This is a genomic window from Pseudomonas sp. G5001 (assembly GCF_013385475.1).
GTDB lineage: Bacteria > Pseudomonadota > Gammaproteobacteria > Pseudomonadales > Pseudomonadaceae > Aquipseudomonas.
The window spans coordinates 169286-225254 of sequence record NZ_JACAPZ010000005.1 but is presented as its reverse complement, the minus strand read 5'-3'; the positions used below and the strand labels follow the sequence as shown (position 1 = coordinate 225254).

The following is a 55969-nucleotide window of genomic DNA, read 5'->3' as shown; positions in this document are numbered from 1 at the left end:
ACGGCAAGCCCGGGACTTGCGGCAGGCTTGGCAAGATAGCAAATCGCTTGAAAAAGCACAGCGTTGAGCCGTTAACAGTTCAGATCCGCGAAATATTTCCGTAGCAGACGGGCAATTAATATGAGCAGGAGCACAGTTGCCGGAAAAAGCCGCGATACAGCGTCTATTTACCGACCAAATGAGCGTCGGGAGGTCGTCGTGGCGCCGACGGCTCGATATACTCGGCCCTTGCAAGCGCCAGACCCGCATCCTTGAGGGGCTGCTGTGCCAAAACGCCGTTGGTTATACACCAGCCGATTTGGCAGAGTTTCCCTTTAGTACGCCTTACGAGAAACGCATCGAGCGGTGTATGTTGGTGCTGAAACGTTTTTCCAGAAGACGGCTATCCACTTGAAATACCCATGAAGCGTCACGGGTCAGAGGCACCGGCATGATCGAACTCGAACAAGAAGATCCTATCCCGCAAGGCGATCTCGCCCTGCAAATCACCGCACTCCCGCGTGAGACCAACGGTTTCGGCGACATCTTCGGCGGCTGGCTGGTCGCGCAGATGGACCTGGCCGGCACCGCCATGGCGAGCAAGGTTGCCGGTGGCCGCGTAGCCACCGTGGCGATTGATCGCATGGCATTCCTGGTGCCCGTGGCCGTCGGCGCGCAGTTGTCCTTCTACACCCAAGCCCTGGAAATCGGCCGCAGCTCGATCCAGATGATGGTCGAAGTGTGGAGCGACGACCCGCTGTCCAGCGAATGGCGCAAAGTCACCGAGGCGGTGTTTGTGTTCGTTGCCATCGATGGCAGCGGCCGGACCCGCTCGGTTCCGTCGCGGGCGCGTTAAACATCGCGACGTTTTGACGGTCCATTGCCCCATTGTCTGCCATTGAGAGCGCGCGCCTATGTCTACGCCCAACATTGAAACCGTAAAACTGGATGAGCTGAACGCTTGGCGCATCCGCCACAACGGCGCCGAATTGGTGGTGGCCCAGCAAGGTGCGCATATCGTCAGCTACCAGCGCGCTGGCGAGAAGCCAATCATCTGGCCCAACGATCAGGTGCTGTTCAAGAAAGGCAAAGGCATTCGTACCGGCGTGCCGGTGTGCTGGCCGTGGTTTGGCGTATTCGACCGCAACCCGCAGAGCGTCAAGGCCATGTACCAGGGCGCCGAGCCGGCCGGTGCCCATGGTTTCGTGCGGACCGCTGACTGGACGTTGGCTGGCGTTGAGGCTGAAGGTACAGCGCTGAGGGTTGAGCTGGAGCTGCCGGTGCCTGAAGGTGGCTTCCCGGGTTGGCCGCATCAGGTCGACCTGAAGATGAGCATCCTGCTGGATGATCAACTGCACATCCGCCTGACCAGCCACAACCACGGCGCCGAGACCGTCAGCCTCAGCCAGGCGCTGCACAGCTATTTTGCGGTCAGCGATGTACGCAACGTGCAGGTCGACGGCCTGGACGGGCGGGACTATATCGATACCGCCGACGGCTGGACCCCAAAGCAGCAATCCGGGCTGCTGCACTTCACCGCCGAGACCGACCGCATCTACCTCGACACCCCGACTCAAGTGAACATCGTCGATAAAGATTGGCAGCGCCGCGTTCAACTCACCAGCACAGGCTCGCGCTCGACGGTAATCTGGAACCCGTGGACTGAACGTGCCAAGGCTTTCAGCGACATGGCCGACGACGGCTGGCAGGGCATGTTGTGCATCGAGACCGCGAATGTGCTGGACGATGTGGTGACGCTGGCGCCGGGTGAAAGCCATACCCTGGGCGTGAGCATCAGCGGTATCGCCCTGTAACCCCAATCAAAAATGTGGGAGCGGGCTTGCTCGCGAATGCGGTGTTCCAGTTAGTGCATGTGCTGACTGACACACCGCATTCGCGAGCAAGCCCGCTCCCACATTAGGTTCTGCATCAGATCAGAGATCCGATTCCTTGACCGCCCGCACCTTCCCCGCATCCAACGCATACGCCGCATCGGCCAGGTCATTGTTGACCTTCTCCACCTTCAGCGTGCCCGTCACCCACAGCGGCGTGTAGATGTCATCCAGCTTCAAGCCCTTGGGATAACGCACCAGCACCAACTGGTTGGGCGGCGGTGGCGGCACGTGGATGCAGGCGCCCGGATAAGGCACCAGGAAGAACAGCGTGCTGCGGCCCTTGGCGTCGGTTTCCAGCGGCACGGGGTAGCCGCCAATGCGAATATTCTTGCCGTTCATGGCAGCCACCGTCTTGGTGGAATACATAACCGCCGGCAAACCCTTGCTCTGCTTCAGGCCACCCTTTGCGGTGAACGTGCCTTGGGCTTCCGGGGAGTTGTGGTCGATTTCCGGCATTTCTTCGAGGGCTTTCTGGTCCGACTTGGGCATCAGTTCCAGCCAGTCGGTTTCCGGCAGTTCGCCAGCGTGGGCCAACCCGGTGCATAGAAGAAGGGATAACAGGAGACGGCGCATGGAGAGGCTCGGCAAGGATTACAGTGCCGGCATTCTAGCCCTCTGCGCCTGCGCAGCGCAGAGGGCCTGGTCGCTAAATTACTTCTTTTTCAGCAGACCGTAGATCACCAGCAGCACCACGGCACCCACCAGCGCACCAATGAAGCCTGCGCCCTGGCCCGCCTGATAGATGCCCAGTGCCTGGCCACCATAAGTCGCAACCAGCGAACCGGCGATACCCAGCAGGATGGTCATGATCCAGCCCATGCTGTCGTCGCCTGGCTTCAGGAAACGCGCCAGCAGGCCGACGATCAAACCGATAAAGATGGTCCCAATGATACCCATGGCATTTCCCTCTGATTGAAGTGAATTCAGTCAAAGCCTAGTCAGACTTTGGCTTCCTGCAATCAGAGGGTGGCGGGTACCAATGGTTCCGCCCGGCCTTGGGTTATTGCTCGGCGATCAGCGCTTCGACCTTGAGGATCTGCGCTTGCAGCGTCGCGCGATCCTTGCAGCGCAGGTTGGCGTGGCCGACCTTGCGCCCGGCCTTGAACGCCTTGCCGTAGTGATGCAGATGGCAGTCATCAATCGCGATCACGCGATCAACCGGCGGCACCACGCCGATGAAGTTGAGCATGGCGCTCTCGCCGACTTTTGCCGTGGAGCCCAATGGCAAGCCCGCTACCGCCCGCAGGTGGTTTTCGAACTGGCTGCACTCGGCGCCTTCGGTGGTCCAGTGCCCGGAGTTGTGCACGCGCGGGGCGATTTCGTTGGCTTTGAGGCCACCGTCGACTTCAAAGAACTCGAACGCCATCACGCCGACGTAATCCAGTTGCTTCAGCACACGGCTCGAATAATCTTCGGCCAGGGCTTGCAGCGGGTGATCGGTGCTGGCCACGGACAGCTTGAGGATGCCGCTGTCGTGGGTGTTGTGCACCAGCGGGTAGAAACGCGTTTCGCCATCGCGGGCACGCACGGCAATCAGCGAGACTTCACCGGTGAACGGCACGAAGCCTTCCAGCAGGCAGCCGACGCTGCCCAGTTCGGCGAAGGTACCGACCACGTCGGCGGCGGTGCGCAGGACTTTCTGGCCCTTGCCGTCGTAACCCAGGGTGCGGGTCTTCAACACGGCCGGCAGGCCGATGGAGGCGACTGCGGCGTCCAGGTCAGCCTGGGACTGGATGTCGGCGAAAGCCGGTGTCGGGATGCCCAGGTCCTTGAACATGCTCTTCTCGAACCAGCGGTCACGAGCGATGCGCAAGGCTTCGGCGCTCGGGTATACCGGCACGAACTGCGACAGGAAGGCCACGGTTTCAGCCGGGACGCTTTCGAACTCGAAGGTCACCAGGTCGACTTCATCGGCCAGTTGGCGCAGGTGATCCGGGTCGCTGTAGTCCGCACGCAGGTGTTCACCCAGCGCAGCTGCGCAGGCATCTGGTGCCGGATCCAGGAAAGCGAAGTTCATCCCCAGCGGCGTACCCGCCAGGGCCAGCATGCGGCCCAGTTGGCCGCCACCGATTACACCGATTTTCATCAATCAACCACCTCAGGCAATGCGTGGGTCTGGATTGTCCAGGACGCTGTCTGTCTGCTCAGCACGGAATTTTTTCAGCGCCGCGTGGAACTGCGGGTGCTTGGCGCCGAGGATGCTGGCGGACAACAAGGCAGCGTTGATCGCGCCGGCCTTGCCGATCGCCAGGGTGGCCACCGGAATACCGGCGGGCATCTGCACGATGGACAACAGCGAATCCACGCCCGAGAGCATCGACGACTGCACCGGTACGCCCAGCACTGGCAGGTGAGTCTTGGCTGCACACATGCCTGGCAGGTGAGCTGCGCCGCCGGCACCGGCGATGATTACCTCGATGCCACGGGATTCTGCTTCATCGGCATACTGGAACAGCAAATCCGGAGTGCGGTGGGCGGAAACCACCTTCACTTCGTAGGGAATGCCGAGTTTTTCCAGCATATCGGCGGTGTGGCTAAGGGTGGACCAATCGGACTTGGAGCCCATGATCACGCCAACCAATGCACTCATCGTCGTGCCTCTTCTCTCTGGGCGCCCGCAGGCGCGTCAAAAAACAACAAGCCACGCGGGAAATCCAGCGTGGCTTGTTGTACGAATTAAGGCCGGTTGGACCGGCCGAAGGCCGCGCAGTATACCGTAATAACGCAGATAAACAGCCCCTGGAATGACCATCTGTCTTACACCGCAAACAGGCGGTTTTATTGACTTCCAGGTCAGCGAACACACCAGAAAACTAATGTGGGAGCGGGCTTGCTCGCGAATGCGGTGGATCAGCCACAGATGGGTTGACTGACACTACGCTTTCGCGAGCAAGCCCGCTCCCACATTTGATCTGTGTGGGCTCAGGTATTCTGCGCCGCGCCGCCTTCCAGCTTGCGCCACAACAACCGCACGTTCGCCTTGCGCACCAACGCACAGCGATACAACCGGATCTCCAGCGGCACATGCCATTGCGGGCCGCCGCACACCACCAGTTCACCCCGGGCCAGCTCGGCGCGCACGCTCAACTGCGGCACCCAGGCAATGCCCAAGCCCTCAAGGGCCATGCTTTTCAGGCTGTCGGCCATGGCCGTTTCGTAAATCGTGGTAAAGCGCAGCGCCCGCTGGCGCAGCAACAGGTTTACCGAGCGCCCCAGGAAAGCTCCGGCGCTGTAGGCCAGCAGCGGCACACTGCCCTCGCCTTCCAGGTCGAACAGCGGCTTGCCGTCGGCATCGGCGGCGCACACCGGCAGCATCTCGGTGTTGCCCAGGTGCAGCGACGGGAAGATCTCCGGGTCCATCTGCATCGCCGCATCCGGGTCGTAGAACGCCAGCATCAAATCGCAGCCGCCTTCACGCAGCGCATGCACGGCGTCGCCCACGTTGGTGGCGACCAACCGCGTGGCAATGTTCAGCCCTTCGTTGCGCAACTGCGCGATCCAGCGCGGGAAGAAACCCAGGGCCAGGGAGTGCGCCGCCGCCACTTGCATGACTTCACCCTGCCCGCCTTCCAGGTGATGCAGGTGGCGCAGCACCTCGCCGAGTTGCTCGACCACGGTCCGCGCGGTGACCAGGAACAACTGCCCCGCCGCCGTCAGTTCGACCGGCGTGCGCGAGCGATTGACCAGGGTCAGCCCCAGCGCCGCCTCCAGGCTGCGGATGCGCCGACTGAACGCCGGCTGGGTGACGAAGCGCCGCTCAGCCGCCTGGGAGAAGCTGCGGGTGGCAGCCAGGGCGCTAAAGTCTTCCAGCCATTTGCTTTCAAGGTTCATCACATCCTCCCGGGGCACGCACCATTTTGGCACACACGTCCGTCATGGTAACGGGGTCACACTGACATTATGCCGTTTATGCATAGGCCAGTGTTTAACAGCATTGGCCCAAAATCTCCTGCAAGCCTAGCATTCACAGCGTTCCGGCCTAGCCCGGGTCCATATCGAGATGATTTCCGTCATGTCCTCCGCTGCATCTTTCCGCACAGAAAAAGACCTGCTTGGCGTACTCGAAGTACCCGCTCAAGCGTATTACGGCATCCAGACCCTGCGAGCGGTGAACAACTTCCGTCTCTCGGGCGTTCCGATTTCGCATTACCCGAAATTGGTGGTCGGCCTGGCAATGGTCAAGCAGGCAGCTGCTGACGCCAACCGCGAGCTGGGCCAACTCAGCGAAGCCAAGCACGCTGCCATCAGCGAAGCCTGTGCCCGTCTGATCCGCGGCGATTTCCACGAAGAGTTCGTGGTGGACATGATTCAAGGCGGCGCTGGCACTTCAACCAACATGAATGCCAACGAAGTCATCGCCAACATCGCGCTGGAGGCCATGGGCCACAGCAAGGGCGAATACCAATACCTGCACCCCAACAACGACGTGAACATGGCGCAGTCGACCAACGACGCCTACCCGACCGCGATCCGCCTGGGTCTGCTGCTGGGCCACGACGCGCTGTTGGCCAGCCTCGACAGCCTGATCCAGGCGTTCGCTGCCAAGGGTGAAGAATTCAGCCACGTCCTGAAAATGGGCCGTACCCAGCTGCAAGACGCCGTGCCGATGACCCTCGGCCAGGAATTCCGTGCCTTCGCCACCACCCTCGGTGAAGACCTGGCCCGCCTGAAGACCCTGGCGCCTGAGCTGCTGACCGAAGTGAACCTGGGCGGCACCGCTATCGGTACCGGCATCAACGCCGACCCGCGTTACCAGGCCCTGGCCGTCCAGCGCCTGGCGACCATCAGCGGCCAGCCGCTGGTACCGGCTGCCGACCTGATCGAAGCCACCTCCGACATGGGCGCTTTCGTGCTGTTCTCCGGCATGCTCAAGCGTACCGCGGTGAAGCTGTCGAAGATCTGCAACGACCTGCGCCTGCTGTCCAGCGGCCCGCGCACCGGCATCAACGAAATCAACCTGCCGGCGCGTCAGCCAGGCAGCTCGATCATGCCCGGCAAGGTCAACCCGGTGATCCCGGAAGCCGTGAACCAGGTGGCGTTCCAAATCATCGGTAACGATTTGGCGCTGACCATCGCGGCCGAAGGCGGCCAGCTGCAACTGAACGTGATGGAGCCGCTGATCGCCTACAAGATCTTCGACTCGATCCGCCTGCTGCAACGCGCCATGGACATGCTGCGCGAGCACTGCATCGTCGGCATCACTGCCAACGAAGCCCGCTGCCGCGAGCTGGTGGAACACTCCATCGGCCTGGTCACCGCGCTGAACCCGTACATCGGCTATGAAAACGCCACCCGCATCGCCCGTATCGCCCTTGAAAGCGGCCGCGGCGTGCTGGAACTGGTGCGCGAAGAAGGCTTGCTCGACGACGCCATGCTCGACGACATCCTGCGCCCCGAAAACATGATTGCCCCACGTTTGGTCCCCTTGAAGGCCTAAGCGTTTGTTGCACCGCTCACCAGGTTGAGGGACTAGACACCTCTCACCTTTTGAGGGCCTGAAGGCTCGTTCTTCAGGCCCTTTTTTTTGCCTCAAGGTTGTGAAATGACGCCAATAAAAACTCCAAGATCGCCCAACAAACCCGCCTTGCCCGTAACGCCTTGGCTGAAACCTTTAATCGCCTCGTGCAGACGGATCACCCACTCCTAGGTATAGTGCCGCCCCTCTTCGCGTCAGCGGTCGTCGGTAACGAGACCCTGGGAAGCGCGAAACCGCATGAATAACAACACCCGCAAAAGGATTGGGGTCGAAGCGTCGTGCACAGCCTGGTGCCGAGCGATGCGTCGGACCGTCCTGCGTTTGCCATTAGAAAAATCAGCGAGGAACACTCCATGCTAGAAGTCATCAACGACTTCCTCTCAGGGAAAGTATTGATCGTGCTCATTGTCGGGCTCGGTGGTTACTTCACGATCCGCTCGCGTTTCGTTCAGTTGCGTCACTTTTTCCACATGTTTTCGGTGTTTCGCGACAGCCTGAAAAGCAGCGCCGGCCAGCTCAGTTCGTTCCAGGCGCTGATGCTCAGCCTCGCCGGGCGCGTGGGTGCCGGCAACATCGCTGGCGTCGGCATTGCCGTGACCCTGGGTGGCCCGGGCGCCGTATTCTGGATGTGGGTCACCGCTCTGGTGGGCATGTCTTCGAGCTTTATCGAGTGCTCCCTCGGCCAACTGTACAAACGCACCGACGCTGAAGGCACCTACCGTGGTGGCCCGGCGTATTACATCCAGCACGGCCTGCACAAACGCTGGCTGGGCATGGTGATGGCGTTCCTGCTGCTGGTGACTTTCGGCTTCGCCTTCAATGGCCTGCAAGCCCACGCCGTCACCCACTCGCTGAACAATGCATTTGGCCTCGACACCACCTACACCGGCCTCGCCCTGGCGGTGCTGCTGGGCCTGGTGTTCATCGGCGGGATCAAGCGTATCGCCTCGATCGCCGACCTACTGGTGCCGGTCAAGACCCTGGTCTACATCGCGGTGACCCTGTACGTGATCGTGCTGCAATTCGACCACGTGCCGGCCATGCTCGCGACCATCGTCAAGAGCGCTTTCGGCCTCGACCAGGCCTTCGGTGGCCTGGTGGGCAGCGCGATCATCATGGGTGTGAAACGCGGCGTGTTCGCCAACGAAGCCGGCCTGGGCAGTGCGCCTAACGTGGCGGCAGTCGCCTCGGTTGAACACCCGATCGCCCAAGGCGTGGTTCAGGCGTTCAGCGTGTTCCTCGACACCTTCGTCATCTGCACCTGCACCGCGCTGCTGATCCTGCTCTCGGGCTTCTACACCCCGGGCTTTGAAGGCGACGGCATTGCCCTGACCCAGAACTCCCTGGCGGCGGTGGTGGGTGACTGGGGCCGGATGTTCATCTCGGTGGCCCTGGCGTTGTTCGTGTTCACCTCGATCATGTACAACTACTACCTCGGCGAGAGCAACCTGCGCTTCATCGTAGGCGACAACCGCAAGGTGCTGATGGGCTACCGCGCGCTGGTGCTGGTGCTGATTTTCTGGGGTTCCATCGAGAACCTGAGCACCGTGTTCGCCTTCGCCGACATCACCATGACCATGCTGGCGTTCGTCAACCTGTTCGCCCTGGCGTTCCTGTTCAAGATCGCCATGCGCATCCTGAATGACTACGACGGCCAGCGTGCTGCGGGCATCAAGACCCCGGTGTTTGATTCCAGCAAGTTCCCGGACCTGGACCTGGACCGCAAGGCCTGGCCGGCGAATCCGGTGAAGCCTGAGCCAGCCGCTCAAGCGACCGCAGAACTGAACGCTCAAGCGCAACGCTAAACCTAGATAGATGACACGCCGCCCGGCCTTGGGCATGCTCTGGGCCCGGCGGCGTTTTTCGTTCAGGAGATTCTTCAATGCAACCAGCCAACAACGTCATGGTGCTCTACACCGGCGGCACCATCGGCATGCAGGCCAGCGCCAACGGCCTGGCCCCCGCTTCGGGGTTTGAAGCGCGCATGAGCGAAGCCCTCGCCCAACTGAATATGCCAGCTTGGCGCTTTCGGGAAATGTCCCCGCTGATCGACAGTGCGAACATGACCCCCGCCTATTGGCAGCGCCTGCGCGCCGCCGTGGTTGAGGCGGTGGACGAGGGTTGCGACGCCGTACTGGTGCTGCACGGCACCGACACCCTGGCCTACAGCGCCGCGGCCATGAGTTTCCAACTGCTGGGCCTGCCCGCGCCGGTGCTGTTTACCGGCTCGATGCTGCCGGCCGGTGTGCCCGACAGCGATGCTTGGGAAAACGTCAGCGGTGCGTTGGCAGCCCTGGGCCAAGGCCTGGCGCCTGGCGTGCAACTGTACTTCCACGGTGCACTGATGGCCCCGACCCGTTGCGCGAAAATCCGCAGTTTTGGTCGCCACCCGTTTGCCGCGTTGCAGCGTAACGGCGGCGTCGCCCAAGCCGAGTTGGTTCCGGCGGCGCTGCATTACCGCCAGGCCAAGGCGCTGGCCAATGTGGGTGTGCTGCCACTGGTGCCGGGCATCGCCGCCGCGCAATTGGACGCGTTGATCGACAGCGGCATCCAGGCGCTGGTGCTGGAATGCTTCGGCAGCGGCACCGGGCCGAGCGACAACCCGCAGTTCCTCGCCAGCCTGCAGCGCGCGCAGGATAACGGCGTGGTCGTGGTGGCAATCACCCAATGCCATGAAGGCGGTGTGGAGCTGGACGTGTACGAGGCCGGCAGCCGCTTGCGGGGCGTCGGGGTGTTGTCGGGTGGCGGGATGACCCGTGAAGCCGCGTTCGGCAAGCTCAATGCCTTGATCGGCGCCGGGCTGGACATCGCCGAAATCCGCCGCCTGGTCGAACTCGACCTGTGCGGCGAACTGAGCTGACCGGCATATAACTTGCTCCTCTTCCAGCCATCCCCTGGCTGGAAGCCCCCATGCTGCACTCTCACCTCACCACCCTCAATGCCGTCTCGTTGGTGCTCAATACCTTCAAGGCCGAAGGCCAACCCGCCGAGGCCTTGCTGGCCGGCAGCGGTATTTGCGCGGCGGACTTGAGCCGCGCCGACACCCGCATCACCACCAACCAGGAGATGCGCGTGTGCGCCAACGCCGTGGCCCTGCGCCGGGATATCGGCCTGGAGCTGGGCCGGCAAATGCACGTTTCTTCCTATGGCATGCTCGGTTACGCACTGCTCACCAGTGCCACCTTCGGTGACGCTTTGCGCCTGGCGCTGCGGTATCCGGCGCTGCTGGGAACACTTTTCGAGCTGGACCTTGAGGAAGACGGCACGCGCATCTGGTTCAGCGCCGCGGATTACCGGGAAAATCCGGCGCTGGAAACGTTCAACGTCGAACTCTGCCTGGCCTCGTTGAAGGTGATCTGCGACGACCTGCTGGGGCATGCCCTGCCGCTGCTGGGGGCGCGCTTTGAACACGATGCCCCGGATTACCGCGCACGGTACGCCGAAATCTTTGCCTGCCCGCTGCAATTCGGCGCCATCGCCAACGCGTTTGCCTTCGACCGAAGCTGGCTGGACCAGCCCCTGCCATTAGCCGACGCCGTCACCCACCAGGCCATGGCCGAGCGCTGCCGCAAGCAAAACACCGAGTTCACCGGGCGCCAGGCCTGGCTGGGCAAGATTCGCCACCTGCTCGCCAGCCAACTCAGCGCCGCGCCGGGCGTCGACGGCCTGGCCGAGCAGATGAACTGCTCCCCGCGCACGCTACGCCGGCACCTGCATGACTTGGGCTGCAGCTATCAGGAGTTACTGGACGAGCTACGCTTCGAGCGGGCCAAGCGATTGCTGGGCGAGGATGAGCTGCCCATTTACCGAATTGCCGAGGCGCTGGGCTTCAGCGAAACCGCGAGTTTCCGTCACGCCTTTGTCCGCTGGAGCGGCGTCGCACCCAGCCAGTTCCGCCCCTGAAGCCACTTGCTGGGGCACGGCCGCGCCATTTCGGGGCGAATTGCGGTCACACACTTTGGCCATATTTATCCCCTTTTGGCCGCTCCTGCCATTCTCATTAATCCCACCCGCCGCAAGACTGGACTCACCGATTCAGCCTGCGGAGAACAACAATATGCTGACGATCTACTCGGACGATCACCACCTGCACCATGGCCGGTGCGAGTTGATGGACGGGCAACTGATGCCCTGTTTTGAAATGCCCTCGCGCGCCGACCATGTGTTGCAACGGGTCAAGGACCGCGAACTGGGCCCGGTGCAAGCGCCTGAGGATTTTGGCCTGGCGCCGCTGCAACGTATTCACAGCCCCGCGTACCTGGACTTCTTCAAAGGCGCCTGGCAACGCTGGACGGCATTTGGCCAGGACGGAGACTTGCTGCCCTACACCTGGCCCGCACGCACCTTGCGTCGGGTCATCCCCACCAGCCTGCACGGCCAGCTCGGCTATTACAGTTTCGACGGCGGCGCGCCGATCACCGCCGGCACCTGGCAAGCGGCCTACAGCGCGGCGCAAGTCGCTCTCACCGCGCAACAGGCGATCCAGCAAGGCGCCCGCAGTGCCTTCGCCCTGTGCCGTCCGCCCGGGCACCACGCCGCCAGCGACTTGATGGGCGGATATTGCTACCTCAACAACGCGGCGATCGCAGCCCAGGCGTTTCTCGACCAAGGCCACACAAAGGTGGCCATCCTCGACGTGGACTACCACCACGGCAACGGTACCCAGTCGATTTTCTACGAGCGCGACGATGTGCTGTTCACCTCGATCCACGGCCATCCGGAGGCGGAATTTCCGTTCTTCCTGGGCTACGCCGACGAGTTGGGCGAAGGCGCCGGTGAGGGTTTCAACTTCAACTATCCGTTGCCCGCAGGTTCTGGCTGGGACCGCTGGAGCGCCGCCCTGGAGCAGGCCTGCGGGGATATCGAGCGCTACGGCGCCGACATCATCGTGGTCTCGCTGGGCGTCGACACCTTCAAGGACGACCCGATCTCCCAGTTCAAGCTCGACAGCCCCGACTACCTGGCGATGGGCGCGCGAATCGCCCGCCTCGGCAAACCGACGCTGTTTGTGATGGAAGGCGGCTACGCCGTGGAAGAAATCGGCATCAATGCCGTCAACGTTCTCGAAGGTTTTGAGGGATTCGCCCAATGAACATGCTCAAGCATCTCGTCCTCTGCGCCGCCGTGCTGAGCGGGGCCGCGCACGCCGAAGAAAGAACCCTGCGGGTCTACAACTGGTTCGACTACATCACGCCCAAGGCCCTGGAAGATTTCAAGGCGCAGAACCCCAGCGTCAAGCTGGTCTACGACATCTTCGACACCAACGAAGCCCTGGAGGCCAAGCTGCTGACCGGCAACTCCGGCTATGACGTGGTGGTGCCGTCCAACGTGTTCCTGGCCAAGCAGATCGAAGCCTCGGTGTTCCAGCCGCTGGACCGCAGCAAACTGCCCAACTGGAACCACCTTGATCCCAAGTTGATGAAGCTGATCGAGGCCAACGACCCCGGCAATAAATTCGCCGTGCCCTACATGTACGGCACCATCCTGATCGGCTTCAACCCGGACAAGGTCAAGGCCGCGCTGGGGGCCAACGCCCCCGTGGACAGCTGGGACCTGATCTTCAACGTCGAGAACATCAGCAAGCTCAAGCAATGCGGCGTGGCGCTGCTGGATTCGCCGTCGGAAATCCTGCCCCTGGCCTTGCAACACCTGGGCCTGGACCCCAACAGCAGCAACCCGGCGGACTATGTCAAAGCCGAAGCACTGCTGATGAAGATCCGCCCGTACATCACCTATTTCCATTCGTCCAAGTACATGGCTGACATTGCCAACGGCGACATCTGCGTGGCGGTCGGCTATTCCGGCAGCTTCTCCCAGGCCGCCAACCGCGCCAAGGAAGCCAGGAACGGTGTGACCGTGGACATGCGGCTACCCAAAGAAGGCGCGCCGATCTGGTTCGACATGCTCGCGATCCCCAAAGGCGCCAAGGACCCGGAAGACGCCTACGCCTTTATCAACTACCTGCTGCAACCGGGCGTGATCGCGCCGATCAGCGATTTTGTCGGTTACCCCAACCCCAACAAGGACGCCACCGGGTTGGTGGATCCGGCGATTCGCAACAATCCCAACCTGTACCCGACCGAGGCGGCCATGGCCACGCTGTATACCCTCAAGCCCCTGGGACGTGACGCCGAACGAGCCAGGACCCGCGCCTGGACCAAGATCAAGTCCGGCACCTGATCGGCTGCCGCCGGTTGCGCCTCAGTGCGCAACCGGCGCGCGCCAAACCTGGCCCAAGCGCTTCAACGCCTGGCTGATCTGCGCCTCGGGCACGGCAGCAAACCCCAACACCAATCCGGCACGCTGATCCTGCGGCGTGAGTGAGTCCGGCAACCAATAGTTGCTCAAGCCATTGATCTCCACACCCACCGCCGCCGCCTGTTGGATCAGCGCCTGTTCCCGCGCCAGGCTGTCGACCCGCACGGTCAGGTGCAGCCCGGCCGCCACCGACGGCAGGCGGCCAACGCCTTCAATGTCGGCGGGCCATTCGGCCAATAGCGCATTGAGCCGGCTCTGCGCGGCGCGGCGCATGCGGCGTACATGACGCTGGAAATGCCCGGTCGCCATGAACTCCGCCATCACCGCCTGGGTGCTGACTTCCGAGTGGCGCACATCCACCGCGCGGCGCCGGGCAAAGGCCTGGACCAGGCCGGCCGGCAACACCAGGTAGCCCAGGCGCAGCGCCGGAAAGGCCACCTTGCCGAAAGTCCCGACATACAGCACCCGCCCCGTGCGATCGAGGGCCGCCAGTGGCGCCAGGGGCGCGCCGCTGTAGCGGTACTCACCGTCGTAGTCATCCTCGACGATCCAGCCGCCCGTACGCTCGGCCCAGGCCAGCAGTTCCAGGCGCCGGGCCAGGCTCATCACCACGCCGGTGGGGTATTGATGGGACGGGGTGACGTAGGCCAGGCGGCAACCGCCGAGGCGGTTCAAGGCAGCGCAGTCGATGCCCTCGCTGTCCACCGTCACGCCATGCAATTGGCCGCCCGCCACCGCGAACGCATGGCCTGCTGCCCGATACCCCGGATTCTCGATGGCAACCTCATCGCCGGGCTCCACCAGCAGCTGTGCACAAAGGCTGATTGCCTGCTGCGCGCCACTGGTGATCACTATTTGCTCAGCCGTGCACTGCATGCCGCGAGAACTGCGTAGATAGGCCGCAATCAATCCACGCAGGCGCGCGTCGCCCGCCGGGTCGCCGTAACACAACTGCTGCAAGTCCGGCTTGCGCCAGAAAGCCGCATTCAGCTTGGCCCACACGTCAAACGGGAACAGATCGAAAGCCGGTACGCCCACCCTGAAAGCCCTCGGCGGACCACTGGGCGGAAGCGCCAAATGATTGTTTTCCACCCGCGCCAGCGCACCGCTGTGGATAACTTGACTGGACGAAAACACAGGTAAATCCGGGCGCTTTGTGGATAAACCTGGGGATAAGCCTGTTGATAACCCTGTGGACACTTTTGTGGATAGTTTTTTTGCGGGCGTCGACGTCTGCGGCAATTGCGCCACATAGGTGCCATCACCCACGCGGCCTTCGATAAATCCTTCGGCATACAGTTGGTCGTAAGCGCGAACCACACTGTTGCGCGAGATCGAGAGTGCCGCCGCCAGGTCACGGCTGGCGGGGAGCCGGGTGCCACTGACTAACCGGCCATCCAATACTCGCTGGCGCAGCGCCTGATAGAGCTGGCGGGTGAGTCCCTGGCGTCGGTCCAACTCGATACCCGCCGGGTTGAACGAGAGCGGTGGTTCTAACGCAGGCATGGAATTGGACCTATAAAATTGACTGTAGATGGCTCTTACAACGAACCAATAGCCTGCCTAGGATGCAGGCATTCGCCAAGGAAAATCTTCATGTACACACCACGCGCCTTTGCCCTCGATGACTTGCCCGAAATCCAGCAACTGATCCAGCACACGCGCCTGGCGCAACTGGTGACCTTGGGCGAACAAGGCCTGCAAGCCAGCCATTTGCCGCTGCTGCTCAACCCGGATGAAGGGCCCAACGGCACCCTTTACGGGCACATGGCCAAGGCCAATCGCCAATGGCAGGACCTGCAAAATGGCGGCGAGGCCCTGGTGATTTTTGCCGGCGCCGAGGCCTACGTCAGTCCGTCGTTCTACCCGGCCAAGGCCGAACACGGCAAAGTGGTGCCGACCTGGAATTACATCGCGGTACACGCCTACGGCACCGGCGAAGTGTTCACCGACGCCGAGCGCCTGCTCGAACTGGTCAGCGCCCTCACCGACCGCCATGAAGGCAATCGCGCCCAACCCTGGAAAGTCAGCGACGCCCCGGCCGACTACATCGACGGCATGCTCAAGGCCATCGTCGGCTTTGCCCTGCCGATCCAACGCCTGGAAGGCAAACGAAAACTCAGCCAGAACCGCAGCCCGGCGGACATCGCCGGTGTTCGCGACGGCCTGGCTGCCAGCACCGACGTACGCGACCAGACCCTCGCCCGCTTTATTCCCAAGGAGCCATCATGAGCCAGATCGAAATCCGCCAGGTCAGCGCCGCCGACCACGCCGCTTGGTTGCCCCTGTGGCAAGCCTACCTGCGCTTCTACAACACCGAGCTGCCCGACGCCGTCAGCCAGAACACCTGGCAACGCTTGATCGACGCCAATGAGCCGACCCACTCGGCCCTGGCCTGGCAGGACGGCAAGGCCGTAGGCATGGTCAATTTCATCTACCACCGGTCCAACTGGAGCATCGAGAACTCCTGCTACCTACAGGATTTGCTGGTAGACCCGGCCCAACGTGGCACCGGCGTCGGCCGCAAGCTGATCGAATTCGTCTACGCCACCGCCAAGGCCGACGGTTGCTGCAAGGTCCACTGGCTGACCCACGAGACCAACGCCACCGCCATCCAGCTGTACGAACGCATCGCCGAACGCCCCGGTTTTATCCAGTTTCGCAAAGGTCTTTAAGGAGAAGCACAGCATGACGACATCATTGGCCGACTGGAAAGGTGTCCCGGCGCCCACCGTCACCCTTATCGAAGGGCGCTTCGTGCGCCTGGAAAAACTCGACCCCGCCCGCCACGGCGATGACCTGTTCAACGCCCTGCAAGGTCCCGGCGCGGATCCGAAGCTGTGGGATTATTTGCCTTACGGCCCGTTCCCCGAGCGCGCCGCCTTCGATGCCTGGCTGAACAACCACGCGTCCCACAGCGACCCGTACTTCTTCAGCGTGATCGACAAGGCCAGCGGCGAGGTGCAAGGCATCCTCAGCCTGATGTCCATCGTGCCCGAGCAAGGCCGCATTGAAATCGGCCACGTGACCTTCGGTGCCCCGATGCAACGCTCACCGAAAAGCACCGAGGCGGTGTACCTGCTGGCCAGGCACTCGTTTGAGCTGGGCAATCGTCGCCTGGAGTGGAAGTGCAACAACGCCAACGCCCGCTCCAAAAATGCCGCCGAGCGGTTGGGTTTCAGTTTTGAAGGGGTGTTTCGCCAGCACACCGTGGTCAAGGGCCGCAACCGGGATACGGCGTGGTACTCGATCCTGGATGGGGAATGGCCGGCGATTGGGGCGGGGTTTGAGCGGTGGCTGTCAGATGCCAACCAGACCGGTTCGGGACAGTTGAAAACGCTGGTGGAATGCCGTACCTAAGCCACCCTGCCACCCCCTGACAAATGTGGGAGCGGGCTTGCTCGCGAAAGCGGCGTATCAGTCACAAATGTATCAACTGACCCACCGTCATCGCGGGCAAGCCCGGCTCCCACATTGTATCTTCAGCGTATCCGGGCCTTGTGCTCAGCCGAGGCGAATAGGCGAGCATCTATAGATCAAACACCACGCCATCGCCTTTTCCTACAAGCTTCTGCGAACCTTCACCACTCCCATCTTCAACCCAAACGGCCTGAACACTGCGTTCAACGACTTCAGCGTCTGATTGCCCTCGCCATGTTCGATATGCACCAGCGTGCGTACGGAGATTTTGCACATCTTGGCAAACTGGCTCTGATGCAGCCCAGTGACTTCCGTTCGCAGCCGGCGTACCGCCTCGGCTATTTCCAGCGTTCCCTCGGCCAATGCATCCTGAATGCTTTCGATCAACCGGGTTCGTTCTTCAACCGTCAGGCTCATTTCAATCCCCGTCACCTCCTCGCCATCATTCTGTAAAAAACCTCCGCTATACAGGTCGACTCTTTTCCAAAAACAAGGTCGCCCGCCATGCCCCCTTCGCCCCAGCGCCTTGCGCTCACTCTCGGCCTGCTGGTCAGCAGCGGTTTTGCCGATGCGGCGCCCGCGCCAACCAAGACGCTGCAGATCGACACGCCCACCACCACCGGGCAAACCCTGGGCGGTAGCGACTCGCTGACGATTTCGGCACCGGGCAGTATCACCACCTCCAAAGTCGCGGTGACCTTGAAGGACGGCACCACCGGTAATGGCGTGGTGATCGACAACTCCGGCAGCATTACCTCCACGGGTGGCCGGGCCATCGACAGCAGCGGCAGCCTCACCGGTACGCGCAACTACAGCATCTACAACCGAGCCGGCGGCGTGATCCAGGGCGCCAACGACGCGCTGCGCATCGACAGCAACTTCGCCAGCGGCAGCCTGCTGATCGACAACAGCGGCACCATTCGCTCTGCCACCGGCCAAGGGCTGGACCTGGATGCGATCCGCAGCTCCAACGTCACCACCACTATCATCAACCGCCAGGGCGGGCTGATTCGCGGCGACGCCAGCGACGGCATGAAAACCGGCGGTAATGCCACCCTCACCAACTACGGCGAGATTTCCACCGGCGACACCCACTCGCGCGATGACAAATTCGACGGCGTCGACATCGACTCCGCTACTGGCGTGACCGTCACCAACTACGGCCTCATCTCCGGCGGCCGCCACGGCATCACCACCGACCTGGGCGCCACGCTGACCAACTACGGCACGGTAATCGGCCGCAACGGCTCGGGCTTTGGTTCCGACGGCGATGGCACGGTGATCAACCACGGCACTATTACCGGCGCATTTTCCGGACTGCAGCCGGACGGCGATGGTGACGGCGTGGACATCGACAAGATCGCCCACATTGAAAACTACGGCATCATCCAGGGCGTCGGCGCCGGCGGTGTCGACAAGAACGGCTTTGCCAACGGCAGCGAAGGCATCGCCCTCGGCGGTGGCTACGTGTTCAACGGCGTGGGTGCATTGGTAAGCGGTGCCAACAACGCGGTGCTGGTGGACGACGGCAGCGACGGCCCGGGACTTGCTGCAACCACCCTGATCAACCATGGCACCATTCAGGGCCTGAACGGCTTCGGCGTGAAGTTCGTCGGCGAGTTTGCCGACACGGTGGTCAACGCCGGCTTGATCAGCGGCAGCAACGGCCTGGCCCTGGATTTGGGCGGCGGCGATGACACGCTGACCCTGCTCGGCGGCAGCCGCTTTGTCGGCGTGGTGGATGGCGGCACCGGATATGACCGCGTGATCATGGACGACGCCGCCGGCGGCAGTTTCGGCGACAGCCGCAACTTCGAATGGCTGGACGTGAAGCAAGGCACCTGGACCCTCACCGGCAGCGGCGACTTCAGCGACGGCGGCGAGATTTTCAGCGGCGCCAAGCTGATCAACCAGGGTGGGATCGCTGGCAACCTGACCGTCGATGAAGGCGGTATCTATGCCGGTGGCGGCAGTGTCGGCAGCCTGTTGGTCAAAGGCACCTTGCAGACCAGCACCGCCCTCGGCACCGCCAGCATCACCCGCGACCTGACGATGACCAGCGGCTCGACCCTGGCCTATGGCGTGAACGCCGACGGCAGCAGCGCACCGGTCCAGGTCGGCGGCACCGCGTACCTGAATGGCGCGACCCTGGCGGTCAATCCCGGCACCGGCACCTACCCGTGGCAGAGCCACTACACGGTACTGCGGGCCGGCAGCATCAATGGCACGTTCGGCAAGGTCACCAGCGACTATGCCTTCCTCACCCCCACACTGGATTACAGCCCTACCCAGGTCGGCCTGACCTATTCCCGCAATGACGTGGCGTTCAATCAGTTCGCCAACACCGGCAACGGCACCCGCGCCGCCAACGCCCTGGCGAGCCTGGGCAAGAACAACGCGTTGTACAACGCCTTGCTCAACACCACCAACAGCAGCGCCGGTGCCGCCATCGAGCAATTGGCCGGCAGCAGCACCGCCAACCTGACCAGTGCCACCCTCGGCGCCAGCGCCCAGGTCGGCAACAGCATGTTGAACGCCATGCACCAACTGGGCGGCGGTGCCGGACTGCTGGTGGGCCTTGATCAAAAAGACACCCCCGTACTGGCCGCCACCGGCGTACCCGCCGAAGCCCGCAACCTCAACGACCCCAACGCCCGGGGCCGCCTGTGGCTGCAAGGTATCGGCAGCTACGGCAAGCTCGACGGCGACCACGGCAGCAATGGCCTGACCCAGCGCACCAAAGGCAGCGTGCTGGGGGCCGATTGGGCGCTCGATTCGGACTGGCGCGTGGGCGTGCTGGGCGGTTATTCGAAGACCGACCTGGACACCACCGGCGTCGACGGCAGCGTCGATAGCTGGCACGCCGGCGTCTACGCCATGCGCCAGAGCGGACCGCTGGCCTTGCGCCTGGGTGCTGCGTACAGCGGGCACCAGGGAGACAGTAAACGTACGGTGGCCTTTGACGGTTTCAACGATCGGCCCAAAGGTGACTACGACGCCGACAGCCAACAAGCCTTCGCCGAACTGGGTTATGCCATGGGCAGCGGGCGCCTGAGCGCCGAGCCGTTCGCCAACCTCGGCTACCAGCGCTACCACCGCGACAGCTACAACGAAAAAGGCGGCGCCGCCGCCCTGCATGTCGACGGGCAAACCCAGGACAATTTCAGCAGCACCTTCGGCCTGCGCCTGGCGCACTTGAGCCAGCTGGACAACGGCATCAGTCTCACACCGCGGGTCAGCGCCGGCTGGAAGCACACCTACGGCGACGTAGACAGCAGCACCCGCCAGGCCTTCCTGATGGGCGGCACCGCGTTCAACGTCGAAGGCAGCGCCCTGGACCGCGACAGCCTGTTGCTGGAAGCCGGGCTGGATGTAGGCCTGTCGGCACGCCATACCCTCGGCGTGGGCTACAGCAGCGAAATAGGCAGTAACAGCCGCAATCACGGGCTGATCGGGCAATGGCAGATGAGTTTTTAATCGCGGCCCACTAGAGACATCTCTGGCAGGCAAAGGGTGGATGGCCTGACATTTATCCGCCCTTTACCCCGCTAGATTTCCCGACCTCATACATCAAGAGGTCGGACCTGCATGCCACTCCTTCAGAAACAACTCGCACTCGCCATCACCTTCGCGCTGGGTGCCACCAACGCTCAATTCGTCCAGGCGCGAGGGGACATCGATCCAGACAGCGAGTGGTTCATCCCGGCGCCAGAGGCCGGCCAGCAAGGCCACCAGCGCCCCAAGCCACCCAAGCCCACTCCCGACTTTAACTTTACCGACCACGCCACCACCCGTAACGGCCAGCAGGTTGCCCGCGTACTGGACTCTGCCGTGGACACCCTCATCAAGTCGGGCGAACTCAATGAGTGGCAAGAGTACGAACTGGACAATATCGCCCGGGAACTTGGCAGGCTGGCACCGGGCCGTGTGGGTGCAGTTCTGGAGCAACTGGCAGGCAGCCAGAACGCCAACCTTGGCGCCGCCACTCAAGACAGCATGAAACAGCTCAACAGCAGCCTGCTTTCAGTCATGCGCCGGACAGGCGACGAACGCAACCTTACGGATGCCGAAGGCAATGGCCACGTATGGTTCCAGGCCCTGGGCAACGCTGGCAAGCTTGAAGGACAGCACGGTAGCGTGGGCCTGCAGCAACACACCCAAGGCCTGATGCTGGGCGGCGACTGGGCAGTGGACGATGCCTGGCGGGTGGGTGTGATGGGCGCCAAGTCCGCCAGCGACCTGAACGCCAAACGCTTCAAGGGCGAACTGGACAGCTGGCACCTCGGCGGTTACGCCGTGCGTCAGGACGGCCCCCTTGCACTGCGCCTGGGGGCGATCTACAGCAGCCATGCCGGCCAAACCCAACGCACCGTAGACTTTGATTTCGTCGAGCGCCGCGAGCAGTCCAAAGGCAAATACAACGCCCAAAGCCAGAACGCTTTCGCCGAGCTGGGCTATCAACTGGACAAGGGCAGTTTCAGCATCGAACCCTATGCGGGGATCGGCTACCAGCGCTATCACCGCGACCGCTACAAGGAAAAAGGCGGCTTTACAGCGCTGAATGTCGGCGCCCAGACCCAGGAAAACCTCAGCAGCACCTTCGGCTTGCGCCTGGCCAGTGCCTTTACGCTGGACAACCAGATGGCCCTCAAGCCGCACCTGAGCACAGGCTGGAAGCACCTCTACGGTGACGTGAGCAGCACCGTGCGCCAGTCCTCCGCGTGGGTAAAACGGCCGGGCTTCAACAGTGACTTCACCATCGAAGGCACCTCCCTGGACCGCGACAGCCTGGCGCTGCACACCGGGGTGGACCTGGCGCTGTCGACCCGGCACACCGTGGGCCTGGCCTATACCGCCGAGGTCGGCACCCACAGCCGTAACCAGGGTTTGCTGGGCCAGTGGACCCTGGCGTTCTGATTATTGCGGGCGAAAAAAAAGGGGGCACATGCCCCCCCGAGGTTTAAGCGGTAGTTTCGAAGGCTGTTGATCAGCCTTCGATTTCAATCAGGATTTCACCCGGGTTGACCCGGTCGCCCTTGGCCACGTGTACGGCGGTGACCTTGCCGGCGATCGACGCCTGTACTTCGGTCTCCATCTTCATCGCTTCAGTGATCAACACAGCCTGGCCGGCCTTCACCACGTCGCCTTCCTTGACCAGCACGTCGACGATGTTGCCCGGCATCGCCGTGCTGACATGGCCTGGCGCGGTGGCGTGCTTGCGCTTGCTGCCGCCACTGCTGACAAACTCGTTGAGCGGCTCGAACACCACTTCTTCCGGCATGCCGTCGATGGACAGGTAGAAGTGGCGCTTGCCTTCGGCCTTGACGCCCACCCCGGTGATGTCCACGCGATAGCTTTCGCCGTGCACGTCGATCACGAACTCGGTCGGCACACCTTCGCCACCGGCACGGGCCACGCCGCCGGCTTCAGGAATCGGCAACAGCACTTCAGGGCTCAAGGTGCCAGCGTCGCGCTCTTCAAGGAATTTGCGCCCGATGTCCGGGAACATCGCGTAGGTCAGTACGTCTTCTTCGGACTTGGCCAACGCGCCGATTTCGCCGCGCAACTTGGTCATTTCCGGCTTCAGCAGATCTGCCGGGCGATGGTCGATCACCTCTTCGCTGCCGATGGCCTGGCGCCGCAGTTTTTCATTCACGATGCCCGGCGCCTTGCCGTAGCCGCCTTGCAGGTACAGCTTCACTTCGTTGGTGATGGTCTTGTAGCGCTCGCCGGCCAGCACGTTGAAGAACGCCTGGGTACCGACGATCTGCGAAGTCGGGGTGACCAGCGGCGGGAAGCCAAGGTCTTCACGAACCCGCGGGATTTCGGCCAGCACTTCGCTCATGCGGTTCAGCGCGCCCTGCTCTTTCAGCTGGTTGGCCAGGTTGGAAATCATCCCGCCCGGTACCTGGTTGACTTGCACGCGGGTGTCGACGGCGGTGAATTCGCTTTCGAACTGGTGGTACTTCTTGCGCACGGCGTAGAAGTACAAACCGATTTCCTGCAGCAGTTCCAGGCTCAGGCCGGTGTCGAATTCGCTGCCTTTGAGGGCCGCGACCATCGACTCGGTACCCGGGTGGCTGGTGCCCCAGGCGAAGCTGGAAATGGCGGTGTCGATATGGTCGGCACCGTTTTCGATGGCCTTGAGCTGGCACATCGAAGCCAGGCCCGCAGTGTCGTGGGAGTGGATGAAGATCGGCAGGCTCTGCTCGGCCTTCAGCGCCTTGACCAGCTCGCCGGTGGCGTATGGCGTCAGCAGGCCGGCCATGTCCTTGATCGCCACCGAGTCGCAACCCATGGCTTCCATTTGCTTGGCCTGGGCCACGAACGCCTCGATGGTGTGCACCGGGCTGGTGGTGTAGGCGATGGTGCCCTGGGCATGTTTGCCGGCGGCTTTTACCGCTTCGATGGCCACTCGCAGGTTACGCACGTCGTTCATCGCGTCGAAGATGCGGAACACGTCGATGCCGTTGACGGCGGCCTTGGCGACGAAGGCTTTGACCACATCGTCGCTGTAGTGGCGGTAGCCCAACAGGTTCTGGCCACGCAGCAGCATTTGCAGGCGCGTGTTGGGCAACGCCGCGCGCAGTTTGCGCAGGCGCTCCCACGGGTCTTCTTTCAGGAAGCGTACGCAGGCGTCGAAGGTCGCGCCGCCCCAGACTTCCAGGGACCAGTAGCCGACTTTGTCGAGCTTGTCGCAGATCGGCAGCATGTCGTCGGTGCGCATGCGGGTTGCCAGCAACGATTGGTGGGCGTCGCGCAGGATGGTGTCGGTTACGAAGATCTTCTTGCTCATTCTTATATTCCTCACAGGCCTGCGTGGGCGGCGATGGCGGCGGCGATGGCCAGGGCCAGCTCTTCGGGTTTGCGCTTGATCGAGTAGTTGGTCAGCTCAGGGTGGCTTTCCACAAAACTGGTGTTGAACTGGCCGCTGCGGAATTCCGGGTTGCGCAGGATTTCCTGGTAATAGGCGGCGGTGGTCTTCACGCCTTGCAGGCGCATGTCGTCCAGGGCGCGCAGGCCGCGGTCCATGGCTTCTTCCCAGGTCAACGCCCACACCACCAGCTTCAGGCACATCGAGTCGTAGAACGGTGGGATGGTGTAGCCGGTGTAGATCGCCGTGTCGGTACGCACGCCGGGACCGCCGGGTGCGTAGTAACGGGTGATCTTGCCGAAGCTGGGCAGGAAGTTGTTCTTCGGGTCTTCGGCGTTGATGCGGAACTGCAACGCAAAACCCCGGTGCTGAATGTCTTCCTGCTTGACCGACAGCGGCAGGCCCGACGCAATGCGGATCTGCTCACGCACAATGTCGATGCCGGTGATTTCTTCGGTAATGGTGTGTTCCACCTGCACCCGGGTGTTCATCTCCATGAAGTACACCTCGCCCTCGGCGAGCAGGAACTCCACGGTGCCGGCGTTCTCGTAGCCCACGGCCTTGGCCGCGCGCACCGACAGGTCGCCGATGTAGGCACGCTGTTCAGGGGTCAGCTGGGGGCTAGGGGCGATCTCAATCAGCTTCTGGTTACGGCGCTGGATCGAGCAATCGCGCTCGAACAGGTGCACCACATTGCCGAAGCTGTCACCGAGGATCTGCGCCTCGATGTGCTTGGGATTGACGATGCATTTTTCCAGGAACACTTCCGCCGAACCGAAGGCCTTGGTGGCTTCGGAAATTACCCGGGGGAAGGCTTGTTCGAGTTCTTCACGGCTGTTGCAGCGACGGATACCGCGACCGCCACCACCGGAGGTGGCCTTGAGCATCACCGGGTAACCAATGCGGTCGCCTTCGGTCAGGGCTTCAGCGATGTCGGCAACGTTGCCTTCGGTGCCCGGGGTCACCGGTACGCCGGCCTTGATCATGCTGCGGCGGGCTTCAGTCTTGTCGCCCATGCGGCGAATCACTTCTGCGGACGGGCCGATGAACTTGATCCCACGTTCGGCGCAAATGTCTGCCAGCTCGGCGTTTTCCGAGAGGAAGCCGTAGCCGGGGTGCAGCGCGTCGCAACCGGTTTCCACCGCCAGGTTCACCAGCTTGCGCGGGTTCAGGTAACCGGCCAATGGCTCGGCACCGATGCTGTGGGCTTCATCTGCACGCTTTACATGCAGGGCATGGCGATCGGCATCGGAATAGACCGCGACCGAACGAATGCCCATCTCGGCGCAGGCACGCACGATACGTACGGCAATCTCACCACGGTTGGCGATCAGGATCTTTTTTATCACTTGGAAATTCCCTTGAGCCGATTGCTACCTACTTCGACCCTGGAAGCGGGTCGGCGCGTGACCAAATGTTTCATGGCAGTCGCGTGACACACACTATGCCCCTGCAGGGATTAACAAAAATCAATAATTATTGGGTTGTGTATAAGCAAAGACTTATAGTCGTCCCATCAAGGGTCGGCGGGAGTGTTTGAACTATGCGTAAGTCATTGATGCGTATGACATTGCGTCAATTGCAGATTTTCAATGAAGTCTGTGATTTGCGTTCCTACAGCCGCGCAGCCGAGGAAATGTCCCTCACGCAACCGGCAGTTAGCCTACAAATCAAGCAGCTGGAGGAGCTGCTGGGCCAGCCATTGTTCGATTACGTCGGCAAAAAGCTCTATATGACTGAAGCTGCTGAAGCCTTGCAACGGGCCAGCCGGGACATTTTCGGCCGCCTGGAAAACCTCGATATGCAACTCTCCGACATGCAGGGCTCGTTGCAGGGCCAGCTGAAACTGGCGGTGGAATCCAGCGCCAAGTACTTCGTGCCGCACCTGTTTGCCGCCTTCAAGCGCCAGCATCCAGAGGTCAACCTGCACCTGACGGTGGTCAACCGCGCCCAGGTGATTCGCCGGCTTTCAGACAACCGCGACGACCTGGTGATCATGTCGATGGTGCCCCAGGACATGGGCCTGGAATTCCTGCCGTTCCTGAACAACCCGATTGTCGCGGTGGCGCCCCACGATCATCCGCTGAGCCATCAAGGGCCGTTGCGCCTGCAGGACCTTGAGCCTTACACGCTGCTGTTGCGCGAGCCGGGGTCCGGCACGCGGATGGCGTGCGAAGAGTATTTCAAGGAGAAGCGCGTGCACTTCACCCAGACGGTGGAAGTGTCTTCGGCCGAGGCGCAGCGCGAGTGCGTGACCGCCGGGTTGGGCGTGGCGCTGCTGACGCGCCACGCGGTCAACCTGGAACTGGCCACCGGCGGGCTCAGGGAGCTGCCGGTGGAAGAACTGCCGCTGTACCGCAGTTGGTGCCTGGTGCAGGCCAAGGCCAAGCGCCTGTCACCGGTGGCCCATGCATTCCTGGGCTTTATCCGCAGCGAGCGGCTGCAGATCAGCGCGCTGGCTGAGCGCTTCGCTGGGCAGCTGCGGGTGCCTGCCAGTGGAGTTCCGGATAGTCACTGATGCTCTGTTGCAATTGACGCTGATCGCAGCGGTCTTCAATTGCGCGACGGAAGGCCATGCGGCGCTGGTCTTCCTGCTGGCGGCGGGTCTTGACGGTGCTGTTGCTTTCTTCGTATTGCCGAGCCATTTCGAGTCTCCCAATGCGAGTAAGGGGAGTTCAGGATGGGCTCGGGCAATGACGGTTTAGCGGCATGGGGATGACAGGACGATGAATCTTGCGGGGCTCAATACGATCAACTGTGGGAGCTGGCTTGCTCGCGAATGCGGTGGGCCAGCCAGCATATTCAGTGACTGACACTTCGCATTCGCGAGCAAGCCCGCTCCCACAATGGGTCCGCGTACAAACTATCAGTCGTCGAGGGCTTTTACGGACTTGGGTGACAACCGAAGGCTGCGCAAGCTGCGCTTCACGCTCTTGAGGTGGTTGACCAGGCTCGGGCCGCGCGCCATGGCCACGCCCATCGCCAGCACGTCGATCACCACAAGGTGGGCGATACGCGAGGTCAGCGGCGTGTAGATCTCGGTGTCCTCGTGTACATCGATCGCCAGGTTGACGGTCGACAGCTCTGCCAATGGCGTCTGGCTCGGGCACAGGGTAATCAGGGTCGCGCCGCTTTCACGCACCAGGTTGGCGGTGATCAGCAAATCCTTGGAGCGGCCGGACTGGGAAATGCAGATCGCCACGTCGCTGGGCTTCAACGTCACCGCCGACATCGCCTGCATGTGCGGGTCGCTGTAGGCCGCCGCCGTCAGCAGCAAACGGAAGAACTTGTGCTGGGCATCCGCCGCCACCGCGCCGGACGCGCCGAAACCATAGAACTCCACGCGCTGGGCCTGGGACATGGCGGTCACGGCTTTTTGCAGCTCCACCGGGTCGAGCTTTTCGCGCACTTCCATCAGGGTGTGCAGGGTGGTGTCGAAGATTTTCAGGCTGTAGTCGGCGACGGAATCGTCTTCGTGGATCGCGAACTGGCCAAAGCTCGCACCGGCCGCCAGGCTCTGGGCCAGCTTGAGCTTCAAGTCCTGGAAACCGGAGCAACCGATGGCGCGGCAGAAGCGCACGATGGTCGGCTCGCTGATGCCCACGCTGTGGGCCAGGTCGGCCATGGAACTGTGCATCACGGCCGCAGGGTCAAGCAGCACGTGATCGGCAACCTTGAGTTCCGATTTGCGTAACAGGTGGCGCGACTGGGCGATATGTTGCAACAGGTTCAAAGGGCTGGACTCTTGTTATTGGCAGACGCCAGGGATGTAGCAAGCTTGTAGTTATACTACAAGAATTAACGATTTGCCCGTTCGATGCATCACTTAATCACGCTGCTGCCCGCTGATTCAGCGGGCAGGCTCGATGTAGCCCCGCGTGCGGCTTGGGCTCAACTATGGAAAATCGGCATTTTTTCGTAACAAATCCGCCAAGCCATCCGCTTCCACCGGCCGACTGATCAAATAGCCTTGCACCTCGTCACATTGCTCATCCCGCAAAAAGTCCAGCTGCTGCTGATCTTCCACACCCTCGGCCACCACCTTGAGCGACAGCCCGTGGGCCATGGCAATGATTGCGCGGGTGATCGAGGCATCTTCGCGTCCCTGGCCCAGGCCGCGAATGAACGTCTGGTCGATCTTCACGTAGTCCACGGGGATGCGCTTGAGGTAACTGAGGGATGAGTAACCGGTGCCAAAATCATCAATCGCCAGCTTCACCCCCAGGTCGCGCAGTTGCTGGAAGGTCGAGATGATGTGCTCGACGCTGTCGAGCAGCTGGCTTTCGGTCAGTTCCAGCTCCAGGTATTGCGGATCAAGCCCGGTTTCTTCCAGTACCTGGCGCACCAGGCTGATCAGCTTGCCCTGGCGCAGTTGGTGCACCGACAGGTTGACCGACACCCGAATCGGCGCCAGCCCCTGGCGTTGCCATTCACAAGCCTGCCAGCACGCCTGGCGCAACACGAACTCCCCCAGCGGCACGATCAGGCCGGTTTCTTCGGCCAGCCCGATAAAGTCGCCGGGCGGCACCATGCCCCACTGCGGATGTTCCCAACGAATCAATGCTTCGGCCGCATTCAGCTTGCCACTGGCCAGGCACAGTTTGGGTTGGTAGAACACCGTAAGCTGGCGCTCATCAATCGCCTTGCGCAGCTGGTTTTCCAGCTGCAAACGTTCCAGGGTGCTGGCCTGCAGGCTGTCGGTGTAGAACTGGAAGTTATTACCGCCCAGGTGCTTGGCGTGCTGCATGGCCATGTTCGACTGGCTGACCAGCGCGGATATTTCCCGCGCATTGTCGGGCAACAGGCTGACGCCCATTGAGGCGCTGACCACCAGCTCGTGCCCTTCCACCGTCACCGGCACCCGCAACTTGGCCAGCAACCGCGTGGCCACCCGCGCCAGGCTCGACAGGTTGCCGTAGGCGTCGAACAGCACGGCGAATTCATCGCCAGAGAGCCGCGCTATGGTGTCGGCTTCGGGCAAGGCGTTGATCAAGCGGCGGGCCATTTTCTGCAACAACTGGTCGGCCACTTCATGCCCGAGGCTGTCGTTGAGCAGCTTGAAACGGTCCAGGTTGATATGCAGTAAAGCCAGGCTGCGGCCACCCTGGCGCACCCGCTGATGGGCTTCGCGCAACCGCTCGCGGAACAGCGAGCGGTTGGCCAGCCCGGTCAATTCGTCGTAGTGCGTGAGATAGCGCATGCGCTCTTCGGATTCGCGGCGCGCAGACAGATCGGCGAAGAAGCCCACGATATGGCTGACGTTTCCTCGAATATCCCGGACTACATTCAGTTGTAGCCATTGCGGGTAGAGTTCGCCGTTCTTGCGGGTTTCCACGAGCTCGCCCTGCCAGGTGCCGTGGCTGAGCAACGCCTGGCGGATCACCGGGAAGTGGCGCCGTGCGTCGCGGCTGCTGGGCAGCTCCACGACATTGCGCCCGATCATGTCGTCAATGTCGAAGCCGGTAACGCGGCTGAATGCCTGGTTGACGGCTATCAGCACGTAGTCCGGGTCGAGGATCACAATGCCTTCGCTGGCCGCCTCAAACACCGTCGATGCCAGGCGCTGCTGTTCTTCCAGGACCTTGCCGGCGCTGATGTCGCGGCGGGTACCGAGCATCCGCGTGACGCGCCCGCCTGCCGAGCGCTCCACGGCGCGGCCACGGTCCTGGATCCATACCCAATGGCCATCGCCATGGCGCACCCGGTATTCCACCAGGTAGTCCTCGCTGCGGCCTTTAAGGTGCTCCACCAGCGCGCGCTTGAGCAGCGGCAAGTCGTCCGGATGCAGGCGTGGCTTGAGGTGGCTGAGCATCGCCGTGACGTATTCCGGCTCCAGGCCGAACAACTCCTTGAGCTGGGTATGGTGGACCTCATCGGTTTGCAGGTTCCAGTCCCACAGACCCAGTTCGCTGGCCTGCAACGCCATGGCCAGACGCGCCTCGCTTTTGCTCAGGGCTAGGCTCGCCGCGTCCAGTTCCTGACTGCGCTGATCGACGCGTTGCTGCAGGCCGATCTGTGCTTCGCGCAACTCTTGTTCGACCTGGCGCCGCTGCTCCACCTCACGCACCAGTTCCTGGTTCAGTTGCTCGCTGCGTTGCTGCGCTTGCTGCAGATGCTCGATCAACGCCTGGTTCTGGAAGCGCCTGAGCAGCCCGCGCTGGATCAGGCGATTGACCTGCCATGCCACCAGGCTCAGGGATGCCAGCAGAATCAGGCCCAGGCAACCCCAGCCTTGCTGTTGCGGGTCGCCGCTCCAGAATAAATAGAGGATGGCCGGCACCAGGCAGGGCACGGCAAACGACAGGAAAGCCGGCAGGCTGACGGCATAGGCCACACTGGCGGACAAGGTCGCCGCGCCGAGCAGGCCGAACACCCAGGCCTGTTGCGCAAAACTGTCCACAGGGACCAGGGCGATGGCAGCACTGGCCAGCGTCAAGCCGCTGACGGCCGAGCCCAGCATGAACATGCGTCGCCAGATCGGCTGCGCCTGGCGGCTGGGCATGGCGGAATCGAACGCCGCCACCTGAATTACCCGCAAGGCCACCAGCGCCAGCAGCCATACCAGCCAAATGCTGTCCAGCAGATAGCGCTGCGGGCTCCAGAGCAACCAGGCGCAGACCAGTCCATTCACCAGCATTAATAAAGTAGGCAGCAGGGAGCCTTGGTAAAGCAGGCGCGTGCGCTCCACCGCCATCTCCATGGCGTAGTGCTTGCGGATAACCTGCGCCGGCGCCACGGAGGGTCCCGCCAGGTCAATGCTAAGGGTCATAGGCAGTGTTCTTATAATGGTGAGCCCGAAACGTCGACGGAGCATACACAAGCAAACGCTCGGGCCAAACTGCCCCAAGTCATAAAAACAGCGCGACAATCAGGCGCAAACCTTGGAGCCAGACAGCTTGAGTGAGACAGGGCGCGGGCTGTGGGCGATGACCGACCGGTCATCACCGTGAATAGATTGTTGCCTTATCCTGTGTCGACGCAGAAGTTTTCCCGTGACCACCCGGCATTGGGATTTGCCCGACTCCCCCGGGCACCCTAGAATGCGCCGATGCGCGATGATCTCTCTCTTTTGCTGAACTCCCTCAACGATGCCCAACGCCAGGCCGTAGCGGCCCCCGTTGGCCGTCAGTTGGTCCTGGCCGGTGCTGGCTCCGGTAAAACCCGAGTGCTGGTGCACCGTATCGCCTGGTTGATCCAGGTCGAGAACGCCTCACCGCATTCCATCCTGTCGGTGACCTTCACCAACAAGGCCGCTGCCGAGATGCGTCATCGCATCGAGCAGTTGATGGGCATCAGCCCGGCCGGCATGTGGGTGGGCACCTTCCACGGCCTGGCGCACCGCCTGTTGCGGGCGCATTGGCAGGAAGCCGGCCTGAGCCAGACCTTCCAGATTCTCGACAGCGACGACCAGCAACGCCTGGTCAAGCGGGTGATCCGCGAGCTGGGCCTGGATGAACAACGCTGGCCGGTCCGTCAGGCCCAGTGGTTCATCAATGGCCAGAAAGATGAAGGCCTGCGCCCGCAACATATCCAGGCCAGCGGCGACCTGTTCCTGGCCACCATGCGCAGCATTTATGAAGCCTATGAAGTGGCCTGCCAGCGCGCCGGCGTCATCGACTTCTCCGAACTGCTGCTGCGCGCCCTCGACTTGTGGCGCGACAACCCGGGCTTGCTGGCGCACTACCAGAAACGCTTCCGCCACATCCTGGTGGACGAGTTCCAGGATACCAACGCCGTGCAGTACGCCTGGTTGCGCCTGCTGGCCAAGGGCGGCGACAGCCTGATGGTGGTGGGCGACGACGACCAGTCGATCTACGGCTGGCGCGGCGCGAAAATCGAGAACATCTACCAGTACAGCGACGACTTCCCGGACGCCGAAACCATCCGCCTGGAACAGAACTACCGCTCCACCGCCGGGATCCTCAAGGCCGCCAACGCCTTGATCGCCAACAACACCGGGCGCCTGGGCAAAGAACTGTGGACCGACGGCAGCGAAGGCGAAGCGATCAACCTGTACGCCGCCTTCAACGAACACGATGAAGCGCGCTACGTGGTGGAAACCATCGAAAGCGCCCTGAAAACCGGCCTGGCCCGCAGCGATATCGCGATTCTCTACCGCTCCAACGCCCAGTCACGGGTATTGGAAGAGGCCCTGCTGCGCGAGCGCATTCCGTATCGCATCTATGGTGGCCAGCGCTTCTTCGAACGTGCCGAAATCAAGAACGCCATGGCCTACCTGCGCTTGCTGGAAGGTCGCGGCAACGATGCGGCGCTGGAACGGGTGATCAACATTCCGGCCCGCGGCATCGGCGAGAAGACCGTCGAGGCGATTCGCGACCACGCACGCCACAGCGATGTGTCGATGTGGGAAGCGATGCGCCTGCTGATCGCCAACAAGGGCCTGACCGGCCGTGCGGCCGGTGCCTTGAGCGTGTTTGTCGAGCTGATCGAGAACCTGGCCGCCAAGTGCATGGAAATGCCCCTGCACCTGATGACCCAGACCGTGATCGAGCAGTCCGGCCTGATCGCCTACCACGAAGCGGAAAAAGGCGAGAAAGGCCAGGCCCGGGTAGAAAACCTTGAGGAACTGGTCAGCGCCGCCCGCGCGTTCGAAAACACCGAAGAAGACGAAGACCTGACGCCACTGGCGGCATTCCTCGGCCACGCTTCCCTGGAAGCCGGCGACACCCAGGCTGATGAGCATGAAGACAGCATTCAGCTGATGACCTTGCACAGTGCCAAGGGCCTGGAATTCCCCTACGTGTTCCTGGTGGGCATGGAAGAAGGCCTGTTCCCCCACAAGATGAGCCTGGAAGAACCCGGCCGCCTTGAGGAGGAACGCCGCCTGGCCTACGTGGGCATCACCCGGGCGATGCAGAACCTGGTGATGACCTACGCCGAAACCCGGCGCCTGTACGGCAGTGAGACCTACAACAAGGTGTCGCGCTTCGTACGTGAAGTGCCGAAAGGGCTGATTCAGGAAGTGCGCCTGTCCAACAGCGTCAGCCGACCGTTCGGCGGCGGCCAGCAGCAGAACTCCAGCAGCATGTTCGCTGGTTCGGAAATCCCCGAGACGCCGTTCAGCCTTGGCCAGCAGGTCAAGCACGCGATCTTCGGCGAAGGCGTGATCCTCAACTTCGAAGGCGCCGGTGCCCAGGCCAGGGTGCAGGTGAACTTCGCCGAAGGCAGCAAGTGGCTGATGATGGGCTACGCCAAGCTCGAAGCAATCTGAAACAACTGTAGAACATGAAGGATGTTGCCCCACCCTTGTATTTGGCAGCGGTGGGGCCAATATCTGTAATAAGTCCTACAGACGATTCGGTATTGGCCCTACGCAAAAGCCCGAAACACTATGCCGCTAGCCACTGACATCACACCTGTGCAACATGGCGCGCGTGCAATCCACAAATGGGAATTCCCTTTATGAAACGTTTTCTTAGCATCGCCATGGCGTTGTGCATCGGCCTGACGATGAGCCTCGACGCCAACGCCAAGCGCTTCGGTGGCGGCAAATCCATGGGCTCGGCGCCGAGCCACCAGACCAGCCAAATGGCCCCATCCGGCGGCGGCATGGGCGGCGCAGCTGCGACCGCTGGCGCTGCCGGTGCCGCAGGCGCTGCTGCCAAGGCTGGCGGTGCTTCGCGCTGGCTGGGCCCTCTGGCCGGTATCGCGGCCGGCGGCCTGCTCGCCTCCATGTTCATGGGCGGCGGCTTCCAGGGCATGCAGATCTTCGACATCCTGATCATGGCGGTCATCGCCTTCCTGATCTTCCGCTTTATCGCCGCCCGTCGCCGCAAGCAACAGGAGCACATGGCTCCAGCCGGCGCGCCGATGCAGCGTGAAGTGTTCGAGCAAAAGCCTGCTGCCATGGGTTCGATCTTCGGCGGTTCGGCTGCTCCTGCTGCCGCTCGTCCGGTGATCAACGCACCCGCCTGGTTCAACGAAGAGCGCTTCGTCGAAGCGGCCCGCAGCCACTTCCAGTCCCTGCAGCAGCACTGGGACGCCAACGAAATGGACAAGATCGCCGAGTTCGTGACCCCGCAACTGCTGGAGTTCCTCAAGCGCGAACGTGCCGACCTGGGCGACGGCTTCCAGTCGACCTACATCGACGACCTGAAAGTGCAGCTTGAAGGTGTGGATGACCGCGCCGACAAGACCATCGCCACCCTGACCTTCAGCGGTGTGTCGAAGACCTCGCGTTTCGACCAGGGCGAAGTGTTCAGCGAAAGCTGGAACATGGAGCGCCCACAAGGCGAAAACCAGCCTTGGCTGGTCGCCGGTATCCGCCAGAACGGCTGATCCCTGCCCGCTTTGAGTACGCAGTAACAAAAACCCCGGACTTGTCCGGGGTTTTCTATTTCACGGTTGCACTTATAGCGAGCTACTGTATAAAACGCCCCTATAAACCGCGCCATCTAGCAAGAGGATCCCGGCCGTGGAAGAAGTTATCGAACAATTGCGTGAAGCCAACGAACCGGTACCGGTTCCTCTGGAGCTGCCTGACGAAGATCAACTGGTGGAAATCGAGGAGCAACTGTTCATCGATATTCCGTTCGTCTTCCGTGAATTTCTGCTGACCGTCAGCGATGTGGTCTACGGCAGCCTGGAGCCGGTGACCGTCACCGACCCACAGTCCCACACCTACCTGCCGGACGTTGCCGCCAACGCCTGGGATGCCGGTGTTGACCGCAGCATGATCCCGATCTGCCAGGACGGCGACGACTACTACTGCGTCGAGGAAGACGGCACCGTGGTGCTGTGGTCCGGCGAAGAAGAACTCGTCACCGAAGAAACCTGGGAATCGGTGTGGCACTGGGCACGGGACGTCTGGCTGGAAAGCTGAGACCCCTGTGTGCCGAGGGCGCTTGTTGTGGCGAGCGAGCTTGCTCGCGCTGGGCTGCGAAGCAGCCCTCTGCGACCCACTCAGTGCTCCGGCGTATCCTTATGGTTATCCAGGGTCTCCAGCAAGGCGACCTGCATCCGCGTATGCACGCGGATGAACCAGCGCCACAGCACGGCGGCCACCGCGGCCGTCACCACGGCGATCAGCACCAGCAACTTGTTGGTCGGCAGGATACTGGCCGACAAGGCTGCCAATAGCAGGAAAATCACCAGCAGCGAAAGAATCGGGATCACTTCGGCGATCACCCGGCGCACGCGCTGAGTGTGGCGCCCGGCCATTTCCGGCTTCACGCTCATCTCCGCCAGCAGCATCGACAGCGCCTTGAGCTTGCGGTACGCCGCAATCAAAAACGGCAGCGACAGCAGCAACGCCCCACCCCAGATCAATGCCTTCTGCCAGCTCGGATCGCTGACCCAGCCTTCCAGGTAGCTGCCAATACGCGCCGCGAAAAAGCTGCCGGCAAAGAAGATCGCCACCACCAGCGCCAGGTTCACCCCCACCTGCAGAATGATCTTGCGGATCATCGACGCCAGCATCGCACCCTCGCCCTGGGGCTGAATGCTGCGCAGCCACTCGCCATACATCCCGAACACCCGGCTCATGCGCTTGGGCATCACTGCGGCAATCTTCAGCGACAGCGGGTCTGCGCCACGGATCAGATAGGGTGTGAGCAGTGTGGTAATCGCCGAAACAGCCACCGCCACCGGATACAGGAAGTCGCTGGTGACCTGCAACGTCATCCCCAGCGCGGCGATGATGAATGAAAATTCGCCGATCTGTGACAGCCCCATCCCCACTCGCAATGAAGTGCGGCCATCGTTACCCGCAATAAACGCCCCCAACCCACAGGACAACATCTTGCCCAGCACCACGGCCACGGTAATCACCGCAATCGGCCAGGCGTATTGCAGGAGGATCTGCGGGTCGATCATCAAGCCAATGGCGACAAAGAAGATCGCGCTGAACATGTCGCGAACCGGTTCGATCAGGCGCTCAATCTTCAGCAATTGCCGGGATTCGGCCATGATCGCGCCGATCAGGAATGCCCCCAGCACCATGCTGTATTCCAGCTTGACCACCAGCAGACAGAAACCGAAACACAGACCCAGCACGGTGATCAGCAGCATCTCGTTGCTTTCGAATTTGGCCACGTACTCCAGCAGGCGTGGCACCAGCAAAATCCCGATCACCAGCGCGACAATCATGAACAGCGAGAGCTTGCCGACGGTGGAGAACACCTCGCCGGAGCTGACCGTGCCGCTGACGGCAATGCTCGACAGCAAGGCGATGATGCCGATGCCGAGGATGTCTTCGACGATCAGCACCCCGAAAATCAGCTGGGCAAAGCGCTGGTTTTTCATCTTCAGGTCATTGAGCGCCTTGACAATGATGGTGGTCGAGGAAATCGCCAGGATCGCGCCCAGAAACAGCGAGTCCATGGTGTTCCAGTCGAACCAGCGGCCGATTTCGTAGCCGATCCAGATCATCAGGATGATTTCGAGGAACGCCGCGATAAAGGCGGTGGCGCCAACCTTGAACAGCTTGCGCAGGCTGAACTCAAGGCCCAGGCAGAACATCAGGAAGATCACCCCAAGCTCGGCCAGGGTCTTGATCGTGTCTTCGTCGTGGATCAGGCCAAACGGTGGGGTGTGCGGGCCGATGATGAAGCCGGCGACGATATACCCCAACACCACCGGCTGCTTGAGCCGATGGAACAGGATCGTCACCACCCCGGCCACCAGCATGATCACGGCCAGGTCCTGGATAAAGCTGATGGCGTGCATGGCGAGGGGCTCCTTGAGGGGTACTGGCGCTTTTCCCATTTCCACGCATGCACCCCGAAAGGTCGCAATGAACGGAAAGAAAAGTCTGCCTTGATCGTAAGAATTGCCTTTGAGACGGGCTTTTGAAGGGTAACACCGCGACTTGCGGCAGAAAGCCGGTGCAATATATGGAAACAGATCGCCCCGGGCGTGACGGCAAGCCGGGGCCCAGCGTCCCGTTATGAATGGCTCTGCAAAGATTCCAGCACCCGCAGAGGTGCCTCCCCACCCAATGCCTACAACCCGTGAGTGTGCTATGGAACCCGGAAACGCCCAGCTGTCGATGACAGTATTGATGACCCCTGACATGGCCAACTTCTCTGGCAATGTGCACGGCGGCACGCTGCTCAAGTACCTCGACGAAGTGGCCTACGCCTGCGCCAGCCGTTATGCCGGGCGCTATGTGGTGACGTTGTCGGTGGACCAGGTGATTTTTCGCGAGCCGATCCATGTCGGCGAGCTGGTGACCTTCCTGGCCTCGGTCAACTACACCGGCAACACATCGATGGAAGTGGGGATCAAGGTGGTCACCGAGAACATCCGTGAGCGTTCGGTACGCCACACCAATAGCTGCTTCTTCACGATGGTCGCGGTGGATGACCAGCGCAAACCGGCCGCCGTGCCGCCGCTGCAACCGCAGAACAGCGAAGACAAGCGCCGGTTTGTGCAGGCTCAACAGCGCCGGCAGATTCGCCAGGAGCTGGAAAAGCGCTATCAGGAAATCAAGGCAGACGGGCCGTAAGAGCCCGCCAGGTTTCTGGATGACCGCTTAGTAACGCGAGCACTTGTCAAAGTGCGCACACACATCAAAGCGCTGGTCCAACTGGGCCATGCGCTCCATATGGTGATTGACCACCTCCATCGTCACGCTCTTTCGGGTATTCACGTAGTACTGCACCATAAGCTTGTCGTTCTCCGCTACGCGCGATTTGATCGCACTGTCCGTAGGCTGCATCCATTGCTCCAGGACGGCATCCTCAGTTCCCCGCAGGCGCTGGCGGTACACCTCAGTGTAAAACCCCAGAGCCCGGGCCAGACGACCGGCAGACTCTTGATTCGACAGTTCGTAGTTCTGCCGAAACTGGTTCCAATAATCCGGCGGCAAGGTATACGAGCCCATCAACGCCTTACGCTTGCTGATCAACTCATCAAGCTCTTGAGGCGAGGTTTGCATTCGGTCGACTTTATTCTCTGACACGATGGCCGTGATCGACTGCGCACGCTCGTCAAGAATGCGATCAATCAACACCATTCGCTGCGGAGTATCCGGTAACAACTTGCCGAATATCGGACCTTTGCCCTCGCAAGACGGCATGCCGGTCTCGAACAGCGGCTGCGGGATCCGCACGTCCTTGCCGTCCAATCGCGTAAGACGCTGGAGCAGCGTGCTGCATTGGCGGCCCTGCAATTCGAAGGTCACTTCGTACTCTTCACCCGCCTTGGGCGTTAGATTGAACGCTTTGCCACAGACATAGGAGCTGCCGTTGGTGTTGATCATCAACATAGTGTCCTTTCCGGGCGCCAGCTTGATCTCCAGCAGCCCACGAGCCGTGGGCGGTGGCGGCACAAGCATGTCTACCCGCCGCTTGGTGTCCACCAGGAACATGTTGTTGAGAATGCCTGTGGTCTCACCCATGCAGTGCTGTGCGTCATAGACAAAAAGGGTGCTGTTGGTGGTGTTGGAGATGAACCGCAGCTTCGCCGCATCGGGCTCGGCTGCGTCAGGATAGGTACCGTGGACGCTGCAACCACTGAGCAGCGTAACCAGGGCCAATGCGATAAATGCCCGTGGCGAATGGAGCAGGGATAACGACATGATCTTCCTTGATGAACGCAGAGGGCAAAAAGACGGCCGGTAGTAACGGACGCCCTTTGCGTCGCTCAATCAGGAATAGTCCTACAGCCCGATTGGGGTTGCCTCGAAGCGAACTCGCGGATGGGCAATCCGGTCCTGGGCGCGCACCAGTTCCAGCTCATAGCTGGCGCACGCCTGGGTTTCCAGCAGTACTTCATGCACCGCTGCAGCAGTGAACTCAAAGGCCGCCACCAGGCTATCGCCCAACAACACCCGCGCCAGGAACAGGCCCGACGTCAGGTCGCCCACGCCCACCGGCTGACGCGGGAATGCCAGCAGTGGCCGACGCAGGTGCCAGCTGCCTTCAGCCGTCACCAACAGCATTTCGAAGCCGTCCGGCAGCTTGCCGGGATAATCCAGGTGCTTGACCAACACCGCTTTCGGCCCGCGGGCCAGTAACGCACGGGCCATCCCCAGGCAATCGAACAGCGACTGCGGCTTGCGCCCGGCAAAGCTGTCCAGCTCCAGCTGGTTGGGGCACAGGAAGTCGGCCATCGCCGCCGCTTCCTCCAGCAGGAAGTCGCTGACCTCCTGGGGCACGATGCAGCCTTTTTCCGGATGCCCCATCACCGGGTCACACAGGTAAAGAGCCTTGGGGTTGATCGCCTTGATCCGCGCCACGCCGGTGAGGATCGCCCGGCCCTGGGCCGCACTGCCCAGGTAGCCCGACAGCACTGCATCACAGTTGCCCAGCTCGCCAATCGCCGCGATGCCTTCCACCAGCGCAGGAATTTGCTGCGGCGCCAACACTTCTCCCGCCCACTGACCATACTGAGTGTGGTTGGAGAACTGCACCGTATTGAGCGGCCACACGTTCACCCCGACCCGTTGCATGGGGAACACGGCGGCGCTGTTTCCGGCGTGGCCGAAGACCACATGAGACTGGATCGCAAGCAGATGGGGCGTACGTTTCATGCAGGGGATTTCCGTAAAGCCGTTGATATTCTGGCTGCGCAGTATGCGACTAAACGCGGCCTGTACGACAGACCGGAGACGCAGTTAAGCTGGCCCTACTTTGTTGGAGTTCATCGAATGCTGACCCTCGGAAATATCTTCGTGCTGATGCTGCTGGCGACCGGTGCCGCCTGGCTGTGGCACAACCACGGCCTGCGCGAGCGGGCGCTGGAACGGGTCAAGCAGCACTGCGCCAAGCTCGACATCGAGCTGCTCGATGGCGCCGTGGCGTTGAAGCGCATCGGTTTTGTGAAAGATGCCAGCGGGCGGCGGCGCCTGGCACGGATCTACAACTTCGAATTCACCGTGACCGGCGAAACGCGGCACCCGGGGACCATCACCCAATTCGGCGCCCACAGCGCGCAAATCGAGCTGGCGCCCTACCCGTTCGAGATCAAGACGCCATTGCCCAGCGCCGAGATCATTGAGCTAAGCCAGTGGCGCCAGGAGCATGGCAACAGCAAGACCCGTCACTGACGGCAAGCGGTTAACCCACCCTGTAACTGCGCAACGTCCTGCACTTCGCTGAAGATCAATTCGATACGCGAATCCCGCCGCCATTCGCTGGGCTGCCAGGCCAATGCTGCGTTATCCACAGCGTTGGCCGATGCCCAGCCATCCAGGCTGTGGATAACCAGTTTTGCCCGTCGCCAGTCCAACGATTGCAGCCATTGCTGAATGCGCCGCGCGTCGAATCGCTGACTCGGATGCCAGCGCCAGCCAATGCTCCAGCCATCCTCCTGGCCCTGGCTGAGGCAGATCGGCGATGCCGGATCCGTCCAGATGGCCGGCATTTGCCCCAGGCCTTTGGGCAACTCGAAGTTATCCACAGCCGCTGCCGCTTGAGCATTCACACCCGGTAACCGGGCCAAGGGCAGTTGCGCCTGCTGCGTCCAATAGATCGGCCGGTCGGGCAGTTGTCCTTGAATCAACAGGCGCTGCGCATCACTTAAGGCTTCATTCTTGTTCAATACCAACAGCCCGGCGCTGGCTAATGCCTCCCGTTGGGCATTGGGTAAAGGTTTGCCCGCCGCCAACGCCTGGGCGTCCAGTACGAGTACGCACGGCTGCACCGCCAGTACCTGCTGCCAGGGTGCTTCCCGCAGTTGCTTGAGCAATTGAGCCGGGTGCCCAAGCCCGGACGGCTCGATAAACAGCCGGTCGGGCCTGGCCTTACGCAACAAACGCCCCAGCCCTACCTGGAACGGCGCCCCGTTGACGCAACACAGGCAGCCACCCGCCACTTCACCGAGGGCAATCCCGTCGTCATCACGGGTGAGCAACGCGGCATCCAGGCCAATCTGCCCGAACTCATTGATCAACACCGCCCAACGCTCGTTGGCCGGGCGCTGGGCCAGCAGGTGCTTGATCAGGCTGGTCTTGCCGGCGCCCAGGGGCCCGGCAATCACGTGGGTGGGAATGTTCTGCAGCATGGTGGACATCATTCAGACCGTGTAGAGAGGTTCGATCCTACCCGGTTACGCCAACCAATCCAGCGTCAGAATCAACCGTCGTTGATCCGCTTGCAGCGGCGGCGAGCGGTGGATCAGACCAAAGCCTTCGTTGCCGTGCCATTTTTCGCCCTTGAGCAACGCCACTTCGCCGCAGTGGATTTGCTCAATGCGTTCTTCCGGCTCAGCACTCGCCTGGCTCAGGTGTCGCCGCTCCATAACCCCCTCGCGCAACCACTGGCTGCCGATGCCGGCGTAGGTCGTGATCAGCCGCACCGGCACATGATCCACATGAAAACGCGGGCACATGGCCTTGTCCAATAGCCGCAAACGCACGCCGATACGCTTGGCTCCCAGCAAACAGGCAAAGGCGCTGACCAGCCACGACACATCGGCGATAAAGCCTTCGTAGCCTTCAAGATCACGGCAACCTGATGCAAATTCCTGCAGGTTTGGCTCGGCGTCTTCGCTGTTCAGTTCAACCACCAGCGACTCGGCCAATGGCTCACTGAGTGCCACCAGTAACGCGCCGAACTCGGCGATGTGCAGAGGCAACTGACGCTGCCACACCGCCAGGTTCACGCCGTCCTCAAGGATATCGGTGAGCACGGCCGGGGTTTCGCCGTGGGTCTGGCGTACCACCGGGCGCAGTTTCAGGGTCGGTGCCAGCATCAGGCAGCCTCTTCGAACCAAGGGCCAAAAGGATCGGCCAACAAGCGCCAGCCTTCGACACCCGTGGCCATTTCATCGTCGGTCAGCAAACAAGCGTCCAGCTCGGCGGTCATCTGGGCGAAGTCGATGTTCTGGCCGATAAACACCAGCTCCTGCCGGCAATCGCCGGTGCTCAGTTGCCAGTTTTTCATGATTGCGGCGATGCCTTCCTCGTCCTGGGGCCACTGGGTTTTCGGCACGAAACGCCACCAGCGCCCGGCAAACCCATGGCGCATCAGGCCGCCAGCCTGGGACCAGCTACCGGCGTCCTGGTGTTTGCTGGCCAGCCAGAAAAAGCCCTTGGAGCGCAGCAGTTTTCCATTCACCCAAGGCCGGTCGATAAAGTCGAAAAACCGCTGCGGGTGGAACGGGCGGCGGGCGCGATAGGCGGTGGAGGCGATGCCGTACTCTTCGGTTTCCGGCAGGTGTTCGCCACGCAGTTCCTGCAACCAGCCCGGCGCCTGGGAAGCACGCTCGAAGTCGAAACGGCCGGTGTTGAGGATCTTCGCCAACGGCACTTCGCCCATGACCATCGGGATGATTTCAGCCTGGGAGTTCAAGCGCTCCAGGATCGCCATCAACTCCTCGCGCTCACTGCTGCTGATCAGGTCGATCTTGCTGATGAGGATCACATCCGCAAATTCGATCTGCTCGATCAGCAGGTCGGTGATCGAGCGCTCGTCCTCTTCACCGAGGGTTTCGCCCCGGGACGCCAGGCTTTCGGCAGCCTGGTAGTCGAGCAGGAAGTTCATGCCGTCGACCACGGTGACCATGGTGTCGAGCCGGGCAATGTCCGCCAGGCTCTGGCCGTCTTCGTCGCGAAAGGTGAAGGTTTCGGCCACCGGCAGCGGCTCGGAGATGCCAGTGGATTCAATCAACAGGTAATCGAACCGACCTTCCTTGGCGAGCTTTCCGACTTCTTCCAGCAAGTCTTCGCGCAAGGTGCAGCAGATGCAGCCGTTGCTCATCTCCACCAGTTTTTCTTCGGCGCGATTGAGGGTGACGTCGCGCTGGACCTCACTGCCATCGATGTTGATTTCGCTCATGTCGTTGACGATCACCGCCACCCGCAGGTTTTCGCGGTTGCGCAGGACGTAGTTGAGCAGCGTGCTTTTGCCGGCGCCGAGGAATCCGGACAGCACAGTAACGGGGAGACGATTGGGCATCAGGTATTCCTCATCAGGGTTGGCCGGTCAAATCGCCCGTTGATGGCGTTCGCGCAGCTCTTCACGTTCTTTGGCTTCGATACACAGGGTGGCCGTGGGGCGCAGCAGCAGGCGCTTGAGGCCGATGGGTTCGCAGGTTTCACGGCACCAGCCGTATTCACCGCGGGCCAGGCGTTCCAGGGCTTCGTCGATCTTGTCCAACAGCTTTTTTTCGCGTTCCAGCAGGCGCAGTTGCCATTGGCGCTGTTCTTCGGCGCTGCCGACATCGGCGGGATCGCTGTTGGGCTCCTGTTCGCGCAGCACCATGAATTCAGCGTCGATACGCGCTTGCAGCTCGTTGCGCTGGGCCAGCAGCAGCTCGCGGAAGAAACCTTGCTGGGCTTCATTCATGTAGTCGGCGCAGGGTTGGGCGAGAAGGTCTTGTTCGGTCATCGGAGGTGGTTCACGGGTCAGGCTGTCTTTTAATGTTATAGTATAACAATGCAAATAAGCCAATCCCCCTTGCTCGTGACGACGAAGGGCGCAATGCTGGCAGCCGAATAACGCCCCGAGAGCCTCTATGAAATACCTGCTGTGTGCTGTGTTGCTGATGCTGGCGAGCCTGGCCAACGCCCAGGTGCCCAGCCTGCTGGCCAACTGCACCCGCAGCGCCAACCTGCTGGCGTGCGTCGACGCCCAGGGCAATGCCTACAGCGTCGCGACGGCAGGCAGCACTACGTATTTGCGGGGCTTTGAAGTGATCGGAAAACGCTATTGGGCACAAACCAGCAGCCGCTACGGGCAACTGACGTTCTTTACCGGGTTGGCATCCGATGGTGAGGCGTGGGTGGGCTACACGCGGCGAGTGGGCTGGACCACCCTCAACCGGTTTTCCAGTTCCGGTGGTGCCAGCGCCAAGTTCACCTGTAGTCGAATCACCGGCTGTTAGACCTGGCCGGTTTTCTGTTCCTGAACCCAGGCCATGTAGCTGTTCATCGGCGGGTTCTTCTGGAAGTAATTTTTCAACCCTTCAAATAAACCGTCTGCCACCGCCTGTTGATGGCGCGCGGTGACCAGTCGCTGGGCGTCCTGGGTGTTGGAGATAAACCCGGTTTCCACCAGGATCGACGGCACGTCCGGCGACTTGAGCACCGCAAAGCCGGCCTGTTCCACGCGTTTTTGATGCAGCGTGGTGATGCTTTGCAGGCTGCCCAGTACCGAGCTGCCCAGTTGCAGGCTGGAGGCGATGGTGGCGTTCATCGACATGTCGAGAATCACCCCGGCGAGCATCGGGTCCTTGTCCTTGAGATTGAGCAAGGTGGTGGCGCCCAAGAGGTCGGCGCCGTTTTCCCGCTGCGCCATGAACCGTGCGGTGGCGGAGGTGGCGCCGCCTTCAGACAGCGCATAGACAGAGGCGCCGGACGCCGTAAGCCGTGGCGCGGCATCGGCGTGTACCGAGATAAACATGTCGGCTTTGTGCTGACGGGCGATGTCCACACGTTTACGCAGCGGCACGAAGAAGTCGTCGTTGCGCACCAGCTTCACATCGAAGCCCTTCTCGCGCTTCAGACGCTTGGCCAGCAATTGGGCGATGGACAGCACCACGTCTTTTTCGCGCTGGCCCTTTGAGCCAATCGCGCCGGGATCCTTGCCGCCGTGCCCAGGGTCGACCACCACGATGATGTCGCGTTTCGGATGAGCCCTGTCCACCGGCGCCGGCACGGGTGCAGCCAACGCGGCCGGTGCTGCAGCGATTTGCATAGGCGCATGAGTGGCGCTTGTCAGGTCCAGCACGAGGCGGTGGCCCTGGCCATCCTGTGGCGGCAGGAGAAAGCTGTTGAGCTGCATCGGTGCCTTCAAATCCAGCACGATCCGCGTATCGCCCTGCCCGAAATGCCCCGAGCGAATCGAGGTAATGCCGCTGTTGGTCAGGGCCAGTTGGCTGAAATCACCGGTCAGCTTCGCGCCGCTCAAATCGATGATCAACCGCTCCGGCGCGGTCAGGGTGAAGGTCTTGTATTGCACCGGGCCGCTGAGGTCCAGCACCAGCCGCAGCTTGTTATCCGACCGCCACAGCCGTGCATTGCGGATCTGCGCGGCAGACACGCCCAAGGGCAAGGTGAACACCGCACTGGCCAGCAGCAGGTTGAGGAGTTGACGTCTGTGCATGACTTACACCGCAAATAAAGGAGCTTCCGTACTCGACATGACTGAATAAAAGACAGAACAGAAAAACTTTCGTCGTTTCAATTGTAATAATATAACATGTCTTTTTATTTCCAACGATGGACCTGCTCATGAACGCGCTGACTCTGCCCGATATCGCCGCGCAGGCTTCACGCCAAGCCTTGCCGCTCGATTGGGTGGGCATGTGCGGCATTGCCCTGCCCATTCTGATCGACGGCCAAAGCCTTAGCGCCACGGCTGATGCCGGCGTCAGCCTGGACGACGGCGAGGCCCGTGGCATTCATATGTCACGGCTTTACCTGGCGCTGGAAATGCTTGAACAGCAGCCGCTTACGCCAGCACTGCTGCGCAGTGTATTGCAACGTTTTCTCGACAGTCATGAAGGTTTATCCACAAATGCCTACCTGCGAATTCATGCAGGTCTGCTGCTGAAACGTCCGGCGCTGGTCAGCCCGTTGGCCGGCTGGAAAAGCTACCCGGTGAGCATCGAGGCGCGCCTGGAAAACCAGATGTTCCACGTGGAACTAAAAATTGACGTTACTTACTCTTCAACCTGCCCTTGCTCCGCTGCCCTCGCCAGGCAATTGATTCAGCAGCAATTTATCGAGGACTTTGCCGGCACACCGCTGCAGCACGAAGACGTACTGACCTGGCTCGGCAGCGCAAACGGCATCGTCGCCACGCCCCACAGCCAGCGCAGCAGCGCGCTGTTGCAGGTCCGGCTTCAAGGCGATCAGCCAACACTGCCGCTGACCCAGTTGATCGACGAAACCGAAGCCGCCCTCGGCACTGCCGTGCAAACCGCCGTAAAGCGTGCAGACGAACAAGCCTTCGCCCTGGCCAACGGGCAGAACCTGATGTTCTGCGAAGACGCCGCCCGCCGCCTGAACCTCGCCTTGAAACGCTCGGATGCGGTCAATGCCTTCCACTTGAGAGTGATCCACGCCGAAAGCCTTCACGCGCACGATGCCGTGGCCGAAAGCCGCTGGACGAGACCTTCCGAATGATCACCTGCACCGCTTTGCGCTGGGGCGCCCCCGGCCAACCACTGACCCCCGCCGTGGATTTCACCCTGGAAAAAGGCAGCCTTACCGGCATCATCGGCGCCAACGGCACCGGCAAAAGCAGCCTGCTGAAAGTTATCGCCGGCTTACAGAAGCCGCTGGCGGGGAAAGTGACGATCGATGTTCCACGCAGAGGTGGCCTGTCGTTTTTGCCCCAGCAACAGAACCTCGATCGCCAGTTTCCTATCAGCCTCGAAGAGTTGGTGGCCGCCGGTTTTTGGGGCAGCAGGCAAACCCCGCAACAACGTACCGAACGCCTGAGCGCCGTGCTCGAAGACTGGTGCCTCAGCGGCCTGGAGCATCGGCCGTTGATGGCCTTGTCGGGCGGCGAACTGCAACGCGCCCTGCTCGCCCGCATGAGCCTGGCCGAGTCGCCGATATTGCTGCTGGACGAACCCCACGCCGCCCTCGACGAAGACGGCCAGGCGCTGTGCTGGAAACACATCCACGCCTGGCACGACGCAGGCCGCACGGTGGTCGTGGTGTGCCATGACCTCGGCTCCGTACGCCAACACACCCAGCAAGTGGTGCAGATCAAAAGCAGTGGCTGCGTGTTCGGCTCCAGCAAAGAACTGATCCGCCCGCAGCCGCAAATGCAGGTGGCCTGATGCACTTCGCCGCCCACCTGTGGATGCCGTTTCTCGATTTCGTTTTCATGCGCCGCGCGCTCGTCGGCGGTCTGGTATTGGCATGCAGCACGGCGCCGCTTGGGGTGTTCCTGATCCTGCGCCGCATGAGCCTGATCGGTGACGCGGTGTCCCACGGCATCCTGCCCGGCGCCGCACTGGGCTTCTGGTTTGCCGGCCTGAGTTTGCCCGCGCTGACCATCGGCGGCCTGGGCGCCGGCCTGAGCATGGCCGGTCTCGCCGCCTGGATTACCCGTCGCACCGGGCTGAAGGAAGACGCCAGCCTCGCCGCCATCTACCCGATCTCCCTGGCCAGCGGCGTGCTGATCCTCGGCCTCGCCGGAAAACGCCTGGACCTGCTGCACCTGCTGTTCGGCTCGGCCCTGGCGGTAGACGGCCCGACCCTCACCGGCATGCTCTGGGTCTCGGGCTTCAGCCTGATCGCCATGGTGGTGATCTACAAACCGCTGCTGCTGGACACCCTCGACCCGCTGTTCCTGCAAACCGTCAGCCGCCTCGGCCCGCTGGCCCACGGCCTGTTCCTGACGCTGGTGGTGCTGAACCTGGTGATCGGTTTCCAGGCCATCGGCGCGTTGATGGTGGTCGGCCTGATGATGTTGCCGGCGATTGCTTCACGTTTCTGGAGCCGGCGCCTGCCGGTGTTGATCGCCATATCAGCGGTGCTGGGATGCCTGTCGGTCTGGCTTGGCTTGTTGCTGTCGTTCTACTACTCGCTGCCCAGCGGCCCGGCAATTGTGCTGGTGGCTGGCGGCTGGTACCTGCTGTCCGTGGTCTTCGGTCCGGTGCACGGCTTGCTGCGCCGCCCGCCTTTGCTTACATCCCAATGAGGTGTTTCCCGATGCGCGCTCTACTCGTGCTGTTCAGTGTGTTGCTGCCGCTGTCGTTCGCGACGGCCCAGGCTGCCGACAAGCTTCAGGTGGTTACCAGCTTCAGTATTCTTGACGACATGACCCACCAGGTCGGTGGCGATCATATCCAGATCAGCAACATGGTCGGCCCCGACGCCGACGCCCATACCTACGAACCAACACCGGACGATGCCAAGGCCCTGCTCAAGGCCAAGGTGATCATCAAGAACGGCCTGGGCTTCGAGCCGTGGCTGGATCGCCTGATCACCAGCACCGAGACCAAGGCCACTGTGGTCACTGCGAGCAAAGGCGTGCTCTCCCACACCATGGAAGAGGACGGCGAAACCATCCCCGACCCGCACGCCTGGCACAACCTGGCCAACACCGTTATCTACGTGAACAACATCACCAAGGCGCTGATCGCTGCCGACCCGGCCAACAAGGCCGACTACGAGCACAACAGCCAGGTGTACCTGAAAGAAATCTACCGCCTGCTGGCTGAAGCCAAGGCCAAGTTTGGCGCGCTGCCACCGGGTAACCGTCGCATCGTCACCTCTCATGACGCCTTCGGCTACCTGGGCCAGGCCTACGGTATCGAGTTCCTGTCGCCTCAAGGCCTGTCCACCGAACGTGAACCGTCGGCCGCCGAAGTCGCCACGCTGATCACCCAGATCCGCAAGGACAAGGTCAAGGCCGTGTTCATGGAAAACATCAAGGACTCGCGTCTGCTCCAGCAGATCGCTGACGAAAGCGGCGCGCAGATCGGCGGCACGCTGTATTCGGACGCCCTGGCCGCAGAAGGTCCGGCCAGCACCTTTACCGGCCTGTTCGAATACAACCTCAACACCCTGTGCGCGGCCCTGAGCAAGCCATGAGCCTGAGCATGCTTGACCTGGAAGAGGCTGCCATCGGCAGCCGCTTTCCACTCGATAGCGTGCTCGACGCCCTGCCGTGGAACAGCGATGGCCTGATCGCCGCCATCGCCCAGCAACACGGCAGCGGCGAAGTGTTGATGCTGGCCTGGATGAACCGCCAGGCCCTCGACGAAACCCTGGCCACCGGGCACGTCTGCTACTGGTCCCGCTCGCGCCAGCAACTGTGGCGCAAGGGCGAAACCTCGGGCCACCGGCAACTGCTGGTGGAGGCCCGCCTGGATTGCGACGGCGACGCGGTATTGCTGATCGTCGACCAGCAAGGCCCGGCCTGCCACACCGGCCGGCCCACCTGTTTCTACAACGCCATCGACGGCCATCACGTAAACATCATCACCGCGCCTCTCAAGGAACCTGACCCATGATCCGCAAGAACCCTTCCGGCGATCTGCCCGTGATTGCCGAATCGGCCTACGTCGACAAAACCGCAATCATCTGCGGCAAGGTGATCATCGGCGAAAACGTATTTGTCGGCCCTTACGCGGTGATCCGCGCCGACGAAGTCGACGCCAACGGTGACATGGACCCGATCACCATCGGTGCCAATTCGAATATCCAGGACGGCGTGGTGATCCACTCCAAATCCGGCGCCGCCGTAACCATCGGCGAGTTCACCTCCATCGCCCACCGCTCCATCGTCCACGGGCCCTGCACCGTTGGTGACCGGGTGTTCATCGGCTTCAACAGCGTGCTGTTCAATTGCGTCGTCGGCGATGGCTGCGTGGTGCGGCACAATTCTGTAGTCGACGGCCGCGATTTGCCCGACGCGTTCTACGTGCCCTCCACCACCCGCATCGGCCCCAACACCGACCTGTCCCAGTTTCCGCCGGTGAGTGTCAGCGCTTCGGAGTTTTCCGAAGACGTGGCACGCACCAACGTCGACCTGGTGCTGGGTTACAAAGCCCTGCAAAACGAGTTCTGACCATGAGCCGCCTGCTGATCCGCAACGCCCGCCTGGTGAACGAAGGCGAGGAATTCGAGGCTGACCTGCTGGTCGCCAATGGCCGTATCGAGAAGATCGCCGGCAGCATCGACAACGCCAACGCCACCGTGGAAATCGACGCCCAAGGCCAGTGGCTGCTGCCGGGAATGATCGACGACCAGGTGCACTTCCGAGAGCCCGGCGCGCCGGACAAAGGCAGCTTCTACAGCGAGTCCCGTGCGGCGGTGGCCGGTGGCATCACCAGTTTCATGGACATGCCCAACACCAACCCGGCGACCCTGAACCTGGATGCCCTGGCCGACAAAAAGCGCCGCGCGGCGCTGCATTCGGTGGCCAACTATGGTTTTCACTTCGGAGTGAGCAACGACAACCTCGACACCGTCGCCGCGCTGGACCCGCGGGAAGTCGCCGGGGTCAAAGTGTTCATGGGTGCGTCTACCGGCAATATGCTGGTGGATGATCCGAAGATCCTCGAGCGTCTGTTCGCCGAGGTGCCGACCATTCTCCTGGCCCACTGCGAGCACACCCCCAGCATCCTGGCCCGCGAGCAAAGGATGCGCGAGCGTTTCGGTGAGCACATTCCTGCCGTGGCACACCCGCTGATCCGCGATGCCGAGGCCTGCTATCGCTCCTCGTCCCTGGCGGTGGAACTGGCCAAGCGGCACGGCACGCGCCTGCATGTGCTGCACATCACCAGCGCACGGGAGTTGGTGCTGTTCGAAGACAAACCCCTGGCGCAAAAACGCATCACGGCGGAAGTCTGCCTGCATCACCTCTTGTTCGATGACCGCGACTACGCCCGCCTCGGCCACCAGATCAAATGCAACCCGGCGATCAAGACACGCGCCGACCGCAACGCCCTGCGCCTGGCATTGTTGAGTGATCGTCTGGATGTAATTGGCAGTGACCATGCGCCGCACACCTGGGCGCAAAAACAGCTGCCCTATCGCGAAGCGCCGTCAGGCTTGCCGCTGGTGCAACACGCCCTGCCGGCGCTGCTGGAGTTGGTCGCCGACGGCCTGCTGCCGCTGACCACGCTGGTGGCGAAAACCAGCCATCGGGTCGCGGACCTGTTTGCGATCCCCGACCGTGGCTACCTGCGCGAAGGCTATTGGGCCGACCTGGTGCTGATCCAACCCGAGCCTCACGGCAACCCCGTCAGCAGCCAGCCGATCCTGGCCCGTTGCGGCTGGACGCCCTTTGCGGGGCGCAGCTTCCGGCACAGCGTCAGCACCACGCTTGTGTCGGGCCACCTGGCCTGGCACGACGGGCGCGTGCACGACAGTTGCCAGGGGCTGCCGCTGCATTTTCAGCGCTGAAGAGACTCTGTACCTGGCAATCCAATCAAATGTGGGAGCGGGCTTGCTCGCGAATGCGGTGGGTCAGCCAATACACCTGTGACTGATTCACCGCATTCGCGAGCAAGCCCGCTCCCACATTTTGATCGGGGTATGTCTTAGGTTAGGCGCGGGGTTTGACCGTGCCGCAGTTGCTGCCCAACCACTGCGCGTGGGTGTCCAGGCTGCCCTTCTGCTGTACGCCGGTGGCGTTGAAGGTACCGTTAACCGTAGTGGTGAATTCCTGCTGGCTCTGGAACGTCGCCACGCCAGTGCCCTGGGCTTTCGGGCAGCTGAAACGGAATTTCCATTGGTTGCCGGTCTTGTCCGTCACTTCCTGCTTGCAACCCGATTGCGGGTCGGTCAGCGGGATGGAATCGGACGCCACCTGGGCCGGGGTCAGGCACACCTGTACGCCTTTGCCGGCCATGGTGATGCCTTGCTTCTCAAGCATCGCGCGTTGTTCCGGGGTCATCTGTTGCTTGAGCTGACCGAGGATCAGCGACAAGTCCGGCAGGTCCTGGTTATCGACCTTCATGTTGCTGGTGGTCAACTCCCACAAGCCCGGCGCCAACATCTGCGCTTGCGCCGCCACAGGCAGCGTCAAACCAACAACCATGGCCAAACCAAGCAGACGAGCATTCATCGGGTAACTCCTGGGCAATTGTCGGCGTTAGACGCCGCAAAAGCGCCAGTGTTGCACAGCAAATAAAATAGCGACATTCGTGGCCGAACATGGTCTGTTAGGCACTTGTTCGTCAGGAGTACCGTTGTCCATGGATTTCTTTGGCCCGCACCTGCTCGCCTATTTCATTGCCACCCTGCATTTTCTGGGCACCCTCGCCGCCATCCATGCGGTGCTGACCGTCAGGACCGCCCAAGGCTCGATTGCCTGGGCATTGTCGCTGATGTTCATCCCCTACCTGACGCTGATTCCCTACCTGATCTTTGGCCGGAGCACTTTCGACGCCTACATTCAGGCGCGGCGCCAGGCCAACCAGGAAATGCACAAGGCGATCACCGAGCTGAACTGGCGCCCATGGGTTGAAGAGGCATTGGCCGCGCGCAACTCCCAGGCCTACGCTTCGCTACGGGCCATGCCCAAGCTGGGGCGCATGCCGTGCCTGGCGAATAATCAGGTGCGTTTGCTGATCAATGGCGAGGCTACGTTCAGCGCGATTTTCGAGGCGATTCGCTCGGCAAAGACCGCCGTGCTGTTCCAGTTCTTCATCATTCATGACGACGAACTTGGCCGCCAACTGCACACCTTGCTCAAGGAAAAAGCCGCCGAAGGCGTAGCCATTTTCGTGCTGTACGACCGTATCGGCAGCCATGCCCTGCCCCATCGTTATGTGCAGTCGCTGCGAGACGCCGGGGTGCAGGTCAAGGCCTTCGCCACGCGCAGCGGCTGGCTCAACCGCTTCCAGGTCAACTTCCGCAACCACCGCAAGATCGTGGTGGTGGATGGCATTACCGGGTTCGTCGGTGGGCATAACGTCGGCGATGAGTACCTGGGCAAGAAACCGCCGCTGGCGCCATGGCGTGACACCCATGTGCAAGTCAGCGGCCCGGTAGTAGCGTGCTTGCAGGAGTCGTTTGCCGAAGACTGGTTCTGGGCCTCGCGTGAGCTGCCGCCGTTGCTGCTGCCGGATACCTACCCGGACGACGGCGTACTCTGCCAGTTGCTGGCCAGCGGCCCGGCGGACCCTTATGAAACCTGCTCGCTGTTTTTCGTCGAGGCCATTCATGCGGCCACCGAGCGGGTATGGATCACCAGCCCGTATTTCATTCCCGATGAGGCGGTGTTTGCGGCTTTGAGGTTGGCGGTATTGCGCGGTGTCGACGTGCGCCTGCTGCTGCCGTCACGGCCGGATCACCGCATCGTCTACGCCGCTTCCAGCCTGTATGCGATCGAAGCCGTGCGCGCCGGGGTGCGGGTATTTCGCTATACGCCAGGATTCCTGCATCAGAAAGTGGTGTTGGTCGACCGTGAAATCAGCGCCATCGGCAGTGCGAACTTGGATAACCGCTCGTTCCGGCTGAATTTCGAAGTGATGTTGCTGACGGTAGATGACACCTTCGCCAGCCAGGTGGAGCACATGCTGCTGGAAGACTTCGCCCTGGCCCATGAAATCAGCCAGGAAGAAAACCGCCAGACCCACCGCCTGCAACAATTGGGCATGCGGATCGCGCGGCTGATTTCTCCAATTTTGTAAGGCTTGCACCGAACCCAATGTGGGAGCGGGCTTGCTCGCGAAAGCGGAGTGTCAGTCACTGAATGTGTTTCTGATACAACGCCTTCGCGAGCAAGCCCGCTCCCACACAAGCCCGCTCCCACATTCAGATCACCGGTAACATTGCTTACTGGTACAGGTCATCCCGCGTCCACGGCAGCTCATGGCTACCATCGGCATGGGGTTTCACCGCCAGAATCTGATGCAGGTTGATCCAGCCCCGGGCAAACGCATACGCACAGCCGGCCAGGTACAGGCGCCAAATGCGCAAGGCTTGCTCCGGCACCATCTTGCCCGCCGCTTCCAGGTTGTCTTCGAGGCGCTCGCTCCAGTGATCCAGCGTGCGCGCGTAATGCAGGCGCAGGCTTTCGACGTCGACTACTTCCAGGCCCACGTCGCTGATCTCGGCGGTCATCATCGACAGATGCGGCAACTCGCCGTTGGGGAACACATAACGCTCGATAAAATCCCCGGCGCCACGGCCTACGGGCCGGCCATCAATATGCTTGGCGGTAATCCCGTGGTTCATCACCAGGCCGCCCTCACGCACCGCGCCGTAGAGAATCTTGCAGTACTCCGCCAGGTTGGCGTGACCAACGTGTTCAAACATCCCCACGCTCACCACCTTGTCGAACCGGCCATCCTGAGGCAAGTCGCGGTAGTCGAGCAGCGTCAGCTCTACCTGGTCTTCCAGGCCTTCGGCCTTCACCCGCTCCTGGGCCAGCGCCAGCTGTTCCTTGCTCAGGGTGATACCGAACACCTTGACCCCGAATTCCCGCGCGGCATACCGCGCCAGCCCACCCCAACCGCAGCCCACGTCGAGCAAGTACTCCCCCGGCTGCAGCCGCAATTTGCGGCACAGGTGGCGGAATTTGTCTTGTTGGGCTTGATCAAGGGATTCGCTGCCGGTTTCGAAATACCCGCAGGAATAGGCCATGTCGCGGTCCAGCCACAGCTGGTAGAACTCGTTGGACAGGTCGTAATGGTAGGAAATAGCCGCTGCGTCGGTGGCCTTGTCGTGGATCGAGCGCACCGGACGACTCCCCTCGTCGTCATCAACCAGGGCATGACTCAACTCGTCAACGACCCTGATCACTTCGGAAATGGAGCCTTCCAGCTCCAGTTTGCCCTCGACGAAAGCTTCGCCCAGTGAGTCCAGCGTCGGATGGCTGAGCGTTGAAACCATCATGGGGTCCTTGACCACAATGGTGACGCTGGGATCCGGGCCCAGGTTGAATTCATGGCCGTCCCAGAGTCGAAGACGCAGCGGTAGCTTGAGATTCTGTAAGGCCGGTGGAAGTTGCGCGAGCATGAGTAGTCCCCCCTTGTTTCAGACGTCTGAAATGAGGGTAGACCATCCACGGAAAAATTAGCAGGCTATCGAAACAATAGCGCTTTTCTATGGTGCCCGCCGCTGGAGCAAACCCTCCTGGACCCACTGTTTCAGCCAGGTAACCGCTTGCAATGGCGCGCCCTCCTGGTAAGTGACTGCCAACTCGGCACACAGTTCGGAAAAACTCCAACCGTTGGCGACCATGCCTGTCAGCGCGCTGGCTTGCGCCGGTTCCAGGCTGCGGTATTGGCAGACATTCTGATGGCGCCATACCAGACACACCTGCGCCAATGGCAGGGCCTCGCTGCCGGGAAAGTCCCATTCGCCCTTGCTCGCACGCCAGATGCCCAGGCTGTTGAAATCACACAGCACCTGCTGCACCGAGGGCACGAACTGCACCAGCAGCCCGGGCCAGTCTTCGGGCGGCAGCGTTGCCATGTCTTGCAGGGTCAACGGCTCGCCCTGCGGTGCATCAAAGGCCAGGGTGAATGCCCATTCGAGCCGCGCCAGCTCGGCAGGCGCCAAACCTTGCTCGCCATAATGCTCAACGATAAACCCGGGGAACCGCTCGCCAAACCAGCGCAGGCTGTAATGGGCCGAGGGATAACGGCGGGTATAGGCCGAACCCAACGCTGCAAACTCCTCGTCCCCCAGCCAATACCAGACGGCGCTGAAGTCGTCGCGCAGCACTTCCTGCAATCGGGCGTGATAAGCGTTGTGGTAAATCGCCAGGCCCGTCTCGACATCCAGGGTCGGGCCGCCGATCAAGGTGGCGCTGAAGCTGTTGCTGGCAGTGGAAGATTCGGCCAGCAAATGCCGCTCAAAGGCCAATTGCCAATCGATCAGGCGCATAACGCTCTCCTGTCCAGCGCGCTCGCGCCCAGCTCGCGGGCCTTGTTCAACTCGTCGAGCAGCTCCTGGAACGGCGGGAAATGGTCATCGCGTTCGAGCAAGGTCGAGACTGGCCCAAGGTGCTCCAGGGTCCGCTGATACAGCGCCCACACCGGATCGCATACCGGATGGTCATGGGTGTCGATCACGTAGTCGCCGTAATCCATATGCCCGGCCAGGTGCAGTTGGCGGATGCTTTCGGGCGGCAGGTTGCGGATAAATTCCCAGGCGTCGAACCCGTGATTGCGCGAGCTGACGTAGACGTTATTCACGTCCAGCAGCAACTGGCAGCCGGTGAGGTGGCTCAGGGCGTTGAGAAATTCCCACTCGGTAAACTCATCCGCCTTGGAGCGCACGTAGCTGGAGACGTTTTCCAGCACGAACGGGCGCTGCAACACATCCTGCACCTGCCGCACGCGAGCGGCGACGTGGTACAGGCTTTCTTCGGTGTAGGGCAGCGGCAGCAAGTCATGCAACTGGTGCGCGTTGCCACGGCTCCAGCACAGGTGATCGGAAATCCACGCCGGCCGGATGCGCTCGGAGAGCTGCTTGAGTTGTTTCAGGTAATCGGTATCGAGGGCATGGGGCCCGCCGATAGACAGGGACACGCCATGCATCACCAGGGGATAACGCTCGGCTATCGCATCCAGGTAGTACAAGGCCTTGCCGCCCTGCACCAGATAATTCTCGGAGATCACTTCGAACCAATCCACGGCCGGCGATTGTTCAAGGATCTGCTGGTAGTACTCGCTGCGTAAACCCAGGCCGTAACCCAGACTCGGAAGGGAAGCGGACATAAAAACACTCCT

At 61.8% G+C, this 55969-nt stretch carries 52 protein-coding genes; 28 read left to right on the top strand and 24 right to left on the bottom strand.

The window, feature by feature from the left end; all coding sequences use genetic code 11:
* Positions 1–430 precede the first annotated feature (430 nt).
* Both HX805_RS02390 and HX805_RS02385 read left to right on the top strand, forming a co-directional pair.
* On the top strand, positions 431–835 hold the full coding sequence (locus HX805_RS02390; protein ID WP_003176975.1) for an acyl-CoA thioesterase: 405 nt from the start codon (positions 431–433) through the stop codon (positions 833–835).
* A gap of 58 nt (positions 836–893) precedes the next feature.
* Positions 894–1793 carry a D-hexose-6-phosphate mutarotase gene (locus tag HX805_RS02385; protein WP_177116572.1) on the top strand — a complete coding sequence of 300 codons (900 nt, stop codon included), beginning with the start codon at positions 894–896 and terminating at the stop codon, positions 1791–1793.
* Positions 1794–1913: 120 nt separating this feature from the next.
* On the opposite strand, the gene HX805_RS02380 is transcribed toward HX805_RS02385, so the two are convergent.
* From HX805_RS02380 to HX805_RS02360, 5 genes are all read right to left on the bottom strand, one after another.
* Positions 1914–2447 (bottom strand): DUF3299 domain-containing protein, encoded by a 534-nt coding sequence (locus HX805_RS02380; RefSeq protein WP_023659290.1) that lies wholly within the window; start codon positions 2445–2447, stop codon positions 1914–1916.
* Between the two features lie 78 nt (positions 2448–2525).
* Positions 2526–2771: a GlsB/YeaQ/YmgE family stress response membrane protein gene (locus HX805_RS02375; RefSeq protein WP_003213408.1), complete on the bottom strand. Its 246-nt coding sequence runs from the start codon at positions 2769–2771 to the stop codon at positions 2526–2528.
* A gap of 103 nt (positions 2772–2874) precedes the next feature.
* Positions 2875–3960, bottom strand: coding sequence for a 5-(carboxyamino)imidazole ribonucleotide synthase (locus HX805_RS02370; RefSeq protein ID WP_102370181.1), 1086 nt, complete (start codon positions 3958–3960; stop codon positions 2875–2877).
* A gap of 12 nt (positions 3961–3972) precedes the next feature.
* A complete protein-coding gene (purE, locus tag HX805_RS02365) occupies positions 3973–4464 on the bottom strand; it encodes a 5-(carboxyamino)imidazole ribonucleotide mutase (RefSeq protein WP_003213411.1) in 492 nt (163 codons plus the stop codon).
* Between the two features lie 332 nt (positions 4465–4796).
* Complete coding sequence (locus tag HX805_RS02360) at positions 4797–5705, bottom strand: LysR substrate-binding domain-containing protein (protein WP_003213413.1); 909 nt, start codon at positions 5703–5705, stop codon at positions 4797–4799.
* A gap of 181 nt (positions 5706–5886) precedes the next feature.
* Between HX805_RS02360 and aspA the strand changes: the two genes are divergently transcribed.
* From aspA to HX805_RS02330, 6 genes are all read left to right on the top strand, one after another.
* Positions 5887–7311, top strand: coding sequence for an aspartate ammonia-lyase (aspA, locus tag HX805_RS02355; RefSeq protein ID WP_003213415.1), 1425 nt, complete (start codon positions 5887–5889; stop codon positions 7309–7311).
* A 392-nt stretch (positions 7312–7703) separates the two neighbouring features.
* Positions 7704–9155, top strand: coding sequence for a sodium:alanine symporter family protein (locus tag HX805_RS02350; RefSeq protein ID WP_003213417.1), 1452 nt, complete (start codon positions 7704–7706; stop codon positions 9153–9155).
* Between the two features lie 77 nt (positions 9156–9232).
* Positions 9233–10210, top strand: a complete 978-nt coding sequence (locus HX805_RS02345) for an asparaginase (RefSeq protein ID WP_177116571.1) — start codon at positions 9233–9235, stop codon at positions 10208–10210.
* Positions 10211–10260: 50 nt separating this feature from the next.
* On the top strand, positions 10261–11253 hold the full coding sequence (locus tag HX805_RS02340; RefSeq protein WP_177116570.1) for an AraC family transcriptional regulator: 993 nt from the start codon (positions 10261–10263) through the stop codon (positions 11251–11253).
* 154 nt (positions 11254–11407) lie between these two features.
* A complete protein-coding gene (locus tag HX805_RS02335) occupies positions 11408–12442 on the top strand; it encodes a histone deacetylase family protein (protein WP_008439485.1) in 1035 nt (344 codons plus the stop codon).
* A complete protein-coding gene (locus HX805_RS02330) occupies positions 12439–13530 on the top strand; it encodes a polyamine ABC transporter substrate-binding protein (RefSeq protein WP_008439486.1) in 1092 nt (363 codons plus the stop codon). Before HX805_RS02335 ends, HX805_RS02330 begins: the two co-directional genes overlap by 4 nt.
* Before the next feature lie 21 nt (positions 13531–13551).
* Here the strand turns inward: HX805_RS02330 and HX805_RS02325 are convergent, their stop codons facing one another.
* Positions 13552–15114: a PLP-dependent aminotransferase family protein gene (locus HX805_RS02325; RefSeq protein ID WP_177116569.1), complete on the bottom strand. Its 1563-nt coding sequence runs from the start codon at positions 15112–15114 to the stop codon at positions 13552–13554.
* Between the two features lie 90 nt (positions 15115–15204).
* On the opposite strand from HX805_RS02325, the gene HX805_RS02320 reads away from it, so the two are divergent.
* From HX805_RS02320 to HX805_RS02310, 3 genes are read left to right on the top strand one after another with little or no spacing between them, the layout of a single operon-like run.
* Complete coding sequence (locus tag HX805_RS02320; protein WP_177020310.1) at positions 15205–15840, top strand: FMN-binding negative transcriptional regulator; 636 nt, start codon at positions 15205–15207, stop codon at positions 15838–15840.
* Complete coding sequence (locus tag HX805_RS02315; protein WP_003213433.1) at positions 15837–16283, top strand: GNAT family N-acetyltransferase; 447 nt, start codon at positions 15837–15839, stop codon at positions 16281–16283. The genes HX805_RS02320 and HX805_RS02315 overlap by 4 nt, the downstream gene beginning before the upstream one ends.
* 13 nt (positions 16284–16296) lie before the next feature.
* Positions 16297–16968: a GNAT family N-acetyltransferase gene (locus HX805_RS02310; protein ID WP_102370186.1), complete on the top strand. Its 672-nt coding sequence runs from the start codon at positions 16297–16299 to the stop codon at positions 16966–16968.
* A 201-nt stretch (positions 16969–17169) separates the two neighbouring features.
* Here HX805_RS02310 and HX805_RS02305 read toward each other — a convergent pair whose 3' ends face one another.
* Positions 17170–17445, bottom strand: a complete 276-nt coding sequence (locus tag HX805_RS02305) for a helix-turn-helix domain-containing protein (RefSeq protein WP_087694596.1) — start codon at positions 17443–17445, stop codon at positions 17170–17172.
* 87 nt (positions 17446–17532) lie between these two features.
* Here HX805_RS02305 and HX805_RS02300 point away from each other — a divergent pair, with 87 nt between their 5' ends.
* Positions 17533–20505, top strand: a complete 2973-nt coding sequence (locus tag HX805_RS02300; protein WP_177116568.1) for an autotransporter domain-containing protein — start codon at positions 17533–17535, stop codon at positions 20503–20505.
* 111 nt (positions 20506–20616) lie between these two features.
* On the top strand, positions 20617–21945 hold the full coding sequence (locus HX805_RS02295; protein WP_177116567.1) for an autotransporter domain-containing protein: 1329 nt from the start codon (positions 20617–20619) through the stop codon (positions 21943–21945).
* Between the two features lie 70 nt (positions 21946–22015).
* On the opposite strand, the gene oadA is transcribed toward HX805_RS02295, so the two are convergent.
* Complete coding sequence (oadA, locus tag HX805_RS02290; protein ID WP_003213440.1) at positions 22016–23824, bottom strand: sodium-extruding oxaloacetate decarboxylase subunit alpha; 1809 nt, start codon at positions 23822–23824, stop codon at positions 22016–22018.
* Between the two features lie 11 nt (positions 23825–23835).
* Positions 23836–25251, bottom strand: a complete 1416-nt coding sequence (locus tag HX805_RS02285) for an acetyl-CoA carboxylase biotin carboxylase subunit (RefSeq protein WP_003213442.1) — start codon at positions 25249–25251, stop codon at positions 23836–23838.
* Positions 25252–25445: 194 nt separating this feature from the next.
* On the opposite strand from HX805_RS02285, the gene HX805_RS02280 reads away from it, so the two are divergent.
* A complete protein-coding gene (locus HX805_RS02280) occupies positions 25446–26420 on the top strand; it encodes a LysR family transcriptional regulator (protein ID WP_102604039.1) in 975 nt (324 codons plus the stop codon).
* Here HX805_RS02280 and HX805_RS32275 read toward each other — a convergent pair.
* The 3 genes from HX805_RS32275 to HX805_RS02270 form a co-directional block, all read right to left on the bottom strand.
* Positions 26350–26547: a PA3496 family putative envelope integrity protein gene (locus tag HX805_RS32275; RefSeq protein WP_076013218.1), complete on the bottom strand. Its 198-nt coding sequence runs from the start codon at positions 26545–26547 to the stop codon at positions 26350–26352. The genes HX805_RS02280 and HX805_RS32275 overlap by 71 nt on opposite strands.
* 221 nt (positions 26548–26768) lie before the next feature.
* Entirely contained in the window at positions 26769–27635 is an 867-nt protein-coding gene (hexR, locus tag HX805_RS02275) for a transcriptional regulator HexR (protein ID WP_003213447.1), read from the bottom strand.
* A 162-nt stretch (positions 27636–27797) separates the two neighbouring features.
* On the bottom strand, positions 27798–30671 hold the full coding sequence (locus HX805_RS02270) for a GGDEF domain-containing phosphodiesterase (RefSeq protein ID WP_177022400.1): 2874 nt from the start codon (positions 30669–30671) through the stop codon (positions 27798–27800).
* Positions 30672–30950: 279 nt separating this feature from the next.
* Here HX805_RS02270 and uvrD point away from each other — a divergent pair, with 279 nt between their 5' ends.
* The 3 genes from uvrD (at position 30951) to HX805_RS02255 (ending at position 34745) form a co-directional block, all read left to right on the top strand.
* Positions 30951–33134, top strand: a complete 2184-nt coding sequence (gene uvrD / locus HX805_RS02265) for a DNA helicase II (protein ID WP_177116566.1) — start codon at positions 30951–30953, stop codon at positions 33132–33134.
* A 191-nt stretch (positions 33135–33325) separates the two neighbouring features.
* Positions 33326–34201 carry a Tim44 domain-containing protein gene (locus HX805_RS02260; RefSeq protein WP_003213454.1) on the top strand — a complete coding sequence of 292 codons (876 nt, stop codon included), beginning with the start codon at positions 33326–33328 and terminating at the stop codon, positions 34199–34201.
* Between the two features lie 136 nt (positions 34202–34337).
* Entirely contained in the window at positions 34338–34745 is a 408-nt protein-coding gene (locus HX805_RS02255) for an SMI1/KNR4 family protein (RefSeq protein ID WP_003213456.1), read from the top strand.
* Positions 34746–34825: 80 nt separating this feature from the next.
* On the opposite strand, the gene HX805_RS02250 is transcribed toward HX805_RS02255, so the two are convergent.
* Positions 34826–36589, bottom strand: a complete 1764-nt coding sequence (locus HX805_RS02250; protein ID WP_003213459.1) for a cation:proton antiporter — start codon at positions 36587–36589, stop codon at positions 34826–34828.
* A gap of 295 nt (positions 36590–36884) precedes the next feature.
* Here HX805_RS02250 and HX805_RS02245 point away from each other — a divergent pair, with 295 nt between their 5' ends.
* A complete protein-coding gene (locus tag HX805_RS02245; RefSeq protein ID WP_003213461.1) occupies positions 36885–37370 on the top strand; it encodes an acyl-CoA thioesterase in 486 nt (161 codons plus the stop codon).
* Between the two features lie 27 nt (positions 37371–37397).
* Here HX805_RS02245 and HX805_RS02240 read toward each other — a convergent pair whose 3' ends face one another.
* Positions 37398–38444 carry a hypothetical protein gene (locus HX805_RS02240; RefSeq protein WP_087694592.1) on the bottom strand — a complete coding sequence of 349 codons (1047 nt, stop codon included), beginning with the start codon at positions 38442–38444 and terminating at the stop codon, positions 37398–37400.
* 81 nt (positions 38445–38525) lie between these two features.
* Positions 38526–39398 (bottom strand): pyridoxal kinase PdxY, encoded by an 873-nt coding sequence (gene pdxY, locus HX805_RS02235; RefSeq protein WP_003213465.1) that lies wholly within the window; start codon positions 39396–39398, stop codon positions 38526–38528.
* 117 nt (positions 39399–39515) lie between these two features.
* On the opposite strand from pdxY, the gene HX805_RS02230 reads away from it, so the two are divergent.
* Positions 39516–39914, top strand: a complete 399-nt coding sequence (locus HX805_RS02230) for a DUF3301 domain-containing protein (protein ID WP_003213466.1) — start codon at positions 39516–39518, stop codon at positions 39912–39914.
* Here HX805_RS02230 and HX805_RS02225 read toward each other — a convergent pair.
* The 4 genes from HX805_RS02225 to dksA are packed head-to-tail and all read right to left on the bottom strand — an operon-like array spanning position 39908 to position 43197.
* Positions 39908–40870 (bottom strand): GTP-binding protein, encoded by a 963-nt coding sequence (locus tag HX805_RS02225; RefSeq protein WP_102604035.1) that lies wholly within the window; start codon positions 40868–40870, stop codon positions 39908–39910. The genes HX805_RS02230 and HX805_RS02225 overlap by 7 nt on opposite strands.
* Before the next feature lie 45 nt (positions 40871–40915).
* Positions 40916–41560: a DUF1826 domain-containing protein gene (locus tag HX805_RS02220; RefSeq protein WP_177116565.1), complete on the bottom strand. Its 645-nt coding sequence runs from the start codon at positions 41558–41560 to the stop codon at positions 40916–40918.
* The gene (gene zigA / locus HX805_RS02215) at positions 41560–42765 is read right to left on the bottom strand and encodes a zinc metallochaperone GTPase ZigA (protein ID WP_102604033.1); all 1206 of its coding nucleotides are present in this window, start codon (positions 42763–42765) and stop codon (positions 41560–41562) included. Before zigA ends, HX805_RS02220 begins: the two co-directional genes overlap by 1 nt.
* 27 nt (positions 42766–42792) lie before the next feature.
* On the bottom strand, positions 42793–43197 hold the full coding sequence (dksA, locus tag HX805_RS02210; RefSeq protein WP_003213474.1) for an RNA polymerase-binding protein DksA: 405 nt from the start codon (positions 43195–43197) through the stop codon (positions 42793–42795).
* Between the two features lie 127 nt (positions 43198–43324).
* On the opposite strand from dksA, the gene HX805_RS02205 reads away from it, so the two are divergent.
* The gene (locus tag HX805_RS02205) at positions 43325–43693 is read left to right on the top strand and encodes a hypothetical protein (RefSeq protein WP_003213476.1); all 369 of its coding nucleotides are present in this window, start codon (positions 43325–43327) and stop codon (positions 43691–43693) included.
* On the opposite strand, the gene HX805_RS02200 is transcribed toward HX805_RS02205, so the two are convergent.
* Positions 43690–44913, bottom strand: a complete 1224-nt coding sequence (locus HX805_RS02200) for an N-acetylmuramoyl-L-alanine amidase (protein ID WP_003213478.1) — start codon at positions 44911–44913, stop codon at positions 43690–43692. The genes HX805_RS02205 and HX805_RS02200 overlap by 4 nt on opposite strands.
* Before the next feature lie 128 nt (positions 44914–45041).
* Between HX805_RS02200 and folE2 the strand changes: the two genes are divergently transcribed.
* Genes folE2 through HX805_RS02165 form a run of 7 tightly spaced genes read left to right on the top strand, consistent with a single transcriptional unit; the run spans position 45042 to position 50684 of the window.
* Complete coding sequence (gene folE2, locus HX805_RS02195; RefSeq protein WP_177116564.1) at positions 45042–45938, top strand: GTP cyclohydrolase FolE2; 897 nt, start codon at positions 45042–45044, stop codon at positions 45936–45938.
* Entirely contained in the window at positions 45935–46603 is a 669-nt protein-coding gene (locus HX805_RS02190) for a metal ABC transporter ATP-binding protein (RefSeq protein ID WP_008439505.1), read from the top strand. The genes folE2 and HX805_RS02190 overlap by 4 nt, the downstream gene beginning before the upstream one ends.
* The gene (locus HX805_RS02185; protein WP_003213483.1) at positions 46603–47469 is read left to right on the top strand and encodes a metal ABC transporter permease; all 867 of its coding nucleotides are present in this window, start codon (positions 46603–46605) and stop codon (positions 47467–47469) included. The genes HX805_RS02190 and HX805_RS02185 overlap by 1 nt, the downstream gene beginning before the upstream one ends.
* Before the next feature lie 11 nt (positions 47470–47480).
* Entirely contained in the window at positions 47481–48365 is an 885-nt protein-coding gene (locus tag HX805_RS02180) for a metal ABC transporter substrate-binding protein (protein ID WP_102604031.1), read from the top strand.
* Positions 48362–48787, top strand: a complete 426-nt coding sequence (gene hisI, locus HX805_RS02175) for a phosphoribosyl-AMP cyclohydrolase (protein ID WP_177020321.1) — start codon at positions 48362–48364, stop codon at positions 48785–48787. Before HX805_RS02180 ends, hisI begins: the two co-directional genes overlap by 4 nt.
* On the top strand, positions 48784–49344 hold the full coding sequence (locus HX805_RS02170) for a DapH/DapD/GlmU-related protein (protein ID WP_087694587.1): 561 nt from the start codon (positions 48784–48786) through the stop codon (positions 49342–49344). Before hisI ends, HX805_RS02170 begins: the two co-directional genes overlap by 4 nt.
* Positions 49345–49346: 2 nt before the next feature.
* The gene (locus HX805_RS02165; RefSeq protein WP_177116563.1) at positions 49347–50684 is read left to right on the top strand and encodes a dihydroorotase; all 1338 of its coding nucleotides are present in this window, start codon (positions 49347–49349) and stop codon (positions 50682–50684) included.
* Positions 50685–50826: 142 nt separating this feature from the next.
* On the opposite strand, the gene HX805_RS02160 is transcribed toward HX805_RS02165, so the two are convergent.
* On the bottom strand, positions 50827–51348 hold the full coding sequence (locus tag HX805_RS02160) for a DUF3617 domain-containing protein (protein WP_003213494.1): 522 nt from the start codon (positions 51346–51348) through the stop codon (positions 50827–50829).
* Between the two features lie 130 nt (positions 51349–51478).
* Here HX805_RS02160 and cls point away from each other — a divergent pair, with 130 nt between their 5' ends.
* On the top strand, positions 51479–52918 hold the full coding sequence (gene cls / locus HX805_RS02155) for a cardiolipin synthase (RefSeq protein WP_003213496.1): 1440 nt from the start codon (positions 51479–51481) through the stop codon (positions 52916–52918).
* Between the two features lie 145 nt (positions 52919–53063).
* Here cls and cfaB read toward each other — a convergent pair whose 3' ends face one another.
* From cfaB to HX805_RS02140, 3 genes are all read right to left on the bottom strand, one after another.
* The gene (cfaB, locus tag HX805_RS02150) at positions 53064–54248 is read right to left on the bottom strand and encodes a C17 cyclopropane fatty acid synthase CfaB (protein ID WP_003213498.1); all 1185 of its coding nucleotides are present in this window, start codon (positions 54246–54248) and stop codon (positions 53064–53066) included.
* Between the two features lie 87 nt (positions 54249–54335).
* The gene (locus HX805_RS02145; RefSeq protein ID WP_177116562.1) at positions 54336–55121 is read right to left on the bottom strand and encodes a DNA-binding domain-containing protein; all 786 of its coding nucleotides are present in this window, start codon (positions 55119–55121) and stop codon (positions 54336–54338) included.
* The gene (locus HX805_RS02140; RefSeq protein WP_087694584.1) at positions 55112–55957 is read right to left on the bottom strand and encodes a DUF692 domain-containing protein; all 846 of its coding nucleotides are present in this window, start codon (positions 55955–55957) and stop codon (positions 55112–55114) included. Before HX805_RS02140 ends, HX805_RS02145 begins: the two co-directional genes overlap by 10 nt.
* Between the last annotated feature and the right edge of the window lie 12 nt (positions 55958–55969).

What these genes read in the sequence shown, in the direction of transcription:
- HX805_RS02390 (WP_003176975.1), top strand. Translation starts at nt 431, where the DNA reads ATGATCGAACTCGAACAAGAAGATCCTATCCCGCAAGGCGATCTCGCC.
- HX805_RS02385 (WP_177116572.1), top strand. Translation starts at nt 894, where the DNA reads ATGTCTACGCCCAACATTGAAACCGTAAAACTGGATGAGCTGAACGCT.
- HX805_RS02380 (WP_023659290.1), bottom strand. Translation starts at nt 2,447, where the DNA reads ATGCGCCGTCTCCTGTTATCCCTTCTTCTATGCACCGGGTTGGCCCAC.
- HX805_RS02375 (WP_003213408.1), bottom strand. Translation starts at nt 2,771, where the DNA reads ATGGGTATCATTGGGACCATCTTTATCGGTTTGATCGTCGGCCTGCTG.
- HX805_RS02370 (WP_102370181.1), bottom strand. Translation starts at nt 3,960, where the DNA reads ATGAAAATCGGTGTAATCGGTGGCGGCCAACTGGGCCGCATGCTGGCC.
- purE (WP_003213411.1), bottom strand. Translation starts at nt 4,464, where the DNA reads ATGAGTGCATTGGTTGGCGTGATCATGGGCTCCAAGTCCGATTGGTCC.
- HX805_RS02360 (WP_003213413.1), bottom strand. Translation starts at nt 5,705, where the DNA reads ATGAACCTTGAAAGCAAATGGCTGGAAGACTTTAGCGCCCTGGCTGCC.
- aspA (WP_003213415.1), top strand. Translation starts at nt 5,887, where the DNA reads ATGTCCTCCGCTGCATCTTTCCGCACAGAAAAAGACCTGCTTGGCGTA.
- HX805_RS02350 (WP_003213417.1), top strand. Translation starts at nt 7,704, where the DNA reads ATGCTAGAAGTCATCAACGACTTCCTCTCAGGGAAAGTATTGATCGTG.
- HX805_RS02345 (WP_177116571.1), top strand. Translation starts at nt 9,233, where the DNA reads ATGCAACCAGCCAACAACGTCATGGTGCTCTACACCGGCGGCACCATC.
- HX805_RS02340 (WP_177116570.1), top strand. Translation starts at nt 10,261, where the DNA reads ATGCTGCACTCTCACCTCACCACCCTCAATGCCGTCTCGTTGGTGCTC.
- HX805_RS02335 (WP_008439485.1), top strand. Translation starts at nt 11,408, where the DNA reads ATGCTGACGATCTACTCGGACGATCACCACCTGCACCATGGCCGGTGC.
- HX805_RS02330 (WP_008439486.1), top strand. Translation starts at nt 12,439, where the DNA reads ATGAACATGCTCAAGCATCTCGTCCTCTGCGCCGCCGTGCTGAGCGGG.
- HX805_RS02325 (WP_177116569.1), bottom strand. Translation starts at nt 15,114, where the DNA reads ATGCCTGCGTTAGAACCACCGCTCTCGTTCAACCCGGCGGGTATCGAG.
- HX805_RS02320 (WP_177020310.1), top strand. Translation starts at nt 15,205, where the DNA reads ATGTACACACCACGCGCCTTTGCCCTCGATGACTTGCCCGAAATCCAG.
- HX805_RS02315 (WP_003213433.1), top strand. Translation starts at nt 15,837, where the DNA reads ATGAGCCAGATCGAAATCCGCCAGGTCAGCGCCGCCGACCACGCCGCT.
- HX805_RS02310 (WP_102370186.1), top strand. Translation starts at nt 16,297, where the DNA reads ATGACGACATCATTGGCCGACTGGAAAGGTGTCCCGGCGCCCACCGTC.
- HX805_RS02305 (WP_087694596.1), bottom strand. Translation starts at nt 17,445, where the DNA reads ATGAGCCTGACGGTTGAAGAACGAACCCGGTTGATCGAAAGCATTCAG.
- HX805_RS02300 (WP_177116568.1), top strand. Translation starts at nt 17,533, where the DNA reads ATGCCCCCTTCGCCCCAGCGCCTTGCGCTCACTCTCGGCCTGCTGGTC.
- HX805_RS02295 (WP_177116567.1), top strand. Translation starts at nt 20,617, where the DNA reads ATGCCACTCCTTCAGAAACAACTCGCACTCGCCATCACCTTCGCGCTG.
- oadA (WP_003213440.1), bottom strand. Translation starts at nt 23,824, where the DNA reads ATGAGCAAGAAGATCTTCGTAACCGACACCATCCTGCGCGACGCCCAC.
- HX805_RS02280 (WP_102604039.1), top strand. Translation starts at nt 25,446, where the DNA reads ATGCGTAAGTCATTGATGCGTATGACATTGCGTCAATTGCAGATTTTC.
- HX805_RS32275 (WP_076013218.1), bottom strand. Translation starts at nt 26,547, where the DNA reads ATGGCTCGGCAATACGAAGAAAGCAACAGCACCGTCAAGACCCGCCGC.
- HX805_RS02270 (WP_177022400.1), bottom strand. Translation starts at nt 30,671, where the DNA reads ATGACCCTTAGCATTGACCTGGCGGGACCCTCCGTGGCGCCGGCGCAG.
- uvrD (WP_177116566.1), top strand. Translation starts at nt 30,951, where the DNA reads ATGCGCGATGATCTCTCTCTTTTGCTGAACTCCCTCAACGATGCCCAA.
- HX805_RS02260 (WP_003213454.1), top strand. Translation starts at nt 33,326, where the DNA reads ATGAAACGTTTTCTTAGCATCGCCATGGCGTTGTGCATCGGCCTGACG.
- HX805_RS02250 (WP_003213459.1), bottom strand. Translation starts at nt 36,589, where the DNA reads ATGCACGCCATCAGCTTTATCCAGGACCTGGCCGTGATCATGCTGGTG.
- HX805_RS02245 (WP_003213461.1), top strand. Translation starts at nt 36,885, where the DNA reads ATGGAACCCGGAAACGCCCAGCTGTCGATGACAGTATTGATGACCCCT.
- HX805_RS02240 (WP_087694592.1), bottom strand. Translation starts at nt 38,444, where the DNA reads ATGTCGTTATCCCTGCTCCATTCGCCACGGGCATTTATCGCATTGGCC.
- pdxY (WP_003213465.1), bottom strand. Translation starts at nt 39,398, where the DNA reads ATGAAACGTACGCCCCATCTGCTTGCGATCCAGTCTCATGTGGTCTTC.
- HX805_RS02230 (WP_003213466.1), top strand. Translation starts at nt 39,516, where the DNA reads ATGCTGACCCTCGGAAATATCTTCGTGCTGATGCTGCTGGCGACCGGT.
- HX805_RS02225 (WP_102604035.1), bottom strand. Translation starts at nt 40,870, where the DNA reads ATGCTGCAGAACATTCCCACCCACGTGATTGCCGGGCCCCTGGGCGCC.
- HX805_RS02220 (WP_177116565.1), bottom strand. Translation starts at nt 41,560, where the DNA reads ATGCTGGCACCGACCCTGAAACTGCGCCCGGTGGTACGCCAGACCCAC.
- zigA (WP_102604033.1), bottom strand. Translation starts at nt 42,765, where the DNA reads ATGCCCAATCGTCTCCCCGTTACTGTGCTGTCCGGATTCCTCGGCGCC.
- dksA (WP_003213474.1), bottom strand. Translation starts at nt 43,197, where the DNA reads ATGACCGAACAAGACCTTCTCGCCCAACCCTGCGCCGACTACATGAAT.
- HX805_RS02205 (WP_003213476.1), top strand. Translation starts at nt 43,325, where the DNA reads ATGAAATACCTGCTGTGTGCTGTGTTGCTGATGCTGGCGAGCCTGGCC.
- HX805_RS02200 (WP_003213478.1), bottom strand. Translation starts at nt 44,913, where the DNA reads ATGCACAGACGTCAACTCCTCAACCTGCTGCTGGCCAGTGCGGTGTTC.
- folE2 (WP_177116564.1), top strand. Translation starts at nt 45,042, where the DNA reads ATGAACGCGCTGACTCTGCCCGATATCGCCGCGCAGGCTTCACGCCAA.
- HX805_RS02190 (WP_008439505.1), top strand. Translation starts at nt 45,935, where the DNA reads ATGATCACCTGCACCGCTTTGCGCTGGGGCGCCCCCGGCCAACCACTG.
- HX805_RS02185 (WP_003213483.1), top strand. Translation starts at nt 46,603, where the DNA reads ATGCACTTCGCCGCCCACCTGTGGATGCCGTTTCTCGATTTCGTTTTC.
- HX805_RS02180 (WP_102604031.1), top strand. Translation starts at nt 47,481, where the DNA reads ATGCGCGCTCTACTCGTGCTGTTCAGTGTGTTGCTGCCGCTGTCGTTC.
- hisI (WP_177020321.1), top strand. Translation starts at nt 48,362, where the DNA reads ATGAGCCTGAGCATGCTTGACCTGGAAGAGGCTGCCATCGGCAGCCGC.
- HX805_RS02170 (WP_087694587.1), top strand. Translation starts at nt 48,784, where the DNA reads ATGATCCGCAAGAACCCTTCCGGCGATCTGCCCGTGATTGCCGAATCG.
- HX805_RS02165 (WP_177116563.1), top strand. Translation starts at nt 49,347, where the DNA reads ATGAGCCGCCTGCTGATCCGCAACGCCCGCCTGGTGAACGAAGGCGAG.
- HX805_RS02160 (WP_003213494.1), bottom strand. Translation starts at nt 51,348, where the DNA reads ATGAATGCTCGTCTGCTTGGTTTGGCCATGGTTGTTGGTTTGACGCTG.
- cls (WP_003213496.1), top strand. Translation starts at nt 51,479, where the DNA reads ATGGATTTCTTTGGCCCGCACCTGCTCGCCTATTTCATTGCCACCCTG.
- cfaB (WP_003213498.1), bottom strand. Translation starts at nt 54,248, where the DNA reads ATGCTCGCGCAACTTCCACCGGCCTTACAGAATCTCAAGCTACCGCTG.
- HX805_RS02145 (WP_177116562.1), bottom strand. Translation starts at nt 55,121, where the DNA reads ATGCGCCTGATCGATTGGCAATTGGCCTTTGAGCGGCATTTGCTGGCC.
- HX805_RS02140 (WP_087694584.1), bottom strand. Translation starts at nt 55,957, where the DNA reads ATGTCCGCTTCCCTTCCGAGTCTGGGTTACGGCCTGGGTTTACGCAGC.